Here is a 57671-nt window from a genome sequence, read left to right on the forward strand (position 1 = left end):
CTCGCGGCGCAGAACGGCTTGACGATTGAATCGGTCAGCGACGTGGTTCACGTGAAGGCGGCGAAGGAAATCATCCTGAACGTGAGCGGCACCTACGTGAAGCTCAGCGGGGAAGGCGTCGAGATCGGCTCGCGTGGCGGTGTGCTGTACCGGACGGCCAGCGTGAAGGGCACCGGTCCCGCGCAGATGGACCTGGGCGGCACAGCGTTCGCGCCGAAGTTCGTGCCGTACACGACCGACTGCGAGGTATGGCGGACCAATCCGAAGTTTGTTGTGCCACCGCCCGCATCTGCGCCACTCCCGGCGCAGTGGGAGGGACTGGTGAATACGGGAGCGGTGGCGCCTGCGCCGTCGCAGGATGCGGGGTCTATGGCGTCTGCGGGTGGCGGAGGGCAGGGCGCGCAACCGTTGCCACAGAGGCAGCAGCTTCCCGGTTCGACGGGTTCCGCAGGTGGTCCGGCAGGTAACGGCGGATTGATTATCAACGACCCTGAAAACGCCAACCCGTATTGTGTCGCTCCCGATCCGATCCAGTTACAGAGTCCAGCGCCATGTGACTGGAGGCTGCCGGATTTCGCGGAGTTCGCCCGCATGGAACGGGAGACACCGGCCTACCAGAAATACGGTTGGACCAGAACCGAGCGTATTAAGGATGGCGATGATCCAGTAATGTGCTCTGGGACGGATACCACGACGTGCCAGTTCAGTTATGACTCCGGCAGTAAGACGTTGACCGCAAAAGTCGTTACCGTATTGGTGCCAAAACTGCTGGTCAGAATGAATCCATCAACCGGTGAGCCGCTGCGCGATGAGAAGAACAACTACGCGGTCGTGCAGTATGAGACTTTTAAAAACGGAGCGAACTCTCGCAAGACTTTAGCTGCGCAGGGACTAATGCTGGTGGAGCGTGATCCGGCAGAAGTTGATGCTTCGACGTACAAAAACATGATCGAGAAAACGCTGAATCAGGGGAACTACAAGCTGATTCTCGATGGATGCCAGAAGGGTGGCGCGTGTGGTTGCCGGATTGCGGTGAAATTCTGTGCAGATATCCATGTGGTTAGAGAGGCTGACGCACCGGCTCTTAATCCGAATATCGTTATTAATCTCTTTCCTACGACCGCACGAGCGGACGCAAGAAATTGGCCGGAAACGGAATACGAGAAAGACGCAAGAACGGGGCGATATGCCGAAAAAATTACACAAACGAAAGCGCATGAAACTGGGCATCTGTTCAATTTCCCTGACGAGTATTGGATTCAAGGTGGATTCGTACATTCCATGTATATCAAGGATGGAATGGATATAGACTTTGCCCTGGTAGACGCCAACAAGACGGCGAACAACGTTTGGGTGATTGAAACTGAAAATAATCTTATGGGGAACGGCTGCAGTAAGCCTATCGCTACTACTTCACCTTATTACCTTGAATATATACGCCGATGGTTCTCGGCGCACACCAACAAACTGTGGCGGGTGGGCTACAACGCTCCCGCTGCAGCAGGCAAGAAAACTGAAATCGGCACTGGAAAGTCTGCGGCAAAGACGGGGGCGGTCGATGCCAAAAAATAACGGTGATCCGAAATTACAAAAAATATGGTGGATGGCTTTTTTGTCTCTGATAGTGCTATGGATAGGAGGCAGGTGCGCGATGGCGAGTGATTCGAATAATGGTGTACTACGACCGGGCGCGTTTTCTCTTTCGTGGTCGGGTGGTCTGGAGTATGGGTCAAGGCAGATGACTTTTGACGGCGAAAGTAAGTTTTATTTTGCAAAGGGAGACACGATTAACGAGGATTCCCAGACGGGTATCGGAGTGTTTGTTCTCACCGTTCAAAACGCGGATTTGCAGGAGTTGACAACTGTTGCCAAGACCCTGTGTGAAACGGATATTCAGAGGGGTGGCCCTGAAACTTACGACCCACCAGCTACGTTCCGGGTTGCCTGTCTCGAAGATGGGAGGGTTGTGAACCGGCGTGGATCGATACGAAAGATTCCTGAGAAATTCAACAGGGAAATTTTCGATGGGCCGTTCAGGCTGTCAGAGGAAGCGTGGAAGCATGGCGCGAAGCTTATCAAGTTAGACTTCACAACGGAGAGCATCGAGTATAAAAACGGGAGCTATATTGTTTCTGTCCGGTTCATTAATTCTGGAAATCGCTGGATAAGGTTCAAGACACCGGATCATTGGCCCGGCGACAGTCGGAATGGCGGACTTGCTGTTGCTCCGTTTAGCGAGCTTGGGAAAATGCAACCTCGCGATGATTGGGGATTTAATCTGGCGAGTAAAAAAATACTCAACAAAAATGAATTTCCAGATGGAGAGATATTGCTTAATCCAGGCGACAGTAGAACTTTAAAAATTGAGTCTATTCCGGACAATAAAATCCAGAAAGGTGGGTACGATCTTTCGGGTGTGGCTTATTTGAATATTCAATATGAGGGCTATGGTTGGGGGCTGTCAACACACGTCGATTTCTGTCCCATCAAAACCCGTATTAGCTTCGACCGCGACTACCCCTCCACCCACCAGGAGCGCGAACAGTGGGAAGCCAAGCACCGCAAGGATCTGTCCTGGCGACCGGTCAAGCCAGGGCAGACCTTCTCCGAAGACGGCCTGTACCGCGCCGTGCGTACTGACAACGGCCATCGCGGTCTGTTGCTCAAGCCGTTCAAGGCCGGGGAGGTGGCGACCACCGGGCGCGTGACGATGCCGATGCAGGAACTGCCCGATGTCAACATCGACGGGCCGGTGCAGTGGGTGTGGGAGGCGACCGCGCCGACACCCGTCAAGCCATGGTCGCCCGACCTCGTCGAAGGCACCGAGCACACGTGTGACCCCGGCGCTGCCTGCCCACGCAGCGGCCGATGGCTTGCGCGTACGGCGACGCGGGACTGGCAGTACAGCTATGACCTCGCGCGCATTGTGACCCGCAGCCGGGGAGAGCGCATGCCGGGTGATGAGGGGACAACATGGGAATGGCTGGGGGTCTGACAGTCACGGGCGCTTGCGCGACCTCCAGAAGCGGTTTGTGAGGAACGCATTTCGCGCGTCCCGCGTGACGTGCGCCGGCGCATCGCCAGCGTAGCTGTTTGCGAGTTGGCGCGACAAGTGACCTGAAGAGTCAGCTTGCACCGTGCCGCTTGCTCGCATCTCTTGCTCGATACATGCCTGATATGCAGGACAGTCTCCCTCTGGGGTGGCAATGATTCCCCGGCAGCGCAACGCATGGGCAAACGTGGGGGAACGATGTTTGCAGGCACGTGGGGAAAGACGCCATTCCCCGACGCGTCGTCAGAAAACCCTTGTGCGACAGGGAGTTGGTGCGGTTGGGCGGGAGTTGTCCCCAGCCTTGCCAACAAAATCTGTGGGTAACTCTCGCGCCGACTTTTCCACAGTTTTTGTTGAAGCCCCTGTTCATAACCCTGGGATATCGAAGCTAACTGGCTGACGCCAAAGGCTTTGTTCACAGGCAAGCGGTATGAGGCATCGCGCCTCAAAACACATCGTCGGAACGCAGTCCGAAGGTTTGGCTGTGCGAACCGCGCGAATACGTGACGCCTGAATAGGCAGGAATACGAATGGCTCGACGGTAGTGAAGCGCGGAGAACAGGACTACGCAGTGTCCCGGTTCTGCGGCGCGCAGAGCGCCGCTTCGATGGCGTCTTCCAGCCGGTCGTTGCCCCAGAACATTTCCGCGCCGACGAAAAACGTCGGTGCGCCGAAGATACCGAGATCGCGAGCCGCCTGGGTCCGCTCGCGCAGGCGCAGCCGGTTCGCCTCGCTGCCGGCTTCCTCGATGAGCCGCTGCGCCGGCAAGCCCAGCGCGGCGAGCATGTGGGTGACTGCTTCGGGCGAATCGACTTCACGGTCGTCGCCATAGTTGCGCGTCATGACGGCGCGGCACCAGTCGGGCAGCCACGGATCGTCGGCGGCGAGCACGGCGATGCGCGTCGCGAGCACGGTGCGGCGCGGAAACTCGGTGGGCTGTTGCCACGGCAGCGCGTATTTGCGGCACTGCCGCCGCATGTCCTGCCACACATAGGCGCCTTTTTCCTTCTGCACGACGAAGGGCGGACCTTCCCAGCCGAGTGCGTCGAGAATGGGGCCGAGAAGGAAGGGCCGCCAGTGAACCTCCACGCCATCTCGCGCCGCGAGCGCGGCGATGCGCATCACGCTTAGATAGCTGTAGTTGCTGGCGAGGTCGAACCAGAAGTCGAGCGATGGGCGGGGCATGGTGTCGTCTCCGTGAAGCGGTTGCGCCGGCGTGAGCGGCGCTTGCGATCATGGTACGCCGAGGCGCCCGGAAAACCGCGTGTGTTACTTGCCTTGCGCGGCGGCTCCAGCGTCCGATGCGGGCGCGGCGGCGGCAGCGGCCGTGTCCGCCCCGCGCCCGCTGCCGAGCGTCGCCGGATTGACCGGCGGATTGCCCATCGCCTGGAAGAGCGCGGCCGTATCGGAAAGCCGCGTGCCGCGATAGCGGATTTCATCGAGCCGCGCGTTGCGCCATTGCTGCTCGCTTTGGCGCACCGCGTACCACGGCACCGCGCCGAGCTTGTAGCGCGCGTTGGTGTCCTCGTAGACGCCCTGGGCAGTGCGCGCCGAGGTACTGGCCGCGTCGAGAGCCTGGGCGTCGTGATCGAGCGCGGCGAGACGGTCGGCGACATCCTGGAACGCCGTGAGCACCGTTTGCTTATAGGTGTCGTTGGCCGCCTCGTAGGACTGCAACGCCGCGCGCCGCTGCGCGACGAGTGCGCCGCCGTGGAAGATCGGCTGCGAAAGCGAAGCGCCGATCGCCCACAGCGCGCCCGCGCCGGAAGTCACGACCGGCCAGCTGAAGCCGCCCTGACCGAGCGCCGCCGAAAGCGTGATGCTCGGGTACATCTGCGCGGTCGCGGCACCGACGCCGGCTGCGGCCGCCTTGAGCGTGGCTTCGGCGGCTTCGATGTCGGGACGGGTTCTCAGGAGTTCTGAGGGGATGACCACGGGCACCTGCGCCGGCAACGTCACGCTGGCGAGATCGAGGTCGGGCGGCGCCTGGTCGGGTGTGCGGCCGATCAGCACGGCGAGCGCATGGCGCTGCGCGACCCATTCCTGGCGTAGCCCCGGCAGACTCGCCGCGAGCGACGCCGCGCTCTGCTGCGCACTGAGCAGATCGGTGCGCGAGGCCGAGCCGAGCGCGTAGCGCTTTTGCACGTCGTCGGCCTGCGCATTGGCGAGTGCGATCAACTGCCCGGTCGTGTCGATCTGCGCATGCAGCGTCGCCGCGCCGAGCGCGCTCGCCACGATGTTCGCCGCGAGCGCGCGCTGTGCGGCCTCGAACTGGAACGCCTGCACGTTCACGCGCGAGGCGAGCGCCGCGTTGTTCAGGCGGGTTGCGCCGAACACGTCGAAGGTGTAGCGAACGTCGATCAAGCCCGCAAAAATCCCGTATTGCAGCTGGTCGATGCCGAACTGCGGGATCGCGGGTTGCTGCTGGCGTTGCGCGATGCCGATGGCGTCGACGGTCGGCAGCAGCGAGCTGCCGATCTGGCCGCGCAACTGCTCGCGCGCGGCTTGCAGGTTGTGGTCGGCGGCGGCGAGGTTCGGGCTGTTGGCGAGGCCCTCGCTTACGAGCGCATCGAGCGCGTCGGAGCCGTAGAGCGTCCACCATTGCGGCACCGGTTCCGCGCCCGTCACGAACTGCTGCGCGACGCCCTGGGCGGCGACCGTCTGTGCCGGTTGCGCCTGCGCACCGTAGTGCTCGGGCTGCGGCATGGCGGGCGGCTCACCGGTCGGGCCCAGCGCGCAGCCGGCCAGCGCAAGCGCGACGCATGCGGCGAGCAAGCCCGGCGCGAACGCAAAACGGGTTGCGTGCAAGCGCGTCGTTTCGCGCGCGCCCGACGCCAATGTCGAAGAATCCATCGTCATGATGCCTGTTCCGGCGTCTTGCCGGTCTCGTCAGTCTCGCTGCTGCGCACGCGGAACGCGGCCGCGTAAGCCGCGGGCAGGAAGAACAGCGTGAGCACGGTCGCAATCGTGATGCCGCCCATCAGCGCCGTAGCCATCGGTCCGAAGAAGTTCGAGCGCAAGAGCGGAATAAGCGCGAGCACGGCGGCCGCGGCCGTCAGCATGATCGGCCGGAAGCGACGTACCGTTGCGCCCACTACGGCGTCGAAGCGCTTGTGGCCGGCGCGGATGTCCGTTTCGATCTGGTCCACGAGAATCACAGAGTTGCGCATGATGATCCCGAACATGGCGATCACGCCGAGCATGGCCACGAAGCCGAACGGCTGCCGGAACACGAGCAGGGCGATCACCACGCCGATCAGACCGAGGGGCGCGGTCAACACGACCATCAGCACGCGCGTGAGGCTTTGCAGCTGGATCATGAGCAGCGTGAGCACGGCAATGGCGAGCACCGGCAACTGCGCGAAGATCGACGCCTGGCCCTTCGCGCTTTCCTCCACGGAGCCGCCCACCTCGATGTGGTAGCCGGGCGGCAGCGCGCGCTTGATCGAGTCCAGTTTGCCGTCGAGCGCATGCGTGACGTCGATGCCTTGTGCGCCCGCTCGCACGTCGGACTGCACGGTGATCGTGGGCTGCCGGTCGCGCGACCAGATCACGCCGTACTCCAGATCGTTGGCGAGATGCCCGAGCGCACCGAGCGGCACCGGTCCGTTGGGCGTAGGCATGGCGAGCGTGAGCAGACGCGCGGGATCGACGCGCTCGGCCGCGGGCGAGCGCAGATCGACGCGCTCGGCCGCGGGCGAGCGCAGATCGACGCTGATGAGCTTGTCGCGCTCGCGAAACTGCGTGACGGTATAGCCCGAGTACGTCATCTGCAGGAAGTTGGCGATGTCCTGCGACGAGACATTGAGCGCGCGCGCCTTTTGCTGGTCGATCTGGAAGTGCAGCGAGCGTCCCGCCGGTTCGTCCCAGTCGAAACTGACGTTGTCGGTGCGCGGATCGGCACGCATCGTCGCCGCCACCTTGTTCGCGATGTCGCGCACGGTCGGGACGTCGTCGCCGCTCACGCGGAACTGCACGGGGTAGCCGACCGGCGGCCCGTTCTCGAGCCGCGAGAGGCGCGTGCGGATGGCCGGGAACTTGTCGCGCAGCATCGGTTCGAGCCAGCTTGCGAGCTTCTCGCGGTCTTCGACCGACTTCGTCGTGATCACGAACTGCGCAAAATTGGGCTGCTGCAACTGCTGATCGAGCGGCAGATAGAAACGCGGCGCGCCGGTGCCGACGAAATCGATGAAATGGTCGATCTCGGGGCGGCCCTTGAGCGCCGCTTCGAGTCGCTTCGTCTGGCGCAGCGTCGCCTCGATCGAGGCGCTTTCGGGCAGGCGCACGTCCACGAGCAGTTCGGGCCGATCGGAACTCGGGAAGAACTGCTGCGGCACGAGCTTGAAGCACGCGAGCGCGGCCACGAAAAGCGCGATGGTCAGCACGAGCACGATGGCATGGCGCTCGATGCACCAGCCGATCCAGCCGCGCAGGCGCCGGTAGAACCGCGTGTCGTAGATCTCGTGCTCCTGATCCTCGCCGTGCGCGGCGTGCGCCGCATCCGGATCGGGCTTGCGCTCCGGCAACAGCCGGTAGCCCAGCAGCGGGATCAGCACCACAGCCGCGAACCACGAGGCGATCAGCGCGATGGCGGACACCTGGAAGATCGAGCGCGTGTACTCGCCGGTGCTCGACCTCGCGAGCACGATGGGCAAGAAGCCCGCAACGGTGACGAGCGTGCCGGTGAGCATCGGGAACGCGGTGCTGGTGTAGGCGAATGCGGCGGCGCGCGTGCGGTTCCAGCCCTGCGCGAGCTTCACCGCCATCATCTCGACGGAAATGATGGCGTCGTCCACGAGCAGGCCGAGCGCGAGCACGAGGGTGCCGAGCGAAACCTTGTGCAGACCGATGCCGAAGAGGTACATCGCGAGCGAAGTGACGGCGAGCACGATCGGAATGGTGATGACGACCACCATGCCCGTGCGCACGCCCAGCGAAACGAGGCTCACGAGCAGCACGATGCCCACGGCCTCGGCCACGGCTTCGACGAAGTCGTCCACCGAGCGCGAGACCGCATCGGGCATGCTCGACACCTCCACGAGCTTCAGGCCCGCGGGAAGTTGCGCGCGCAACTGCTCGACACGAGCATCGAGCGCCTTGCCGAGGCGGATCACGTCGCCGCCCGGCTGCATCGTGAGGCCGATGCCGAGCACGGCCTGGTTCTGGAAGCGCATTTGCGTGGCGAGCGGCTCGTCGTAGCCGCGCCGGATCGTGGCGATGTCGCCCAGACGAAACGTGCGGTCGTTCACGCGGATCAGCGTATCGGCGATCGCCTTGAGGTCCTCGTACTGACCGCTCGGGCGCACGAACACGCGGTCGTCGGCGGTCGTGAGCGTACCCGCGGCGGAGACGCTGTTCTGCGCGCCGATCACCTGGCCGAGCTGCGTGGGCGAGATGCCGAGGCGTGTGAGCTGCGTGTTCGGAATCTCGATGTAGATGCGCTGCTGCGGATCGCCGAAATAATCGACCTTGCCGACGTCGGGCACGCGCAGCAGCTGCTCGCGCAGCTTGTCCGCGTAGTCGTGCAGTTGCGCGGGCGAAAAGCCGTCGCCCTCCAGCGCGTAGATGTTGGTGTAGACGTCGCCGAATTCGTCGTTGAAGAACGGCCCTTGCACGCCCTGGGGCAGCGTGTACGCAATGTCGCCGACCTTCTTGCGCACCTGGTACCAGGTCTCGCGCACTTCGCTCACGGGCGCGGAGTCCTTCATCGTGAAGAACACGAGCGATTCGCCGGGCCGCGAATAGCTGCGCAGAAAGTCGATATAAGGCGTTTCCTGAAGCTTGCGGCCGATGCGGGTCGTCACCTGGTCCTCGACCTGGCGCGCGCTCGCGCCGGGCCAGAAGGTCTGGATGACCATCACGCGGAACGTGAAGGGCGGGTCTTCCGATTGCGCAAGACGCGTATAGGCGAGCGCGCCGAATATCGTTGCCAGCGCAACGAGAAAGGTGACGAGCGCCCGATGCCGAAGCGCCCATGCCGACAGGTTGAAGCGGCCCTCTTCGTGATCGGAGCCGGGACCCGAGCCCGTCATCTGGCTCATGACGCAAAGTCCTCGGGATGCAGCGGCGCCACCGGACGCACCTGCTCGCCCGCGTGGACCGTGTGGACGCCTTGCAGCACGATGCGTTCGCCGTCCTGCAAGCCGCTCGCCACGGTGATCGTGCGCGCGTCGTAGCGCGCAATGCTTATGCGCCGCAGCTGCAGCACGTTGTCGGGCGCGTGTATGACCCAGATGGCGGCCGCTTCACCGTCGTGGAAGAGCGCGGTAGCGGGCACGGTAAACGCGGCCGGCGCATTGGCCTCGCCAGGGGCCGCGAACGCCACGTTGGCAGTCATGCCGAGACGCAGGTCGGCATCGGGATGTTCGAGCGTGAGCCTCGCGCGCCACGTGCGGCTTTGCGGGTCCGCCGCGGCGGCGAGTTCGCGCAGGCGCGCCGTGTAGTGTCGGCCGGGCAGGGCGCCGAGCGTGACCTGCGCGGTGTCGCCGGTGTGCAGCGCGGCCACGGCGCGCTCGGGCAGGTCGCATACGACGTCGACGTCGCCGCTCCACGCGAGCTGGTAGACAGCCTGGCCGGCCTGCACGTTCTGGCCGGTATCGGCGTTTTCGGCGGTGATGACGCCCGCGTGGTCGGCGACGATCTGCGTGTAGCGCAACTGGTTCTTTGCCAGTGCGAGCTGCTGCTGGGCCTGATCGCGCTGGGCCGCGGCCGAGGCGTACGCATCCTGCGTCTGTTCGAGTTGCGCGCGGGCGATGAGATTGGCCGCCGACTGGGCCGTGTCGCGATCGAGCTGCTGCTTCGCGAAGACGAGGCGATGCTGCGCGGCGTCGAATTGGGCCTGCGCGCTGGCTGCGTTCTTTTCGAAGTCCGCCGGATCGAGCCGGGCGAGCGTCTGGCCGGGCTTGACGCTGTCGCCGAGGCGCACGCTGCGCTCGATGATCTTGCCGTTCACGCGAAACGAAAGCGGCGTGGCGTTGCGCGCCTCGATATCGCCGGGATAGACGGGGCTCACGCCGCCGCCGTCCGGGTGCACGGTCATCGAGACGACCGGGCGCGGCTGCGGCGGCGCTTCCTTTTGCTTGCCGCAGGCAGCCAGCGCGGCAACGCCGAGCACGAGAAGCACCTTCGCGGCATGCCGCCACGGCGCACTGAACTTACCGGTACCACTGCGCATCCTGCTCGATGCGCCACGACCGCAACGATTCACCTGGACCTCGATAGGCTGGGTGCGCACGCAGACCGCAATACCGCCGCGCCGGTTGCGCCACCGTTGAGTCGCGGGCGCGGCGCGGCTCGCGCACCGACCCGGACTTGGGATGATGAACCGGATTCTAATACAACCTTGTATCTGAGTGCGAAACTGAATCCGAGGAATGTTTCAGTGCTAGACTCGCGTCAATCCGTGACACATAACGACGCCCCACGCCATGAAGCGCATTCGACTCACCCGCGAACAAAGCCGCGACCAGACGCGCGAGCGTCTGCTCGACGCTGCGCAGGCCATGTTCATGAAAAAAGGGTTCGTGGGCGCGAGCGTCGAGGACATCGCGCATGCGGCGGGGTACACGCGCGGCGCGTTCTACTCGAACTTTTCGGGCAAGTCGGACCTGCTCGTGGAATTGCTGCGGCGCGATCACGAAGCCATGCAGACCGACCTGCGCGCGATCTTCGAAACCGAGGTCTCGCGCGAGCAGATGGAGGCGCGCGTGCTCGCCTATTACAGCCGCATGCCGCAGGACAACAAGGTTTTCCTGCTGTGGGTGGAAGCCAGACTGCTGGCTGCGCGCGACGCGCGCTTTCGCACGCGCTACAACGCATTCATGAAGGAAAAGCGCGAGAGTCTCGCCGTGTACATCGAGGAATTTGCGGCGCGCGTGGGCATGCCGGTGCCGCTCGATCCCGAATTGCTCGCGCTCGGGCTGATGGGGCTGTGCGACGGGGTGCAGTTTCTCGCCACGGCCGATCCGCAGCATGTCACGCCGCCGGTCGTTGAAACCGTGCTGGGGACGTTCTTCGCGCGAGTCGTGTTCGGCCGCGACGCGTGAGCCCAGGAAGCACGCCGCCGGCGACGCGCGCGCTTCAGGCGCCGAGGCCAGGGCCGTAGTTGCTGCCGATCAGCCGCGTAACGGACGCGACGTCGTGATAATCCTGCTCGGGCATGCCGTCGAGGATCGCCAGCACCTCGTTGCTGGCGCCGGCCTCGCGCGCGGCGTCCACCAGTTCGTCCTTGTTGGCGGGCCAGCGCACTTCGCGCAGCACGTCGGCGAATTGCAGGTCGATGGGTTCGTCGGGAATGCGAGAGGCTGACATGCGTGGCGTCCTTTGCGCGGGCGGCCGGCGTTGGCGGTCCGCGTCGTCGTCTCGTTTGTTGTGCGGTTTTTGTTCAGATTGTGTTCGCGCCTGGCTTGCATTGTGGCGCGCAGCGCTAGCGCCGCGCCTCAAGCATACACAATCCGCCTCGCACGCCCTCGCGGCGTGCGCACGCGCTGCTCATTTGCCGCCCATGCGCCACTTTTCTTTGCCGCTTGTTCGCAAACGGGAGTACCGGTCAGGCTCAGGTCTGCTCGTGCAGGTCCGGGCTTAGCGTCTTGTCCAGCCGATGCGACCTGGGCAGCGTAAGGTACTCCCAGTGTTGCGGACCGTTCGCGGTCACGGGCACGTTGGGGGCGGGGGGCGCCACGGGGGCGTCGTAGGCGTGGGACTGTCCACTTGCGAGCGGGATGTGCGCGCTGGCCTGGACGACCGGTGAGTCCTGCGCGGTGCGTACCGGAGCGGCGAAGCAAGACGCCGACAACAGCACGGTGGTCATCAGTGTCGAGGTTTTCATCGCTCGACCTCCTTTCTCATGCGGCCCACAGGCCGCAGCAAGCGCCGTACCGCGTCCGCCAACCTGGGTGGCGGCGCAGGCAGCCGCGCCAGCCGGGGCGGCCCGGCGCGCCGCTACGCGACGGCGCCACGAGCCGTCTGGACGGCTCATGTGCGCGAGGCGCATACGGAAATACCATAATGGCAGGAAATGCGCCGACGCGTCTCGAACGCGCGTGCTTTTTTCCGGCGCCGCCGTTACGCGGGATTAAGGCGAGGGCCTGCGCAGCGCCTCGAAACGCGTCCAGGGCCACGACGGGCGGTCGCGCATATAGCCGTTGAGCCAGTTCCATTGCGGGTGGCGCTGCATGAACGCCTGGGCGTCGAACGGGCGGCCGCAAGGATGGCCCCAGCGCGCCCAGAACGACAGATCGCGCGCCATTTCGCTGTCGACCACCTTGCCGTCGTTCGCGCCCCATGGGTTGAACGGCCCGTGGTCCGCGCCGCCGAAGCGCGCGTCGTCGAGTTCGAGATGGCCGCAGATCGTGCGCGAGCACGGGTTGTCGCTGCGTTCGAGATAGACGTCGTGATGGTCCGCGATCATCGCCTTGGCGAGTTCGGCGTCGATCGCGCCGCGGTGCTCCTGCGCGAGCTGCATGAAGCGCAGGCGGCGCGCGCCGTTGCGGCGCACGTCGGTGTAGTCGTCGGCTTCGCCGGTGCATTCCTGGTTGCGGATCTTGAGGTCCGTGGCCGTGTTGAAACCGCTGTAGAAGCCGTCTTTCGTGCTCTCGAAGCCCGCGTGCTGCAGGCCCAGTTCATAGCGCGCGATCTCGCCCGTTTTGGTGTCGCCGAGAAGCCAGCTGTTCACATAGCCTGCGTTGTTCGCCTGCGCGAACATCTCGCACCATTGCGCAATGCTCGACGCATACTGCGTCGCCCGGCGCGAGCGATAGAACTCGGGGGCGCCGTTCGCGCGGTAGCCGATGAAGTTCGAGATGGTCGTCTCCGTCACCATCAGGCCCGCGCCGTTGATCCAGAAGTCGGTGAGGCTCGAAATGCAGCCGGGCAGGCCCTGCATGAGGATGCGGTGCCCCGAGTCGGGCACGATATCGAACACGACGTTGAAGGCGTCGCCGGCCGCGTAGCGGTCCCACGAGTTGTGCGCCATGACGATGCGGCCGTCGCGCGTCGCGCTGCCCGTGGCGATGAAGGCGCTGCAGTGGTGGCCGCGCCGCCCGCGCCATGGGCGCACCGCGCCTTGCCCCTGGGACGCCTGCTGCGCTGCGACATGAACCGGCCACCAGCTTTGCAGCAGGTCCATGTAGCCGTTCCAGGCGAGGACTTCGGCGAACTTGAGGCCGGCGCCGTCGGCGATGCCCTGGATCTCGTCGGCGAATTCGGTGTCGAGGCGCGGCGCGAACTGCACGATCGCCGCGTTGATGAAGGTGTCGAAGTCTTCGCCCGTGTCCCATTTCGCGAGGTAGCGCGCGGTGCGAATCGCGTTGCGTATTTCGGTGGCGAGCAACTTGCCGTGCTGCTCGCCCCGGTCGTAGGGTTCGCCCTGCAGGTGCACGAATATCCAGCCCGCGTGGTCGCGGCGTACGGCTTCGAGTGAGGGTTCGCTCATCTTCGCTCCGGTCATCCCCGCGTCGATTCTCGCTGCCTCCTGCGCGCGCGTCCGTACGCAGGCGCACCGCGCGGGCCGCGTAGCGCGTTTCACTCTAGATTCTAGAAAATCCGCTGCGCTTTGCCACGCGCCACGCGCGCCGGCCGGGCCCTACCGCTCCGCGTTCATGCGCTGATAGGCGTCGAGGAGCGAAGTCTTGTACACCACGCCCGCGAGCGTCGGCTCGCGCGTGCTTTCGACCACCGGCAGGCGCTCGCCCTGGAACGACATGAAGTGCTGCAGGCCGACGGCGAGCGGCATGTCGGGCGTAAGCACGTCGAAGGTCGGCTTCAGGTAGTCGCGGGCGTGCCTGTTCGAGGTATCGCGTTTTTGCAGCAGGTCCGAGGTGATGTCGGCCAGCGCGACCGCGCCGAGAAAGCGCCCCGTCTCGTCGGTCACGTAGAGATACTTGACCGGATATTCGAGGAACACGCGCGTCATCTCCTGCACCGTGGCGCTCTCCAGTACGACAGTCTGCGCGGGGCGCACCAGCTCGCGCATCTGCGTCATGCGCAGGCGCATGCGCTCGGCCTCCTCGCGGTTGCGATGCAGTGTGATTTCGTACATCGACGCCTTGCCAATCGCACGCGCGACGAAATACGCAACCACGCACGAGAGCATGAGCGGCAGCACCACCTGGTAGCTCAGCGTCATCTCGAAGATCATCAGGATCGCCATCAGCGGGGCCTGGGTCGCGCCCGCGAGAAACGCGCCCATGCCCACGATCGCGTAGGCGTACGAAGCGGAGGTGCCGTCGGGCCAGAGCGCGTGCATGCCCTGGCCGAACAGGCAGCCGAGCACGGCGCCCATGAAGAGCGTCGGCGTGAACACGCCGCCCACGGCGCCCGAGCCGACCGTCGCGGCCGTCGCGATGAGCTTGAAGACGAGCACCGTGGCAAGCGCGGTCCAGGTCCACGGCGAATGGAGGATGGAGTTCACGACGCTATAGCCGTTGCCCCACACCTCGGGCGTCCACACGGAAAGGATGCCGACCACGAGGCCGCCGAGCGCGAGCCGCACGGGCAGCGGCGCATTGATGCGGCCAAAGCCCTTTTTCGCGGTGGCCATCATCATGAGGAACTGCGGCGCGAGCACACCGCACAGGAGGCCGAGCGCCACAAAGAGCAGCACCTCGACACCCGTCACGGGCGGGAACACAGGCATCTCATACGGCGGCTTGTAGCCCGCGAACTCGCGCATGGTGATATTGGCGACCACCGAGGAAACAACGATCGGCCCGAAGCTTTCCATCACGATGGAGCCGAGCACGATTTCGGTCACGAAGAAGGCGCCGGCGATGGGCGCGTTGTACGCCGAGGTGATACCGGCCGCCGCGCCGCACGCGACGAGCAGGCGCAGCCGCGGCGGATCGAAGTGGACCCAGCGGCCGATCAGCGAGGCGGCGAGGGCGGCGAGCTGCACCATCGGGCCTTCGCGGCCGATCGAGCCGCCGCTCGCGATCGTGAAGAGCGACGAGAGGCTGCGCCAGATGCTCGTGCCCACCGGCATGACGCCGTCGCCGATCGCCACCGCCTCGATGTAGTCGGCATGCATCGCCTTGCCGCTATTACTGGGCGCCTTGCGCCGCGCGAGCAGCAGCAGGCATCCCGCGATGAAGCCGCCCGCGGCCGGCATCCAGATGCGCCGGTGCCACGGCAGATGGCGCGCCATCTCGACGAGGCTGCCTTCGCTGCCTGTGAAGAGCATTTGCACATGGGCGATGCCCTCGCGAAAGAGCACGGTCGCAAACGCGCCCGCCACGCCGACGATGACCGACCAGATCAGCATCGTGTGGGCGTCGGACAGGCGAAAGAGCTCGCGGGCGCGGGTGCGCAGTTTCAGCAGGAATGACAGCACGGCGGGCGGGTCAGGTTACGGGTGAAAGAAAGCCGCGCGTGCGCGGAGCGCGACGTGCGGCGGCAAGCATAACGGGTGCAGTGCGGCAACTGCGCGGCAACTGCGCGCCGCGTGCGTGAAACCGGGCGGCGGCGGACGCCTTCCACGGCCCGCGCGCATTCAGCGCACGGCCCGGTCGAGTTCGGGGTAGTGCCGGAAGATGCCCGTTTCGTTGAACGGCAGCCGCCGCTCCGAGTCGAGGTAGGCGGCGATATTCGGGCGTTTCGCCACGGCGTCGCGCAGCGCGACGACATGCGGATAGTGATCCGCAAAATGCTTCGTCGCCTTTGGAAACGCATAGTGCAGGCCCTCGACGATCTGAAACATCGACAGATCGACATAGCTGAGCGCGTTGCCCACCATGTGGCGCGGTCCGTCCGGATTCTGCGCGAGCACGCGCTCGAAATAACTCATGAATTTCGGAATGCGATGCGCGATGAAATCCGCCGAGCGCGCCTTGGCTGCGTCTTTCTGGTCCTCGTAATAGAGGCCGCTTGCGATCGGATGATGCGTGTCGTGCGCCTCGGTCACGAGGTCCGCGATCGTCAGCTGCAGGCCGTTCGCGACGATGCGCAAGCCCTCGTCGCGCGGCGCGAGCCTGAGCTTCGGGCCGAGATAGAAAAGGATATTGGCGGTTTGCGGCACGATCAGGTCGCCGTCCTTGAGAAAGGGCGGGGCGTAGGGCGGATACGGCTCGTCGCTCTCCAGTTCGCCCATCATCGCGCCGATGCCGAAGCCGTCCTTCTTCTCGCCGCGCGCCACGTCCACGTAGGGCGCCTGCGCCTCCTCCAGCGCGAGCCGCACGAATTCGCCCCGGCCCTGCAGACCGTCCCAGTAATAGAGCTCGTATGCCATCGGTCGTCCCCTTGCGTTCATGGCCGTGCTCGCCACGGCCTGTGCGGCCGCTGCCCACGCAACGGGCAGCAACGCACAGTATCGCTCGCAACGGTCGCGCCTGGTACGCGCGTGGCGTGTGTGCGCGAGATGGCGCAAGGGCGCCGCGCGCAGAAACGCAAAAAGCCCCGCCGCAGGCGGGGCCGGTGGCCGGGAGCGCCGGCGCACAGGGGATCGGGTCGGGGCGTGCGGCCCTCGGGCGCCGGGTCATCCGAACAGGCGCTGCACGCCCCAGGTGATCGCGAGACCGCCGCCGACCAGCCAGAGGTAGATGATGAAACCGGCGGTCAGCGCGCGCGGACCGGCCTGGCGGATTTGCGAGACGCGCGTCTCGATGCCGAGCGCCGTCATCGCCATGGTGAGCGCGAAGGTGTCGAGCGTGTTGACCGCGTGGGTGGCTGTTTCGGGCAGCACGTGGAGCGAATTCACGATCACGAGCGCGAGGAAGCCGAGCGCGAACCAGGGCACCGCGAGCTTGCGCGCGCCGCCGTGGCTGGCGTGGCCGTCGGCCGTTGCCTTGCTGCGCGCCGCGCCGTTGAGCCACACGCCGAGCACGAGCAGCACCGGCACGAGCAGCATGACGCGCGTCATCTTGACGATGGTGGCGATGTGCGTGGCCTCGGGGCTCACATTGCTCGCCGCGCCCACCACCTGCGCGACCTCGTGAATCGTGCCGCCGAAGAAGAGCCCGGCGCCCAGCGTATCGAGGTGCAGCCAGCCTGCGCGGAACAGCACCGGGTAGAGGAACATCGAAAGCGTGCCGAACAGCACCACGCTGCCGACGGCCATGGCGCTCTTGTGCGGCTTCGATTGCAGCGTGGATTCGAAGGCGAGCACGGCCGCTGCGCCGCAGATCGCGCTGCCGGCCGCCGTGAGAATGGCGGTGTCGCGGTCGAGCTTGAGGAGCTTCATGCCGACCCAGGTGCCGATCACGAGCGTGCTCACGACGATCACGACCGATTCGACGAGCCCCGGCACGCCGACCTGGGCGATTTCCTGGAGGCTCACGCGCAACCCGAAGAACGCCACGGCGATGCGCAGCAGCTTGCGCGCGGAGAAGTTCACGCCGGCGGCCCAGCTTTCGGGCATGCCGTCGCGCAGCGCATTGCCATAGATCGCGCCCGCGACGATGCCGACGATCAGCGGGCTCATGCCGAGCCCGGCGATGGCGGGCAGCGAAGCGACGCTGGTGACGGCGGCCGCAAAGAGCGCGACGAACAGTACGCCGTTGAGCTGCCCGCGGGTGGACGGCAACGAGCGGGCAAGACTGGGTGTAGACATGACGGCCTCTCTACCGGGCGAGCCGGTCGAAAAATGGGGTAGCGAACAGGTCGCTATCGAATGGCCTAATCCTAATTTAGATATATCGATATGAAAAATCGTGATTTGTGAAGTAATATATAGGACAACACGATGGTTTTCCACGATGACCCCGGAACAACTGATAACTTTCGCTGCAGTCGCCGAGCATCTCAATATCAGTCGAGCTGCACTGGCATTGCATTTGTCGCAACCGGCCGTCTCGGGCCAGTTGCGGCTGCTGCAGGAGGAGATCGGCGAGCCGCTGTATCAGCGCGACGGCCGGGGGGTGCGCCTCACGCCCACGGGCGAGCAGCTCGCGGGCTACGCGGCGCGCCTGCGCGACACCTGGCGCGACGCGCTCGCCTACCGCGACGCCTTGCGCGGCCTCGAGCGCGGCACGCTGCGCATCGGCGCGACCACCACGCCCGCGAGCTACCGGCTGCCGTATCTGGTGGCGCAATTCCACGGCTGCTATCCGCAGGTCAAGCTCGAAACGTCGAGCGGAAATACGACGGACGTCGCGGGCATGCTCGGCGCGGTCGATATCGCGCTGATCGAGGGGCCGGTGGGCGAGCAGTTGCCGCCGGATACCGCCGTGCATCCCTGGCACGAGGACGAAATCGTCGCGATCGTGCCGCGCTCTCACGCACTGGCGTCGCAGCTCGACGCGCAAGGGGAGGCGGCCGCAGCGATGCCGGCCATTACGGTGGAAGCGCTCGCGCAGTGGCCGCTGGTCCTGCGCGAGGATGGCTCGGGCGTGCGCCAGGTGGTTGAGCGCGCGTTTGCGCGCGCGGGCGTGCCCATGCGCGTGGCGCTGGAGATCGCAGGCGTGGAGGGCGTGAAGGAGGCGGTGCGGGCGGGCATGGGCATCGGTTTCGTTTCGGCCATGTCGATGCGTCACGAGAACGGCGCCTTGCGGCAGATCCGCCTTGGCCCGGAACCGCTCGCGCGTCGTTTCTCGATCCTGGTGCCGCACGCGGGCGCGGCTTCGCGCGTCGCGCAGCGCTTCCTGGAACTGTGTCTCGCCGATGTTCCGGGCGCCTGATCCACCAGACCCAGGGCAATCCACAATGGCGGCCCGAGCGGCTAGCGCGCACTATCCGCCCTAATCAACCGGCGCGCAGGCGCTTTTTTTCGGGCTGGATTTGGAACCGGTTCCAAGAAGAGCAAAGTGCGCGGCGGCAGGCAACAGGAAGACGGCAATGGCGGAAGTAGCAATCGTGGCAAGCGCGTTCGGCGCGCAGGCAATCAGGCGTGACGGTCACGCGGCATGGAGCCGGCCGGCACGGCGCGCGGGCGCGCAGGCGTTCGAGGTGCGGCGCGAGCTGATGCACGACGCCGACGCGCAGCCCGAAGCGCTGCGCGCGCTCGGAACGGTGCTTGCGGACGAGGGTTTGTGGCGCGTCTGGTCCACCCCGGACGCCCTGTATGGCGAGGATGGCGCGCTCGACGAGGCGGCACTTGGCGCCGCGGTCGCCGCGGGACGGGCACTCGGTGCGCGTTTCGTGAAGCTGCAACTGGGCGGTTTCGCAGGCGACGCCAGCGCGGCGCGGCTCGCGAGCCTGCTCGAAGCACTGGGTGCGCGCACGGGCGACGCCGTTGCAGCGGGCAACGGTCCGCGCGTCGTCGTCGAGAACGGCCAGCTCGAGCAGGGCGGCAAGCTCGACCAGTTCATCGGCCTCTTCAACGCGCTGCGCGATGGCGGTGCGCCGGGCGTGATCGGCATGACATTCGACATCGGCAACTGGCAATGGCCGGGCGAGCCGCCGCTGCTCGCCGCCGCCGCGCTCGCGCCGTACGTCGAATACATCCATTGCAAGGCCGTGGTGGGCGAGGGCGCGCGCCGTTTCGCCGCCGCGCCGGGCGACGACGACACGCTGTGCCGCGCCGCACTCGCGCTGCTGCCGACACACGTGCCGCGCGGCATCGAGTTTCCGTTCGATCCGGCGCGCGTGGACGACGACGCCGCACATTACGTCGAGTGGCTCGCCGCCGCTTGAGCTTCGCGTGAAGCCTCGAAGCCGAGCCCCAGACTACCCATCCGATTCATCAGGAACGCATCTCATGACCGAAGCACTCGATGTCATCACCTACGGCGAAGCAATGGCGATGTTCGTCGCCACGGAGCCGGGGTCGCTTGCCCAGGTCGCGCATTTCACGAAACGCGCGGCGGGTGCGGAGCTCAATGTCGCGACCGGCCTCGCGCGCCTCGATTTCAAGGTGGGCTGGATGAGCCGCGTGGGTGCCGATTCGTTCGGCCAGTTCGTGCGCGACGTGCTCGCGCACGAAGGCATCGACGCGCGCTGCGTGAGCACCGACACGCGCTTTCCGACCGGCTTCCAGCTCAAGTCGAAGAACGACGACGGCAGCGATCCCGCTGTCGAATATTTCCGCCGCGGCTCGGCGGCGAGCAAGCTCTCGGCTTGCGACTATCAGGCCGACTATGTGCTCGGGGCGCGCCATCTGCACCTGAGCGGCGTGGCGCCCGCGATCTCTTCCTCTTCGCGCGAACTGGCGTTCAAGCTTGCGCACGAGATGCGCGCGGCGGGCCGCACGATCTCGTTCGACCCGAATCTGCGCCCGACGCTCTGGGGCTCGCAAGCCGAAATGATCGGCACGCTCAACGAACTCGCGAGCTTCGCCGACTGGGTGCTGCCCGGCGTCGGCGAAGGCCGCGTGCTGACGGGCTCGGACGACCCGCAAGCCATCGCGCAGTTCTATCTTGCGCGCGGCGCGCGCGGCGTGATCGTGAAGCTCGGCGCGGAGGGCGCGTACTACGCCACGGCCGAAGGCGAGCAGGGCCGCGTCGCAGCGCAGCGCGTGGAGCGCGTGGTCGATACCGTGGGCGCCGGCGATGGCTTCGCCGTGGGCGTGGTGAGCGCGCTGCTCGAAGGACGCCCGCTTGCTGCGGCCGTCGCTCGCGGCAACCGCATCGGCGCGCTGGCCGTCCAGGTGATCGGCGACTCGGAAGGTTTGCCGACGCGCGCGCAGCTCGATGCGCTCGAAGGCGCGCAAACGCAGGCCGCCGCGACAGCCGCATAACGGAACAAGGGGCGCCACGCCAAGGGCGGCGCGCCAAGTGACATGAGACCAGAGGGCGGCACTGTCAGGTACCGAGCCCCATTCAACTGGAGACACCGATGACCTCAACCTCGCTCGCACCGCGCCGCTGGTGGGCAATCATGCCGATCGTGTTCATCACGTACAGCCTCGCCTATCTCGACCGCGCCAACTACGGCTTCGCCTCGGCGGCCGGCATCAACCGCGATCTCGGTATCAGCCCGGGGCTCTCGTCGCTGATCGGCGCGCTGTTCTTCCTCGGCTACTTCTTCTTCCAGCTGCCGGGCGCCATGTATGCGGAGCGCCGCAGTGTGCGCACGCTCGTGTTCGCGAGCCTTGTGCTGTGGGGTGGCTGCGCAGCGCTCACGGGCGTCGTCACGAACATCCCGTCGCTCATGGCGATCCGGTTCGTGCTCGGCGTGGTCGAGGCGGCCGTGATGCCCGCCATGCTCATCTTCATCAGCACCTGGTTCACGAAGAAGGAGCGCTCGCGCGCCAACACGTTCCTGATTCTCGGCAATCCGGTCACGGTGCTGTGGATGTCGGTCGTCTCGGGCTATCTCGTGCATGCCTTCGGCTGGCGCCACATGTTCATCGCCGAAGGCGTGCCGGCTGTCGTGTGGGCCGTGTGCTGGTGGTTCCTCGTGCGCGACAAGCCCTCACAGGTCACCTGGCTCTCCGACGATGAAAAACGCGCGCTCGACGCCGCGATGCGCGCCGAGCAGGCTGCCATCAAGCCGGTGCGCAACTACGCCGAGGCGTTCCGCACGCCTGCCGTGATGCTGCTCTCGGCGCAGTACTTCTGCTGGAGCATCGGCGTGTACGGCTTCGTGCTGTGGCTGCCCTCGATCGTGAAGAATGGCTCGGCGCTCGGCATGGTCGAAACGGGCTGGCTCTCCGCCGTGCCGTATCTCGCGGCGACCATCGCGATGCTCGCCGCCTCGTGGGCCTCGGACAAGCTCGACAATCGCCGCGCCTTCGTGTGGCCGTTCCTGCTGGTCGGCGCGCTGGCCTTCGCGGGCTCCTACGCGCTCGGCTCGACGCACTTCTGGATCTCCTACGCGCTGCTCGTGGTGGCGGGCGCGGCGATGTACGCGCCGTATGGCCCGTTCTTCGCGATCGTGCCGGAACTGCTGCCGAAGAACGTGGCCGGCGGTGCGATGGCGCTGATCAACAGCATGGGCGCGCTCGGCTCGTTCGTCGGTTCCTATGTGGTCGGGTATCTGAATGGCGCGACGGGCTCGCCTGCGGCATCCTATGCGTTCATGAGCGTGGCGCTGCTCGTTGCGGTGGGCCTCACGCTCGCCGTCAAGCCGCAGCGCGACGCCGCCCGTGGTTATGCATCGCCGGCTCACGGAAAATAACCTCTCTTTTCTAGCGCACTTATGAAGCCGAAAATCGTTGTCTACAAAGCCTTGCCCGCCGATGTCGCCGACTATCTGCGCGAGCATGCCGAACTGATCGACGTCGATGCCGACCAGCCCGGCGCACTCGCCGCCGCGCTAAAAGACGCCGACGGCGCGATCGGCGCGAGCGTGAAGATCACACCGGCGATGCTGGACGGTTCGCGCGTGAAGGCGTTCTCCACGATCTCCGTGGGCTACGACCAGTTCGACGTCCACGATCTCACGAAGCGCGGCATCGTGCTCGCCCACACGCCCGACGTGCTGACCGAATCGACGGCCGACACCGTCTTCTCGCTCATCCTCGCGAGCGCGCGCCGCGTGGTCGAACTGGCCGACTGGGTCAAGGCGGGCCAATGGAAGGGCAGCATCGGCCCGGCGCAATTCGGCGTGGACGTGCAGGGCAAAACGCTCGGCATCGTGGGGCTCGGGCGCATCGGCGGCGCCGTGGCGCGCCGCGCGGCGCTCGGCTTCAACATGAAGGTGCTCTACACGAACCGCAGTCCGAACGAAGTGGCCGAACGCAACTACGGCGCGCGCCGTGTCGAACTCGACGAACTGCTCGCAAGCGCGGACTTCGTGTGTCTCCAGGTGCCGCTCACCGACGCCACGCGCCATCTGATCGGAGCAGAGCAGCTGAAAAAGATGAAGAAGAGCGCGATTCTCATCAACGCCTCGCGCGGCGCGACCGTCGACGAAAAGGCGCTGATCGCGGCGCTCGAAGCGGGCACGATCCACGGCGCGGGCCTCGACGTGTTCGAGCGCGAGCCGATCGATCCCGCGTCGCCGCTGCTGCGCATGCCGAACGTGGTGGCGCTGCCGCACATCGGCTCGGCCACGCATGAGACGCGTCATGCGATGGCGCGCTGCGCGGCGGAGAACCTCGTCGCGGCGCTCGCTGGCACGCTCGACGTGAACGTCGTCAACCGCGACGTGCTCGCGCGATGAGCATGGCTGCGGGCGGCGCGGATCGCGACGATCACGCGGAAACGGGCGCAACGGCCACGGCGCCGCGCCGCGCGACCATTAGCGACGTGGCGCGTGAAGCCGGCACCGGCAAGACCAGTATCTCGCGCTATCTGAACGGCGAGCTGGGCGTGCTTTCGCCCGACCTGCGCGCACGTATCGAGGCGGCGATCGAGCGGCTCGACTATCGCCCCAACCAGATGGCGCGCGGGCTCAAGCGCGGCCGCAACCGTCTGCTCGGCCTGCTGATCGCCGATCTCGCCAATCCCTATTCGGTGGAGATTCTGCAGGGCGTGGAGGAGGCGTGTCACGCGCTCGGCTACATGCCGCTCATCTGCCACGCGGCGAACGAAATCGATATGGAGCGGCGTTATCTCCAACTGCTCACCACGTATCGCGTGGAAGGCGTGATCGTCAACGCACTCGGCGTGCGTGAATCGATGTTGAAACCCGTGGGCAGCGGCGGCATTCCGGCCGTGCTGATCGACCGTACCGTCGACGGCCTGGATGCGGACATGGTCGGTCTCGACAACGCGGCGGCCGTGCGCCTCGGCGCGGAGCATCTGCTGGGGCGCGGCTACGACGACATCGTGTTCGTCGTGCAGCCGTTCGAGCAGGTGAGTTCGCGGCGCGAACGCGAAACGGCGTTTCGCGAGTCGATGCAGGCGACCAAGGGCGCGGCGCGCGGCCTCACGCATGTGCTCGATCTCCACGACGAAGCCGCCGTGCAAGCCGCGCTCGCGACGCTCGACACTCATGTTGCCCAAGCGCTCGCGCGCGGTGCGCGGTGCGCGTTGTTCGCGGCCAACGCGCCGGTGGCGCTGCGTCTCGCCTTGCATCTGAAGGCGGCGCTCGGCGCGCAGTGGCAGCAGCGCGTGGCGCTCCTTGCCATCGACGATCCGGAGTGGGCCGAGCTTGCCGGCATTACGACGATCCGCCAGCCGACGCGCGAGATCGGCTATCGCGCGGTGGAGTTTCTGCACGAGCGCATCGAGGGCGCGGCGCCCAGGGCACGCGCGGCGGCGTTCGAGGGCGAACTGGTGGTGAGGGCGTCGACGCTGGGGTGACGACAGCGCAATTGCGGGTCTCTCGCGCAGCCAGGGCTGCGCGCAGGCGCCGATATCTGCGATCATTCGGGCTGCGGCGCGCGTGCGTGCGTGCCGAACGTCATAAGGAAGCCCATGTCCGTAGCCCCGATCACGCTCGTCTGCCTCTCGCTCGCGACGCTGTTCGTCGCCGCCTTGCCCGTATCGCTCTATCGCCGTCTGCGCGTGCCGTTCGCGCTCGACTGGCGCGATACGATCACGGGCGTCGCCATCTTCGCGTTGTTCGCGACTGTGATCGAGCGCGCCATCAACGACTACATGCTGCACGGCAACGCCGCCGTCGCGCAGGTGCTTTCGAATCCCGTTTTCTTCGTGCTGTACGGCGCGCTCGCCGCGGGCGTGTGCGAGGAGGCCGGGCGCTATATCGCCATGCGGCTCATCGCGCGCCGCGGCGCACGCAAGCCGAGCGCCCCCACCGACGGCGCGGCGTTCGGCTACGGCATCGGCCATGCGGGTGCGGAGGCGTGGTTCGTCGGCGTGCTCGTGCAACTGCAGTGGATCGTGTTCGCGGTGCTCGCGAATCGCGGCGATCTCGACGAGCATCTGTCCAATCTCACGATGGACTCGGTTTTGCGCGTGCATCTGATTCTCGCAAGCCTTTCGCCGCTTTTCGCGGGCGTGTTCGCGCTCGAGCGCACGGCCGCGTTCGTGTTCCAGATTGCCTTGTCGGTGCTGATGTGGCGCGGCGTGCGCGCGGGATGGAAGGGCATTTTGCCGCTCGCGATCCTCGTGCACGCGCTCATCGACGTGCCTGCCGCGATGTACCAGGCGCAACTCGTGCCGCTCGTGGCCGTGGATGGTTTGTACGTGGTGGCGGCTGTGGTGGTCGCCGTCGTGCTTTTCAGGACGTGCCGCCAGCAGCGGCGCGTCGCACGCGCGGCGTGAGTGCGCGCGTCTCACTCTTTTTTGTGGCGTCAATGGAAGCCTATCTGTTTGAATGCGCGAGCCCCGATTTCGACGAGCTCGCCCGCGTGATCGCCGACATCTTTCCCGAGCAGACGCGCTTTGCCGAAGAGCCGAACGAGAACGGCGTGCCGCAGCTGGTCGTGCACTGGGTGGCGATGCGCTTCGGCTCGAAGGCGCGCCGCATGGCGCTCACGGTCGCCATCGCGCCCGCCGCGCTCGCACGCTATCGCGCATTGCCGCCGCGGCTGCGCGGTCGCAGCTTCGCGGTGTTGCGCGCCTACGCGGAGGCGACGATCGAATCGCTCGAGGAACAGCACGCGAAGGGCGAAGACGTGCCGCGCGAGGTGACGATCGCGCTGGACGAAGAATTTGCGTAAAGCGTGTGCTTGAAGCGCGTGTGCTTGAAGCGATGGGCGCAGCGCGCCCGGTCAGCGTTGCGCTGGGACTTAGTCGGCGAGCTTGTAGACCTTGGCGAAGCGTGCGGCCTGCACGACGCCATAGTCGCCGGGCGCGTACTGCATGACCCAGTCGCCGGCCACGCCGCTGAGCCGGTCGCCGCCGGCCGAACGCACGAGCGTGAACGGCTCGTCCATGCGCCTTGCGAGCACCACGACCTGGCGGTTGCGATACGCGCCTGAGTGGCCGTGGGCGAGGGTGTCGCTCGCCGGCAGGTACTTCGCATCGAATCGATCGCGCGAGACGACCCAGCGATCGCCGGTCGAACCGGTGATGATCGCGTCGCCCAGCGCATAGCGGTTCGGGCCTTCGAGGCTCATCAGCTCGCCGGCAAGGGCTGCGAACTCGACGCTCACGGTTTCGTCCTTGACGACGCGCTGTGCGGCGGGGTCGACACGCAGGTCGAGTTGGGTCAGTTCAATCATGGCGGCAGCAGCGGACCTGCTTCACAAAAAGCGGCTTTCAAAGTAGCGACGGCCGGGCGAAACTGCCCGGCCGTCGCGCGGTCCGCAAGGGTACCCTGGATCGGGCCGTCGCGCACGCATGGGCGCGCGGCCCGACTGGCGGGTGACTCCGTCTTACTGCGCGGCCGGCGTGCTGGCCGCTTCGGTGTCGCTGGCTGCGGCGCCTGCGGACGGCTTCGCACGGCCTTTGTGCTCCGGATGGCCCGGCTTGCCCGACGGGCCGTGCTCATTGCCGTGGCGGAAGGACTGATCGGCGAGCTTCTTCTGTTCCGGCGAGAGGCTGGTATAGAGCGGCTCGAACGCCGAGACGAGCTTCTGCATGTCGTCCGCGTGCGCCTGGGCGATCTGCGCGTACTGCTTCATGTCGTCGAGCGCGTTGCGCGAGCTTTCGCTCTCCGCACGCTGCTTGAAGAGATTCGCCATAGTCTCGCCGTTGCTGCGCATGACGTCGGCGAAGGTCTTCCATTGCGGCTCTTGCTCGGGCGTGATCTTGAGCTGCGTATGCAGCCACGTGATGCGCTCCTCGACACGCTGCTGATGCTGCGCGGCGCGCACGTCGGCGCTCGACGCGGCCGCGGCGGTTGCCGAAGCGGCCGGCGCAGCGCTTTGCGCGAACGCGCCGCTCATCGAGAGCGAGGCGGCAAGGATGACGAAAGCTTTCTTCATTGTGACTCCTTGAATCATTTCGTAGCGGGTAGCATGGCCAGAATGGCTGCAGCCGTTATTAGTACCACGTTCTCGCTTCGCCACGCCCCGGCTGCGACACTTGCTTACAAACGAAACGCGTGGAAATACCCGTCGCGCATGGCTTGCGCGCCGCGACCGCCGCCCGCCGCGCTCACCCGCGCGCGATAATGACGCCGTTCAGACTTCCCATCCAGACCGCCGCCCGATGAGACCTCCGCGCCTCGATCAACTCGACGACCTCGACCGCAGCCTCGTCGCGCTGCTGCAGGAAAACGCGCGCGAAAGCGTCGCGAATCTCGCACGGCGCCTGGGCGTCGCGCGCACCACGGTGCTTGCGCGCATCGAGCGTCTCGAACGCACACAGGTGATCGCCGGCTACGGCGTGCGCCTGGGCCAGGACGTGCTCGACGCGAGCCTGCAGGCGTGGGTCGGGCTCATCATCGCGCCGCGCCATGGGCCCGATGTGCAAAAGCGTCTCGGCAAGATGCCCGAAGTGCAGTTGCTGTGCGCGGTGAGCGGCGAGTACGACTACGTGGCGTGGCTGCGCGCCGATTCGCCCGACCGCCTCAACGATCTGCTTGACCAGATTGGCGGCATGCCCGGCGTGGAGCGCACGACCACGTCGATCGTGCTCGCGCGCAAGGTCGACCGCGGCTCGGTGACAGGCTGAATCGAGGACTGAACCGCGGGCCGAAATACGGGCCGAGCGACGAGGCACTCGCCATCGAAATGGAATGGTTTCGTCATTTCGACGAAACCGATCGTCATAATGACGAAAATCGCGGTCGAAACGCATCGTTTTGCGTCTATGAACCGTATTTGTCTCTCCCTAGACTGTGTTTGAGCGGGCGCTGCCCATCCCCAAGCATAGAAAACCAAAGGAGATGACACATGAAAGTTGCGATTGCAGGCGCCGGCCTGATCGGCCACACCATTGCCCACATGCTGCGCGAGAGCGGCGACTACGAAGTCGCGGCGTTCGACCGCGACGCGAAGGCGCTCGAGCCGCTCGCGGCGCAGGGCATCCCCACCGCACGTGTCGATTCCGGCGACGCCGCCGCGCTGCGCGGCGCGCTGGAAGGCTACGACGTGCTGATCAACGCGCTGCCGTATTACCTGGCGGTGAACGTCGCCTCGGCGGCGAAGGGCGCGGGCGTCCATTACTTCGACCTGACCGAGGACGTGCGCGCGACCCACGCGATCCGCGCGCTGGCCGAGGGCGCCGAGCATGTCTTCATGCCGCAGTGTGGTCTCGCGCCCGGCTTCATCGGCATTGCGGCGCATGCGCTCGCGAGCCGCTTCACCGAGATCCGCGACGTCAAGATGCGCGTAGGCGCGCTGCCGCAGTTCCCCACCAACGCGCTCAAGTACAACCTCACGTGGAGCGTGGACGGTCTCATCAACGAGTACTGCCAGCCGTGCGAAGCGATCCGTGAAGGCCGCACGCAGTGGGTGCAGCCGCTCGAAGGCCTCGAGCATTTCTCGCTCGACGGTGTGGAGTACGAGGCCTTCAATACCTCGGGCGGTCTGGGCACGCTCTGCGAGACGCTTTCGGGCAAGGTCGAATCGCTCGACTACAAGTCCGTGCGCTATCCGGGTCATCGCGCGCTCATGCAGTTCCTGCTCGAAGATCTGCGCCTGTCCAGCGACCGCGACACGCTCAAGTCCATCATGCGCCGCTCGGTGCCCGCTACGGAGCAGGACGTCGTGCTCATCTTCATGACCGTGACCGGCATGCGCGACGGCAAGCTCGTGCAGGAAGTGTTCACGCGCAAGATCTTCGCGAAGACGGTGTGCGGCGTGCCCATGAGCGCGATCCAGATCACCACCGCCGGCGCCATGTGCGCGGTGCTCGATCTGTTCCGCGAAAAGCGTCTGCCGCAAGCCGGGTTCGTGCGTCAGGAGCAGGTGTCGCTCCAGCAGTTCCTCGCGAACCGCTTTGGTCAGGTGTACGAAGGCGCGACGCTCGACAGCCGCGCGAAGGTGGCGGCCTGAAATCTCAGGTCGATGCCGTTGCCGACACGATGCGCTGTAGCAAGGCGTCGTAGTCGGCCGCGGCGGGCGCGCTGTTGTCGAAGAGCAGAAGGCCGTCGAGTTGCGCGCCCGACGGCATGAAGCGCCGCTGCCGGTATTCGTCCCAGTGAGCGAGCTTGTAGGCATCGATCGGATGGGCGCGCGCGACGATGCGCGCGTGCGCCGTTTCCTCGCTCGTATGCACCCACACCACGGTGAGCCCCACCTCCTGACCGACGCCGAGCCACGCGCGGTCGAACAGCTTGCGCTCGCGCACTTCGCGCGATAGCGGGCCGACCACGAGCGCGCTCACGCCAAGCTCCAGGTTTTCGCGCGCGGTGTCGATGAGCCCCCGGTACTCGGGTTCGCGAAAATGCTGCAGGAAGAGCGGGCTGTCGCGATCGTTCGGATCGTGCGTGAGCGCGCCCATCGCGGCGGCGCTATAGGTGCCGTAGAGCGTGTCCTTGTCCAGCAGGCAGAACGGCTCGCCGGTCTCGCGGGCGAGCGGGGCGAACAGGCGTTTGGCGAGCGACGTTTTGCCGGCGCCGGCGTGGCCGCAGAAGAACACCAGTTTCGTCACGGGCGGCGTGCCTCGCCGTGTTGTGTGCCGGCGTCTGCCGACGGGGCGTTTTTCGCGCCGGTTTGCCCGGGCTCGTGTCCGTTCAGGAATTTGCCGTTGGCGTCGAGCCACATCACGTTGATGATGCCAAAGCCGGGCGCAACGCCGATGCCGAGGATCCACGAGAAGTACCACATGGCCGTCGCCTCCTCTTTATGCCGGTTGCGAGCGCTGCCGCGCATTCTCCAAAGAATATAACAACGATGATCGATCCGGCGTCCGTACGGATATGATGGGCGCGAACCAGCAGCCAGAGGTCAGAAAAGGGGAAAGCGCCCATGCCGCCTTTGCCGTCGCGCAGGTCGATTGCGAGCCTCGCCGCCGCCTTCACGGTGGTTGCCGCGTTCGCACTCGGCGGCTGCGCCGAGGAGCAGCCGCAGCCCATGCCGTTCAAGCCCGTACCGGCCGAACGCATCCTGAAGCCGGGCTACACCGAGGCGGGCGAGGGCCTCGTGGCCGTGGACGTGCGCCGCGAGCGCACCCGCAACGTCATCGTCAAATTTCGCGACGCGCCCGTCTACCTCGACGGCGAGCGCGTGACCGACCTCATGGACGGCGAGCACGTCACGTTCTACCTCAAGCCGGGCGTGCACCGCATCGGCGTGACGACGCAGTTCGATCCCGTGATCGAGCTGCGCTTTCTCGTGGATCCGCGCTACACCAACCGCGCCAGCGTCACATTCGACAAGGATGACCGCATCGGCATCCGCCGCGTCGCGCAGTAGGTCCGCAGCAGGCCGGAAGACGGCCGCCGGCAGGCCGCCAGTTCGCCGCCGCCGTTACACGGCGGGCACGGGCAGTGCTCTCGAACGCCAGTCAGGCCCCGTCAGGCGGGCGCACGCACGCCGCGCGGGCACCCCGTCCAGACGCCGCCGGTCGACGGAACCCCTTAAACTTGGCAACCGGTGCAACTCGAAGCGGCGCGGGCGCGACCCGCCGCGCGGAAGAAAAGGAACATGCTAATCAACTGCGTCGCGTATCAAGGCGGCAAGAAACTGGCCGACGTCACCGTCGAAGCCATCAGCGACTATCTGGCGAAGCCCGAGTGTTTCGTCTGGGTCGCGCTCAAGGATCCCGACGCCGGCGAAATGGCGGCGATGAAGGAGGAGTTCGGGCTGCATGCGCTCGCGATCGAAGACGTGATGAACGGCAACCAGCGTCCGAAGATCGAGGAATACGGCGACACGCTCTTTTGCGTGCTCCACACGCTCGAACTCGACGACGACGGCGAAGTCGTCATAGGCCAGGTGAACGTATTCGCCGGCCCCAATTTCGTGCTCTCGGTGCGCCACCGCGCGCAGCAGGGTTTCACCGACGTTCGCGCGCGCTGCGAGCGCGAGCCCGAATTGCTGCGCGAAGGCTCCGGGTTCGTGCTCTACGCGCTCATGGACAGCGTGGTCGACCGCTACGCGCCGGTGCTCGAAACGCTCTCCGCCGAAATCGAGGAACTGGAGGACCGCATCTTCGACAAGCACGACCTCGCGGGCTCGCGGGCGATCATCGAGGATCTCTATTCGCTCAAGCGCCGTCTCGTGATCCTCGCGCATCACGTCACGCCGCTCGTCGATGCCGTCGGCAAGCTCGTGGGCGGCCGCATTCCGCAGATCTGCGTGGGCATGCAGGCGTACTACCGCGACGTGTCCGACCATCTCGTGCGCGTGTCCAACATGATCGACGCTCGCCGCGAAATGATCGTCACGGCCATCCAGGTGAACCTCGGCATGATCTCGCTCGCGGAGAACGAGGTGACCAAGCGGCTCGGTTCGTTCGCCGCGCTATTCGCCGTGCCGACGATGATCGCGGGTATCTACGGCATGAACTTCGAGCACATTCCCGAGCTACATTTCAGGTTTGGCTACCAGATCTGCCTCGCGGCCATGCTTGTGCTCGATATCTTCCTGTTTTTCCTGTTTCGTCGTATCAACTGGCTCTGAGGCGGGCTCTGACTCGGCTCTGACGCGGCTCTGAGGCGAGGCGGGCGTTGCTGCGCCGCCGCATTGCCGGCAGCGACGCCAATGACAGAGCGAAGTTGACATCGTTCAGCGCCTGCGCCGAGAATGGGCCGGCAGAAAACGTTTGCGCATAACCAGAAAGCAGGGCCCAGCCGGGCCCGACAAACCGGAGACTTCCAAAATGAACTCCCGCATTCGCCGCCGCATCCTCCTCGCCGCCAGCGCGCTCGCCACGACCGCCGTGACCGGCGCGTTGCCGCTCGCGGCCCGCGCACAGACGCCTCACAAGCCGAAGGTCGCGCTCGTCATGAAGTCGCTCGCCAACGAGTTCTTCCTCACCATGGAGACCGGCGCGAAGGACTATCAGAAGCACAACGCTGACCAGTTCGATCTCATCACCAACGGCATCAAGAACGAGACCGATACCGCCGCGCAAATCCAGATCGTCGAGCAAATGATCGTCTCGAAGGTCGACGCCATCGTGCTCGCGCCCGCCGACTCCAAGGCGCTCGTACCCGTCGTGAAGAAGGCGGTGGACGCGGGCATCATCGTCGTGAACATCGACAACAAGCTCGACGCCGACGTGCTCAAGTCCAAGGATCTGAACGTGCCGTTCGTCGGTCCGGATAACCGCAAAGGTGCCCGCCTCGTGGGCGACTATCTCGCCAAGCGCCTGAAGTCGGGCGACCAGGTGGGCATCGTCGAGGGCGTTTCCACGACGACCAACGCGCAGCAGCGCACCGCCGGCTTCAAGGACGCAATGGACGCCGTGGGCGCGAAGATCGTCTCGACGCAATCGGGCGAATGGGAGATCGACAAGGGCAACGCGGTCGCCTCCGCCATGCTCAATGAATACCCGGACATCAAGGCGCTCCTGTGCGGCAACGACAACATGGCGATCGGCGCCGTGTCGGCCGTGCGCGCGGCGGGCAAGCAGGGCAAGGTGTACGTGGTCGGCTACGACAACATCGGCGCCATCAAGCCCATGCTCAAGGACGGCCGCGTGCTCGCCACCGCCGACCAGTACGCGGCGAAACAGGCCGTGTTCGGCATCGACACGGCCCTGAAGGCGCTCAAGGAGCACAAGAAGCAGTCGGAGCTGTCGGGCATCGTCGAAACGCCCGTGGTGCTCGTCACGAAGTAAAGCGCTGCCGGCAGGCGCCACGGCGTGCTACGGCGGTATTTGCGTGCGCAACTCAATAAACGCTCAAGAATCTCGCCGCGCAGCCGTTATTTGTACCGGGATGACCGCATGGGCGGCCGTCTTCCGCTGTGTGGCGATTCGCTGCCCAGCGCGCCGTTCGCTGCACGCTCTACCGGAGCGTGCAGCGGCGGTGCGGACCCGCAGTATCCGGGCGGCGCGACTCACCGGTTGAACCCGGCGGCGCGGCTCGCGACTACAGGATCGTGATGGATGCAAATGTCCCCGACGTAGCGTCACCTGCGCCCGCCGTGCTTACGGTTACGGGCGTCGGGAAGACCTACGAGCAGCCGGTGCTCGCCGACGTCAGCCTCGCGCTGCACGCCGGCGAAGTGCTTGCGCTCACGGGGGAAAACGGCGCGGGCAAGAGCACGCTCTCGAAGATCGTGAGCGGCCTCACGGCGCCGAGTGCGGGCAGCATGACGCTGATGGGCCAGCCCTACGCCCCGGCGAGCCGCCGCGAAGCCGAAGCGCTCGGCGTGCGCATGGTCATGCAGGAGCTGAACCTGCTGCCCACGCTCACTGTTGCGGAGAACCTGTTTCTGGACCGCCTGCCGCAGTCGGGGCCGCTGCGCTTCGGCTGGATCGATCGCAAGCGGCTGCGTGACGACGCGCGGGCCGCGATGGCGCAGGTCGGGCTCGAGGCGATCGACCCCGACACGCCGGTCGGGGAGCTGGGTATCGGGCATCAGCAGCTCGTGGAGATCGCGCGCAACCTGATCGGCAGCGCCGCTAGTGCCGATGGTGCCGATGGCGGCGACATGCGCGTGCTGATCCTCGACGAGCCGACGGCCATGCTCACGGCCCGCGAGGTCGAGCTGCTGTTCGAGCAGATCGCGCGGCTCAAGGCGCGCGGCGTGGCGATCGTCTACATCTCGCACCGGCTCGAAGAACTCGAGCGCATCGCGCAGCGCGTCGCGGTACTGCGCGACGGCAAGCTCGTGCGCGTGGACGCCATGGCCAACCTCACGCCCGAGCGCATCGTCGCGCTGATGGTGGGGCGCGAGCTTGGCGAGCGCATCGATCTCGGGCAGCGGCGCATCGGCGCGCCGCTCCTGAAGGTGGACGGGCTCACGCGCGCGAAGGCCGTGCGCGACGTGTCGTTCGAAGTGCGCGCCGGCGAGATTTTCGGCGTTTCGGGGCTGATCGGCGCGGGCAGGACGGAGCTGATGCGGCTCATCTACGGCGCCGACCGCATGGAGCGCGGCACGGTGGCGCTGGCGCCCACGCCGGGCGCGGCGCCGCAGCCGGTGCAAATCGCCTCGCCCGCCGACGCGGTACGGCTCGGCATCGCGCTCATCACCGAGGACCGCAAGGGCGAAGGGCTGCTGCTGCCGCAGCCGCTCGCCGCGAACGTGACGCTCGGCAACGTGGGCGCGGTATCGCGCTATGGCGTGGTGGACGCGGCGCGCGAGAACACGCTGGCGCGCACGCAGATCGACGCACTGCGAATCCGCACGTCCGGACCCGCGCAGCCGGTGGGCGAACTGTCGGGCGGCAACCAGCAGAAGGTGGTGATCGGCCGCTGGCTCGCGCGCGACATCACGCAGTCGATGCGCGTCGTGCTGTTCGACGAGCCCACGCGCGGCATCGACGTCGGCGCGAAGTTCGACATCTACGCGCTGATGGGCGCGCTCGCTCGCGAAGGCCGGGCGCTCGTGGTGGTGTCGAGCGACCTGCGCGAGCTGATGCTGATCTGCGACCGCATCGGCGTGATGTCGGCGGGGAAGATGACGGCCATCTACGGTCGCGACGAGTGGAGTCAGGACAAGCTGCTGGCCGCCGCGTTCGCGGGGCTGCGCGCCGAGGATGCGCTGGTCGCGAACGCGTGCGATCTGCCGGAGATGGGCGATGTGCCGCCACACGTGGACACGCGAAAGCCGCAGGAACGAAACGACGACCCACGAGGGAGCGCTTCATGACGAACGATCCGTTGCGCGGGCAACCGTCACCGCAGGGTGACGATAGCGGTGGGCGAACCAGTTCGACCAAAATCGTGCCGGCCGCGGCGCCCGAGCCTGCGCCGCATGCGGTGCAGGCGAGCGGCAAGCCCGTGGGGACGCGCTTCGGCTTGTCGAACTACCTGGGCCTCGCGCTCGCGCTGATCGCGATGATCGTGTTGTTCTCGCTGCTGAGTTCACACTTCCTCACGTACGATACGTTCAGCACGATCGCTAACCAGATTCCCGATCTCGTGGTGATGGCCGTGGGCATGACCTTCGTGCTGATCATCGCGGGCATCGATCTTTCGGTGGGCTCGGTGCTCGCGCTCGGCGCTTCGGTGGTGAGCGTGGCGTCGCTCAAGTGGGGCTGGGGCGCGCTGCCGGCGGCGCTGCTCGGCCTCGTCGCCGCGGCGGCCACGGGCACGCTCACGGGCGCGGTGACGGTGGGCTGGCGCATCCCGTCGTTCATCGTCTCGCTCGGCGTGCTCGAAGCGGCGCGCGGGCTCGCGTACCAGATGACGAATTCGCGCACGGCGTATATCGGCGACGCGTTCGACTTTCTCTCGAATCCGATCGCATTCGGCATTTCGCCGGCGTTCCTGATCGCGGTGGCGGTGATGGTGATCGCGCAGCTCACGCTGACGCGCACGGTATTCGGACGATATCTGATTGGTATCGGCACCAACGAGGAAGCGGTGCGCCTGGCGGGCGTCGATCCGCGGCCGTACAAGGTGATCGTGTTTGCGCTGATGGGCGCGCTCTCGGGGCTCGCGGCGCTGTTTCAGATTTCGCGCCTCGAAGCCGCCGATCCGAACGCGGGCGTGGGGCTGGAGCTGCAGGTGATCGCGGCCGTGGTGATCGGCGGCACGAGCCTGATGGGCGGGCGCGGCTCGGTCATCAGCACGTTCTTCGGCGTGCTGATCATCTCGGTGCTGGCCGCGGGGCTCGCGCAGATCGGCGCGAACGAGCCCACCAAACGCATCATCACCGGCGCGGTGATCGTCGTGGCGGTCGTGCTCGACACGTACCGCAGCAGGCGAAGTCGTAGAGGCAGCAGGGCATAACAATTTTTCGAGGGCGCGGTCCGCAACGCAGCGCGGGCCGGCGGAAATGACCGGGAAAGCGACGCCAGACCAAACCAACAACGGGCGCGCAGAGAGCCGGCAGCAACAGGGCAGCAAAAAAGCAGGAGCAACATAAATATGGCGACGATCAAGGATGTGGCCGCCGTGGCGGGGGTATCTTTCACGACGGTGTCGCATGTGGTGAACAATTCGCGTCCGGTGTCGGCGGACGTGCGGGCCAAGGTCGAACGTGCGATCCGCGACCTGAACTACGTGCCGTCGGCGGTGGCGCGCTCGCTCAAGGCGCGTGCGACGGCGACCGTGGGTCTGCTCGTGCCGAACGGCACCAACCCGTATTTCGCGGAGCTTGCGCGCGGCGTCGAGGACGCCTGCGCGCGCAAGGGCTACTGCGTGTTCTTCTGCAACTCCGACGACGACCCGGCCAAGCAGCGCAGCTACCTGCGCGTGCTGCAGGAAAAACGCATCGACGGCCTCATCGTCGCCTCGGCCGGTGACGACGCCGTGCTGGCCTCGACGCTTGCCGATGCCCGCGAGCCGATCGTCGTCATCGACCGCAACATCGAGGGGCTCGACGCCGATCTCGTGCAGATCGACCACGAGCGCGGCGCCTGGCTCGCCACGCGGCATCTGCTCGAACTCGGGCACTCGCGCATTGGCTGCATCACCGGGCCGGTGACGACCGCGGTGAGCGCGATGCGCATGCACGGCTTCCTGCGCGCCATGTCCGAGCGGGGCGTCGAGATCGCGCCGGGAGCGATCGTCGAAAGCGACTTTTCCGGAGCGGGCGGATACCGCGCGGCGGCGCAACTGTTCGACAGCGTGCGGCCGACCGCGATCTTCGCCGGCAACGACATGATGGGCATCGGCGCCTTGCGCGCGGCCGCCGAGCGCGGCTTGCGCGTGCCGGGCGACTGCTCGATCATCGGCTTCGACGATATCGAACTCGGCAACTTCACCTGGCCCGCGCTCTCGACGGTCGGCCAGCCGGCGCGCGCGCTCGGCGACATGGCGGCGCTCACGCTGATCGAGCGCATCGCGAACGCGCGCGAGGAAGGCGCGAACGTGCGCGAAGAAGGTGCGAGGGTGCGGCGCCGCGTTATGCCGCCTACGCTCTTTCCTCGTGAATCGACGGGGCCCTGGGTCGGCGCGGAGGAATACGCGCCGCTTGCGGCCTGAGGCAGGGTGGCCGTACCGAAGGCGCAAGCCATCGAGGAGGCATCGTGACGACTGACGTAGCCAAGCCGATCGGCGCTCGCGTGGCCGTGGTCGGCAGTCTGAATATGGATCTCGTCGCGCGTGCGCCGCGCTTGCCGGCTCCGGGCGAGACGCTCGCCGGCAATGCGTTTGCGCAGGTGCCCGGCGGCAAGGGCGGCAACCAGGCGGTGGCCGCGGCGCGCCTGGGCGCCCGGGTGGCGATGGTCGGCCGGGTCGGCGCCGACAGCAACGGCGAGGTGTTGCGCGCGGGGCTGGTCGCAGAAGGTATCGACTGCGGCGCGCTCGAAACGTCGCCGGGCGCGCCGACCGGCGTGGCGCTGATCATCGTGGACGACGCGAGCCAGAACGCCATCGTCATCGTGGCGGGTAGCAACGGCGAGGTCACGCCCGAAACGATCGCGCGCCATGAGGCCGTGCTCGCGCAGGCCGACGTCGTGGTCTGCCAGCTCGAAACGCCCACCGACGCCGTGGCGGCCGCGCTGGCCGCCGCACGGCGCCTCGGCAAGATCACCATCCTCAATCCAGCGCCCGCTACGGGGCCGCTGCCCGCGCAGTGGCTCCCGCTCATCGACTATCTCGTGCCGAACGAACTGGAGGCCGCCGCGCTCACCGGCTTGCCCGCGAGCACGCCCGAAGAGGCGGCGCGCGCGGCATTGGCGCTGCGCGAGGCGGGCGCCTGCAACGTGCTCGTGACACTCGGTGCGCAGGGCGTATGCGTGCTGCTGGATGGCGCCGCGCCCGCCCATCTGCCCGCGCCACGCGTCAGTGCGGTGGACACGACGGCGGCCGGCGACACCTTCATCGGCGGCCTGGCCGCGCGTCTCGCCGCCGGTGCGCCTGCGCTCGAAGCGATCGCTTTCGCATTGCGTGCGGCGTCCGTTTCCGTCATGCGCGCGGGCGCTCAACCTTCCATTCCCACGCTCGCCGAACTCGCGGGCTGAGCGTATCCGCGCATCTTGCTGCCGTAAGCCATTGCTGGCCCGGCGCGGCTTATTCGCGCCGCGCATGAATGGATTCCGCTAATACTTCATACCATATACACATTTCAAGCCCGTGAAACCCTGTGCCGTAAACGTCTCTTAGAGGGACAACTCGATGTCGGGCGCCGGCCCGACCACACCACAAGCGTTGGGGGAGTCATGGGCAAGGGCATCAGTATCAAGGCGCGCATCGGCATCACAATGGGCTTTCTGGCGACGTTGATCGTCGCGATCAGTGCGGTCGGGTTGCTGGGTCTCACGCGTTCGAACGACGCGTATCGCGAGACCTTCACTGACCAGATGCCGAGTTCGCATGCGGTCAACCTCGCGGAGATCTACGCGGCGCGCGAGCGTCTCGCACTCGACCGGGCCGCCTTCGAACTGGGTACGTCCGACGCCGCCGCGACGATCGACCGCGCGCGTATGCTGCGCGGCGTGTCGGACGACTTCTGGAAGAAGTACATGGCCTTGCCGCACGACGGCGAGGAAGCGCGCCTCGCCCAGGAAGTCGCGGCCCGGCGCGATACCCTGCACCAGATCGCGGACCAGTTCATGACAACCGTCCAGTCGGGTGACCAGGCGAAGGTCGTGGCGGGCGCCAAGGCGCTCAAGGAAGCCTACGACGGGCTCTCGAAGGCCGACGCCGTGCTCGACAAGTTCCAGATGACGCAAGCGCAGCAGGGCTTCGACGACGCCCAGGCCGCGTTCTCGCAACTGCGCATCGCGTGCATCGCGGCGCTGCTCGTGGGCATCGGCGCGGCCGCCTATTCGTTCTTCTCGCTGCGCCGCGCCATCGCGGAGCCGCTCGGCGAAGCGCTCGGCGCTTTCCATGCGATCGCCGCCGGCGATCTGCGCCGGCCCGTGGTCGTGCGCCGCAACGACGAGATGGGCGAACTGCTGGGCGGTGTCGCGCAGATGCAGCGCAGCCTCACCGAAACGGTGCGCTCGGTGCGCTCGGGCACCGAATCGATTGCCACGGCCACGCGCGAGATCGCCGCGGGCAACCTCGACCTCTCGTCGCGTACCGAAGAGCAGGCTTCTGCACTTCAGGAAACCGCTTCGAGCATGGAGCAGCTCACGGGCACCGTGAAGCAGAACGCCGACAACGCCCGCCAGGCCAGCGCGCTCGCCGCCAACGCCTCGGAAATCGCCAACAAGGGCAGCTCGGTCGTCAATCAGGTGGTCGGCACGATGGGCGACATCAACGACAGCTCCGCGAAGATCGCCGACATCATCACGATCATCGAGGGCATCGCGTTCCAGACCAACATCCTCGCGCTCAATGCGGCCGTCGAAGCGGCACGCGCGGGCGAGGAAGGGCGCGGCTTCGCCGTGGTGGCGGGCGAGGTGCGCAGCCTCGCGCAACGTTCGTCGGCGGCAGCCAAGGAGATCAAGGGGCTCATCGACACCTCGGTCGAGCGCGTGCAGGCGGGTTCGGCGCTGGTCGACGAGGCGGGCCGCACCATGACCGAGATCATCGCCGCGGTGCAGCGCGTGACCGACATCATGGGCGAGATCGCGGCGGCTTCGCAGGAGCAGTCGGGCGGCATCGACCAGGTCGCGCGCGCGGTCACGCAGATGGACGAGGTGACCCAGCAGAACGCGGCGCTCGTCGAGGAGGCCGCCGCCGCGGCGCAGTCGCTCGAGGACCAGGCCGGACGCCTGCGCGAGGCCGTCGCGGTGTTCAATCTGGAAGACGCAGCGGGAGGGGCGGCGCAGGTGAAGCCCGCGCCGGCAGCCAGGGCGGCTTCCGTCTCCCGTGCTGTCACGCGCCCGGCATCGGCCGGCGGGGCTGCTGCGCCTGCTGCAAAGCGCGCACCGCGCCGCGCTCCGGCTCCCGCTCCCGCCGCCCAGCCGGCCGCACGGCCCACCGCAACCCCGAGCGTGCCCGTGAGCGCTGTGGCGTCGGGCGCGGGTTCGAACGGCGACTGGGAAACCTTCTGAAGTTCCTCTGATCAGCCGCGCGGGCCGTCCGCGCACGCGAGCCAGCCGCTGCGCCCCAGCGGCTTTTTTTTGCGCCTTTGACCCCGTTGTGCGGCCCCGCCGTGCGCCACACGAGCGCCGTTACGGTACATTGTCAGCCGTGTCATCTGCGCGGCCCGGTCGGCGCGCTACACTGCGGCGCCCAGCGGTGCCCGCGAGCGGCAAGGCGTCGTGCTGGACGGTTCAGCCCGCGCCGATGCCCGAGCGCGGTCCGTACGGGGTGGCGCCGCAAGGGGAAGGACCCGCGCCGCAGGGCAAGGGAGGGCGCACCGCGCCAGGCAGGACGGATTGCGCCGGCATCGAGCGCCGGCGCCGCATGACAGCACAAACAAGGAACCCGACATGACGCATGACGACCTCGTGCAACGCCTCGTGAATGCGCGCCGGCATCATCATCTGATCGAAGCGCTGGAACCCGAGCGCGTGCCGCCGGACGCGGCCACGGCCTATGCGATCCAGCAGGCGGTGCTCGCCGGGCTCGAGACGACCACGGGCGGCTGGAAGGTCGGCGCGCGCGCGCCGGGCGGCCCCGCCTCCGGCGCGCCGATCCCGGCGCCGCTCGTGCACGCCTCGCCGGCGCGCTTCGAGCGCCGCCACTTCTTCCGCGTGCTCGTGGAGCTGGAGATCGCCTTTCGTTTTTCGGAACCGATCGTCCCGCGTGCCGAAGCCTATGCGCGCGACGAGGTGCTCGCGCGCGTCGGCCAGATCCTGCCGGCCATCGAGATCGTCGATAGCCGTTTCGCGCAGTGGCCTAATGTCGCGCCGCTCGCCCAGCTCGCCGATGCGCAGAACAATGGCGCACTCGTGACCGGCCACGCGCTGCCCTACCCAGCGCTTGCCCGCGTGCTCGATTTCGTCGCACCGGAGCTCGAACTGACGTTCGACGGCGCCTCGCTCGTGCCGGAAGCGCCGGGCAACCCCGCTGGCGATCCGCGCGAACTGCTGGTCTGGTTCGTCAATCATTGCGCCGCAATGGGCATCACGATCGAGCCCGAATGGACCATTACGACCGGCACCTATGTCGGTGCGCACCGCATCGATACACCGGGTCTCCTGCACGGCCACATCGACGGGTTGGGGGAAGTCGAAGTCGAGTTCGTCTAGGTAGACCAGGGGCGCATCATGTAACTGTCGCCCCTGTCATATTTGCTCTCACGAACGGCCGCCGCGCGCATTGCGCGGCGGCTTTATTTTTTTGTGCGCGCTGTGTGGCTCATGGGTGTAAACCTGGCAACCTGTCACGCGCGTCATCTTCATCGCGCGCGTGCGTCGTTCGTGCGTTGTCCGCTCATTGTCCGATTGGAGCGGGAAAACCACTACCGCCGACAGGGCCGGCCAGCGTCGATTGGCATCCGCGCAAGAATGCGCGGCAGGTCACCGACGACGGCGAAATCGACGCGTAAAACGGGAAAAAAATCGCATTGACGCGTGCTCACAACATTTGCGTGGCAGTGCGCAACGAGAGCGCGCTTTGCGGGCTCGCGAACAAATCGTAACGAATGGGTGTGCACCGGCGCTGCACTGGTGCGTTTGATGAAGAGGCGCTGCGTATGCCGTAGCACCGGACAGGCCGGACGACGAGGCGAAAAGCCGGTCGAACACCAGGTAAAAAGCGGGTTGCTGCGAATGCCCGGCCAGACGGAATTGGCCAATACGCAGGCACAGCATTTGGGAAGGAGCGTGACCCCGGTCTGAAATTTGCACCAGTGCGGAAGATCATTGTAAGTCGTTGTCTGGCGCCCTCCAAGCGCTCAATAATGCTTAGCTTTCGAGGGCACATCCGGCGCGATTTAACGGTGCGAAAAATTTCAAAAGGGTTTAGGATGAATTTGAGCGATGTCGTTTCCGAATAGCGCGCCGCGCACGACATCGGTCGCAGATCTCGGCGAGGAGGTAGCATGGATATCTACAGCAGCTTCGCGACCCGCTTCGAAAAAACGCGAGAAGAAGAGTTCTCGCTCGAGGAGTATCTCGCGCTCTGCAAGGAAGATCCCAATGCGTACGCCACGGCTGGCGAACGTATGCTGACGGCAATCGGCGAACCCGAACAGATCGACACCCGCAACGATCCGCGTCTGTCGCGCATCTTTGCGAACAAGGTCATCAAGGTGTACCCCGCATTCCGCGAGTTCTATGGCATGGAAGACGTGATCGAGCAGGTCGTCGCGTACTTCCGCCATGCGGCGCAAGGACTCGAAGAGAAGAAGCAGATTCTCTATCTGCTCGGTCCGGTGGGCGGCGGCAAGTCCTCCATTGCCGAGCGTCTGAAGCAGCTCATGGAGCGCGTGCCGTTCTACTCGATCAAGGGCTCGCCCGTGAACGAATCTCCGCTCGGGCTGTTCGACTACGACGAAGACGGTCCGATACTCGAAGAGCAATACGGCATACCACGCCGTTACCTGCGGAGCATCTTGAGCCCGTGGGCCGTGAAGCGCCTGCACGAATACAACGGCGACATCCGCAAGTTCCGCGTGGTGCGCCGCTTCCCATCCATCCTGCGCCAGATCGGCATCGCGAAGACCGAACCTGGCGACGAAAACAATCAGGACATCTCGTCGCTCGTCGGCAAGGTGGACATCCGCAAGCTCGAGCAATACGCCCAGGACGACGCCGATGCATACAGCTACTCGGGCGGCCTGTGTCTCGCGAATCAGGGCCTGCTCGAATTCGTCGAAATGTTCAAGGCGCCGATCAAGGTGCTGCACCCGCTGCTCACGGCCACCCAGGAAGGTAACTTCAAGGGCACCGAAGGATTCGGGGCGATTCCGTTCAACGGCATCATCCTCGCGCACTCGAACGAGTCGGAGTGGAAGGCGTTCCGCAACAACCGCAACAACGAGGCACTGCTCGATCGTATCTTCGTGGTAAAGGTGCCGTACTGCCTGCGCTACTCGGAAGAGATGAAGATCTACGAGAAGCTGTTGCGCAATTCGTCGCTGGCCGAGGCCGTGTGCGCACCGGGCACGCTGAAGATGATGGCGCAGATGTCGGTGCTCACGCGCTTGCAGGAGCCGGAAAACTCGAGCCTCTTCTCGAAGATGCAGGTGTACGACGGCGAAAACCTCAAGGACACCGATCCAAAAGCGAAGTCGTACCAGGAGTATCGCGACTTCGCGGGCGTCGACGAAGGGATGAACGGGGTCTCCACGCGCTTCTCGTTCAAGATTCTCTCGCGCGTGTTCAACTTCGACTCGACCGAAGTGGCCGCGAATCCGGTGCACCTCATGTATGTGCTCGAACAGCAGATCGAGCGCGAGCAGTTCCCACCGGAAACCGAGCAGAAATATCTGTCGTTCGTGAAGGACGTGCTGGCCTCGCGTTACGCGGAGTTCATCGGCAAGGAGATCCAGACCGCTTACCTCGAGTCGTATTCCGAATACGGGCAGAACATCTTCGACCGCTATGTCACGTACGCCGACTTCTGGATTCAGGACCAGGAGTTCCGCGATCACGATACGGGCGAAAGCTTCGACCGCGCGGCGTTGAATGCCGAGCTCGAGAAGATCGAGAAGCCCGCGGGCATCAGCAACCCGAAGGACTTCCGCAACGAGATCGTGAACTTCGTGCTGCGCGCGCGTGCGGCCAATGCCGGCAAGAACCCGGCCTGGATCAGCTACGAGAAGCTGCGCGTGGTGATCGAAAAGAAAATGTTTTCGAACACGGAAGAACTTTTGCCGGTCATCTCGTTCAATGCGAAAGGATCGGCGGAAGAGCAGCGCAAGCACGAAGACTTCGTCAACCGCATGGTGGCGAAGGGCTATACGCCGAAGCAGGTCCGGTTGCTCTGCGACTGGTATCTGCGGGTGCGCAAGTCGTCGTGAACGAAGAGGCTTTACTGTCCGAGCGCGCTGCCGCAGGTTTGCGGCGGCGCAAAAGGACCCCCGGCGGGGCGCAGGCGGCGTGGCCATGAGCGGGTGAACGCGGCACGCACGATGGCAGACGCGGCAATGAACACTGCGCACCTCGCCCATTCGCAACTGGAGCGGGAGACTGAATGTGCTTCATCAAATCATCGACCGCAGGCTAGCCGGAAAGAACAAGAGTATTGCTAATCGCGAGCGTTTTTTGCGCCGCGTGAAGAACTATATTCGTCACGCCGTTTCGGAAGCGGTGCGTGACCGCAGCATCAAGGACATACAGAGCAACCAGAGCATCACCATTCCGCGCAAGGACATCGCGGAGCCGTCGTTCCGGCACGGCCCTGGCGGCAAGCGCGAAATGGTTCACCCAGGCAACGAGGACTACATTCGCGGCGACCGCATTCCGCGGCCACAGGGCGGTGGAGGCGGTGGCGGCAGCCAGGCGAGCAACGAGGGCGAAGGTCAGGATGACTTCGTGTTCGAACTCTCCCGCGAAGAATTCATGCAGTACTTCTTCGACGACCTCGAACTGCCGCGCCTCGTCAAAACCCATCTCATGGCCGTGCCTACGTGGAAGAGCATCCGCGCGGGCTGGGCTGCCGAAGGCACGCCGAACAACATCGACGTCGTGAGATCGCTGCGCAGTGCGCTCGGCCGGCGCATCGCGCTCGGTGCGCCGCTCGTCAACGAACTGCACGAGCTCGAGGAGCAGCTCGAAGCGCTCAAGGCCGACCCGGCCGACCGGCGTCAAGAGATCGCGTTGCTCGAAGAGCAGATTCATCACCTGCGCGGGCGCATCTGGCGCATTCCATTCATCGACCCGTTCGATCTGCGTTACGTGAATCGCGTGAAGCAGCCGCAACCGTCGAGCCAGGCCGTGATGTTCTGCCTCATGGACGTATCCGGCTCGATGGACGAGCAGCGCAAGGACTTGTCCAAGCGCTTCTTCATCCTCCTGTACCTGTTCCTCAAGCGCAATTACGAAAAGATCGAGGTGGTCTTCATTCGCCACCACACGCGCGCCGAGGAAGTGGACGAGGACACCTTCTTTCATTCCACCGAAAGCGGCGGCACGGTCGTGTCGAGTGCGCTGGAGCTGATGAAAAAAGTGATCGAGGACCGTTATTCGCCAAGCGACTGGAACATCTACGGCGCACAGGCTTCGGACGGCGACAATTGGACTGACGATTCACCCAAATGCCGCAAGATCCTCGCGGATGACATACTGACTCAGGTGCGCTATTTTGCGTATATTCAGGTGACGCCGGAGGAGCAGAACCTCTGGCTCGAATACGCGCAGCTCGCACTCACCGAACCGCATCTGGCGATGAAAAAAGTCGACACCGCGGCGGACATCTACCCGGTGTTCCGGGAGCTTTTCGAAAAGCAGGTGGAGCACTCATGACGACACGCCACCTGCACAATGAGGCGCGCGGCTACCAGCCGGAGCGCCGGAAGACGAGCGGCCACGAAAAAGGGCATCATGGCGAACACGGTGACGAGCGCAAGCGCGGCCACCACGAAGACGCCGAAGCGCCCGGACATGCCGCCGGGGCTGCTCGCCACAAGGAGCATGGGCTCGCCCAGCAAAGGGAAGTGCAAATGAACGTAGCCGACAAACGGCCGTTGCCGTGCCCCTCCGACTGGACCTTCGAACTCATCGAGGAGTACGACACACATATCTCGCATGTTGCAGAGCAATACGAACTGGACGTTTATCCGATCCAGCTCGAATTGATCAGCGCCGAGCAGATGATGGACGCCTATGCGTCCGTTGGCATGCCGGTGAACTATCGCCACTGGTCGTTCGGCAAGCACTTTCTCTCCACGGAAAAGAGCTATCGCCGCGGCCAGATGGGTCTCGCCTACGAGATCGTCATCAACTCCAACCCCTGCATCGCGTATCTCATGGAAGAGAACACCATGACGATGCAGGCGCTCGTGATCGCGCACGCCGCGTACGGGCACAACTCGTTCTTCAAGGGCAACTATCTGTTCCGTCTCTGGACGGACGCGCACGCCATCATCGACTACCTTGTCTACGCGAAGAATTACATCGCCGAATGCGAGGAGCGTTATGGTCTCGACCGCGTGGAAGAGCTGCTCGACTCGTGCCACGCGCTCATGAATTACGGCGTGGACCGCTACAAACGACCGCAAAAGCTGTCGCTCGAACGCGAGGCCGCATTGCGCCGGGAACGCGAGGCTTATCTGCAGTCCCAGGTCAATGAGCTGTGGCGCACGCTGCCCAAGCAGCAAATGCCCATTGCCGAGGAGATCGACGAGCGCTTTCCGCCGGAGCCGCAGGAAAACCTGCTGTATTTCGCCGAAAAGAACTCACCGCTGCTCGAACCGTGGGAGCGCGAAGTCATACGCATCGTGCGCAAGATCGGGCAGTACTTCTATCCGCAGCGGCAAACCCAGGTCATGAACGAAGGCTGGGCCACGTTCTGGCATTACACACTGCTCAACACGCTCTATACGCAGGGCAAGCTCGAAGACGGCTTCATGATGGAGTTCCTGCATTCGCACAGCAACGTGATCTATCAGCCGCCGGTGACGAAGCCGTATTACAGCGGCATCAATCCGTATGCGCTCGGCTTTTCGATGATGAGCGACATTCGCCGCATCTGCGAGAACCCTACGGAGGAGGACCGCAAGTGGTTCCCCGAGCTGGCCGGCAGTCCGTGGCTCAAGGCGCTGCACTACGCCATGCGCAACTTCAAGGATGAGAGCTTCGTGGCGCAATACCTCTCGCCGCATCTGATCCGCGAAATGCGGCTCTTCTCGGTGCTCGACGACGATATGCGCGACGCGCTCGAAGTCTCGGCCATCCACGACGAAAGCGGCTACCAGTACGTGCGCCAGGCGCTCTCGCGGCAGTACGACATGCATCACCGCGAGCCGAATATCCAGGTGTGGTCGGTCAACACGCGCGGCGATCGCAGCCTCACGCTGCGTCACTTCATGAGCGACAACCGTCACCTTACGGGCGACACCGACGAAGTGCTGCGCCACATGGCGCGCCTCTGGCAGTTCGACGTGTTCCTCGAAAGCGTGGACGAAAACGGCACGGTCCGAAAACGCTACGAATGCCGTTATATGCCGCCGCCGATTCGGGTATAGCCAACTCGCTGCGTGACGCGATTGAGCGCATAAGTCATGAGGCCAGCCTGCGGGCTGGCCTCTTTCATTGATGCGCGTGCAACGACATTGCAATCGGGCACGTACCGGAACGCCCACGCGCGCTAACATACTGCGCCAGTGAACCCGCAGCTAAAAAACACCGCACCGAGAGGCGGATTTCGAAAGGATGGCGTAATGGCGTTTGAACTGTTTCGCGGCGTGCGGCCGCTGTCTCGCACGTCTGCATTGCGCGATGCGCTCGCCGGCGTGCAGCTTGCCTCGATGAACGTGCCGCAACTGCTTGGCTACGCGCGCATCGCGGGCATGCCTGCCGTAACCGGTCTGTACACGGGCTTTCTGCCGCTCGTTGCGTTCGCGCTCTTCGGCGCGTCGCGTCATCTCGTGGTCGCCGCCGATTCCGCCACGGCCACCATTTTCGCGAGCCGTCTCACGACCATGGCGGCGCCTTCGAGCGCCGAGTATGTCGCGCTCGCGGGCATGACCGCCTTGCTCACGGCCGTGATGTTGTTGATCGCACGCCTGTTTCGTCTCGGCTTTCTCGCGGACTTTCTCTCGCGCACCGTCCTCGCAGGTTTTCTCACGGGTGTGGGCGTGCAGGTGGGCGTGGCGATGCTCGGCGACATGCTTGGCATTACTGTGAACTCACGCCGCACGGTCCTGCAGATGAAGCAGATCGTCACGCAACTGGGCATGATTCACTGGCCGACGCTTGCCATCGCCGTGGTCGTCGTAGCGGCGATCCTGGTCTTCAAGACGTTCCGGCCGCGCTGGCCGGTGCCGCTCGTCGCCGTGGCGGGGAGCATCGCCGCGAGCGCCATGCTGAACTTCGCGGGCCATGGCATTTCGGTGATCGGGCCGGTGCAGGGCGGCTTGCCGCGCCTGAGCTTTCCCGCGGTGGGCTGGTTCCAGATGATCGATCTGCTGCAGGTGGCGGCGTCGTGCTTCGTCATCATCGTCGCGCAGAGCGCCGCCACGAGCCGCGCGTTTGCCGAGCGCTATGGCGAGCGCACCGACGAGGACACTAATCTCCTCGGCCTCGCGGCGGCCAATGCGGCGGCTTCGATGAGCGGCGCTTTCGTCGTGAACGGCAGCCTCACGCAGACCGCCATGGCCGACCAGGCCGGCGCGCGCAGCCAGTTCGCGCAGCTCGTGTTTGCAGGCGTCGTACTCGTGGTGCTGTTGTTCTTCAGCCGCTTGCTGCAATACCTGCCGCATTGCGTGCTGGCCGCGATCGTCTTCACGATTGCCGTGGGTCTCGTCAACATTCGCCAGCTGATCGATATTCGCCGCGAAAGTCCCGGCGAATTCAGGCTTGCGGTGACGACGGCGCTCGCCGTCGTCGTGATCGGCGTGGAGAACGGCATCCTCATCGCAATTGGCCTGTCGTTGCTGCGCCACGTGCGCCATAGCTACCGGCCGCACACCATGGTGCTCGTACCGAACGAGGAGGGGCACTGGCTGCCCGAACCCGCGCAAGCGGGCCAGCTCACGGCGCCGGGGCTGATCGTCTATCGGTTCGGTGCCGACCTGTTCTATGCGAACGACCACTTGTTCGTCGACGAACTGCGCGCGCTGATCGATGGGGCGCCGTCGCCCGTGCATTGCGTGGTCGTCGATGCGGGGGCGATTACCGATCTCGACTATTCCGCGGGGCGCGCCGTGATCGACCTTTGCTCGGAACTCGCGGAGCGCGGCGTAAAGGTGATTTTCGGGCGTGTTAACCGCTATCTGCTTTCAGACATGGATCGGCATGGCATCACGGACGTGGTGGGCCGTGCGAACCTCTTCCCGACCCTGCACGAAGCGCTCGCGGCGGTGCGTCCCGAGCTGGAGTCGCGCTCGGATGCGTGACGCTCGTGTAGCCATGCTACAAGCCAGAAAGCCATGTAGTGCGAAAAACATGTGAAGCAGCTACATAAAAACGTCCAGAGAAACCCCGATTGCCCGCTGGAATTCGCCGCTGCTATTGTGCGCCTCAAGCGCTGTGGAAGCGCTTCCACTCCAACCCGATCCGGCTGCCCAGAACACATGTGCCGGTGATTCCCGCGCAGGAGGCTTCGTGACTCAGGACACCGCATTGCCGCATTCCGCCGCCGCAGTTGCCGACGATCCGTTCACTCCGCCTGCCAGCTCCGCACTGTGGCGCAGCGACTTCCTCCTCGGCGCGGCCACGGCTTCGTATCAGATCGAAGGCGCGATCCACGAGGACGGCCGCCTGCCGTCGATCTGGGACACCTTCAGCGCCACGCCGGGCAAGGTACTCGCGGGCGACACGGGCGCCGTGGCCTGCGACCACTATCACCGCTGGGAGGCCGATCTCGACCTGCTCGAAAGCCTGAACTTCGAGGCCTATCGCTTTTCGATCGCGTGGCCGCGTGTGATGGACGAGGCGGGGCGGCCCAATGCCAAAGGCATCGCCTTCTACAAGCGTTTGCTGGAGCGCCTGCGGGAGAAGGGCGTGCGCACCTTCGCCACGCTCTACCACTGGGACCTGCCGCAGCACCTGGAAGATCGCGGCGGCTGGCTCAATCGCGACACCGCATACCGCTTCGCCGACTACGCGGACCTCATGAGCCGCGAACTGTCCGGCCTCGTCGACGCATGGATGACGCTCAACGAGCCGTGGTGCTCGGCGTACCTCGGCTACGGCAACGGCCATCATGCGCCGGGCCTCGCGAACGGCCGCTACGCCACCCAGGCCATGCATCATCTGCTGCTCGGCCACGGCCTCGCCACCGGCGTGTTGCGCGCGAACGATCCGGGCTCGACCAAGGGCATCGTGGCCAACGTGGGGCGCGGCACGCCCGACTCCTCGTCGCCGGAAGATGTGCGCGCCGCGCGCCGCTTCGAGGTGCAGCACAACGCGTGGATTCTCGACCCGCTGCTCAAGGGCGCGTATCCCGACGAACTCTTCGAGCTGTGGCCGGGCACCGAGCCGCTCGTGCTCGAAGGCGACATGAAGACGATCTCGGCGCCGCTCGATTTTCTCGGCATCAACTACTATTTCCGCACCAACGTGAAGAGCGACGGTGCGCACGGCTTCGTCGACGTGCCGCTGAAGGACGTCGAGCGCACGCAGATGGGTTGGGAGGTTCACCCCGACGGTCTGCGCGACCTGCTGATCGGTTTCGGCCGCACCTACGAGAACCTGCCGCCGATCTATATCACCGAGAACGGCATGGCTTCGGACGACCGCGTGAGCGACGGCGAGGTGAACGACACGCAGCGCATCTCGTTCCTCAAACGGCATCTCGCCGCTGTGGACGCCGCGATCAAGGCCGGAGTGGACGTGCGCGGCTATTTCGTCTGGTCGCTGCTCGACAACTTCGAATGGGCGTTCGGCTATGAGCGGCGCTTTGGCGTCGTGCATGTCGATTACGACACGCAGGTTCGCACGCCGAAGCGCAGTGCGGAACTCATCGCGCATTTCATCGCGCAGCGGCGCGCGCTCGACGGCGCTTGACGGCACTTCGGGGGCGCTTGACAGGGTTACCGAGCAAGGGCAACAACTAGCGTGACAACCACGGCAGGGCATGCGACGCTCGGGCATGCCGTACGATGCGCCGTGGTCGCAAAACTTCCAACCCAAAAGCTTTTGCAGACCAACCCGGAGCAACCGGAGCCCTGCATGGGCCCGACGCCGGTGCCGAAGGCACTGACGCCAGGCGACAGCTGAAGCGCCAGCTCCGGATCGACAGGAGACGCAATGAAGCACAACGTACCCGTTCTGCGCGGCATCGTCGCCGCTCTCGCGCTGGCCGGCGCGCTCGCGGCCCACGCCGCGGAGCCGCTCAAGGCCAACGTGATTCACTGGTGGACGTCGGGCGGCGAGTCGGCCGCGATCAAGCAGTTTGCGCTTGCCTACGATCAGGCGGGTGGGAAGTGGGTCGACAACGCGATCGCCGGCGGCGATCAGGCGCGTGCAACGGCAATCAACCGCATCGTGGGCGGGGATCCGCCCACCGCAGCGCAGTTCAATACGTCCAAGCAGTTTCACGATCTCATCGACCAGGGACTCCTGAACAATGTCGATGCGGTCGCAACGAAGGAGAACTGGAGCGGCATCTTCCCTGAGTCGATTCTCACGGCGATCAAGGTCAAAGGGCACTACTATGCCGCGCCCGTGAACATCCACATGCAGGACTGGTTCTTCTATTCGAAGCCTGCGTTCGCCAAGGCCGGGATCAAGAGCGAACCGCAGAATTTCGACGAACTCTTCGCCGATCTCGACAAGCTCAAGGCGGCCGGCGTGATTCCGCTCGCGCTGGGCGGCCAGGCATGGCAGGAGAAGATCACCTTCGACGCCATCTTCGCCGACATGGACCGCGATCTCTACATGAAGGTCTACCGCGACCGCGATGCGAACGCCGTGAATTCGCCTGCGTTCCGCAACGTGCTCACGACCTTCAAGCGGTTGCATAATTACGTGGATCCGGGCTCGCCGGGCCGCAACTGGAACGACGCCACGGCGCTCGTGATTTCCGGCAAGGCGGGCATGCAGATCATGGGCGACTGGGCCAAGGGCGAGTTCTCGGCCGCGAACCAGGTGGCGGGCAAGGATTTCGGATGCTTCCCCGGTTTCCCGAAGTCGCCGTACATGATCGCAGGCGACGTGTTCGTGTTCCCGAAGACCGACAATCCCGAGCAGGTCAAGGCGCAGCAACTGCTCGCCACGGTGATGACGTCGCCTGCCGCGCAGGTCGCGTTCAACCAGAAGAAGGGCTCGATTCCGATTCGCCCGGACGTGGACACCTCGGGCTTCGATATCTGCGCGAAGGAGGGCATGGCGATCATGAAGGACAAGTCGCGGCAACTGCCGAATCCGGAAATGCTGATTCCGCCTGATGTCCAGGGCGCGCTCCAGGACGTCATCACGAACTTCTGGAACAAGAACCAGTCGGCCGAAGACGCGCAGAAGGCCTTCGCCACGGCAATCCAGAGCTGAGCGCAGCCATGTACGCCGCCAAGCTGCACCCGGCCAAACGCCAGGCGGGGCAAGCGCGCAGCGCGCGCCCCGCGCGGCGGCGGCTCTCGCTCGCCGCCTGGATCGCGCTCGCGCCGATGGCGGCGACGGTCCTGTTCGCGTATCTCGGCACCATGCTGTGGACGGCGCGCGTCTCGCTCAGCTTCTCGCGCTCGCTGCCCACCAACACCTTCGCGGGCGTGACGCAGTACGTGCGGCTCTTCCAGAACGACCGCTGGATCCTGTCGCTGCAGAATCTCGTGATCTACGGCGCGTGCTTCATCGCGGCGTGCCTCGTGATCGGGCTGCTGCTCGCAATCTTCATCGATCAGCGCGTCGTGGCGGAAGGCGCGCTGCGCACGGTGTTTCTCTATCCCTATGCGATGTCGTTCGTCGCAACGGGCCTCGTCTGGCAGTGGATCCTCAACCCCGAACTCGGCGTGCAGGCCGTGCTGCGGCACATGGGATTCGAGCACGCGCGCTTTGACTGGATCGTCACGCAGCGCTTTGCGATCTACACGCTCGTGATCGCCACCGTGTGGCAGGCCTCGGGCCTCGTGATGGCGCTCATGCTCGCGGGCCTGCGCGGCATCGACGACGAAATATGGAAGGCCACGCGCCTCGACGGCATTCCGCGCTGGCGCGTGTACGCGAGCATCGTCGTACCGATGCTCAAGACCTCGCTTTCCACGGCATTCGTGCTGCTCTTCGTGATGGTCGTGAAGCTCTACGACGCCGTGGTTGCGATGACCCAGGGCGGCCCCGGCACGGCGAGCGAGGTGCCCGCGAAATTCATCATGGATTACCTGTTCAATCGCGCGAACATCGGGCTCGCTTCGGCAGCGTCGATCGTGCTGCTCGCCACCGTGCTCGCGATTCTTGCGCCATTCTTCTACGCGCGCAGCCGCGCGGCGCTCAAGGGAGACCGGGCATGAGCACGCCTTTGGCCGATTCGCTGCGCCCTGCGCCCGCTCGGGCGCGTGCGGCACAAAAGCGGCGCAAGCCGCGCAGCCGCTTCACGCCCGCGCGGCTCGGCGTGTATGCGTTTCTGTTCACGGCGGCGCTGTTCTTCCTGCTGCCGCTCTATGTGATGCTGGTGACTTCGGTCAAGCCGATGACCGAGATCCGCCTCGGCCATCTGCTCGCGCTGCCGGTGCATCTCACGCTCGCGCCGTGGCGCGACGCGTGGGCCTCCGCGTGCACGGGCCTCGACTGCGGCGGCATTCGCGTGGGCTTCTGGAACTCGGTGCGCATCGTCGTGCCGAGCACGGTCATCTCCATTGCCGTGGGCGCCGTGAATGGCTACGCGCTGTCGTTCTGGCGGCCGCGCGGGGCGGGCGTGCTGTTCGGCATTCTGCTCGCGGGCGCCTTCATTCCCGTGCAGGTGATGGTGTACCCGCTCGTGCGCGTGCTGGCCTTTGTGCATCTGTTCAGCTCGCTGCCTGGCATCGTCGTGATACACACGATCTTCGGCATGCCGGTCATGACGCTCCTGTTCCGCAACTACTATGCGTCGTTGCCGGAGGAGCTGTTCAAGGCCGCGCGCATCGACGGCGGCGGGTTCTGGCGCATCTTCGTGCAGCTCATGCTGCCGATGTCGGTGCCGATCATTGTCGTGGCGATCATCATGCAGGTCACCGGCATCTGGAACGACTACATTCTCGGCCTCGTGTTCGCGGGCACGAAAAACCTGCCGATGACGGTGCAGCTGAACAACATCATCAACACGACGACCGGCGAGCGTGTCTATAACGTCAACATGGCCGCGACGATCCTCACGTCGGCCGTGCCGCTCGCGATCTACTTCATTTCGGGGCGCTGGTTCGTGCGCGGCATCGCCTCGGGCGCGGTGAAAGGCTAGGAGCAGGGCATGGGCAATCTCACGAACGTTTCCGTACGCAATCTGCGCATCGACCTCGGCGCGAACACGGTGATCGACGAACTCGATCTCGATGTGCGCGCAGGCGAGTTCGTCGTACTGCTCGGCCCTTCGGGCTGCGGCAAATCCACCTTGCTGCACAGCATCGCGGGCCTCGTCGACGTGACCGACGGCAGCATCGAAATCGGCGGCGAGGACATGACATGGGCCGACCCGAAGGATCGGGGCGTGGCGCTCGTGTTCCAGTCGTACGCGCTCTATCCGACCATGAACGTGGAGCGCAATCTCTCGTTCGCACTGCGTATCAATGGCACGCCGAAGGCGGAGATCGACCGCCGCGTGAAGCGCGCCGCCGACATGCTGCAGCTCGGGCCGCTGCTATCGCGCAAACCCGCGCAGCTCTCGGGCGGCCAGCGCCAGCGCGTGGCGATCGGGCGCGCACTCGTGCGCGAGGCGGACGTGTTCCTGTTCGACGAGCCGCTCTCGAATCTCGACGCCAAGCTGCGCACCGAATTGCGCCGTGAGCTCAAGCAGCTGCACCAGCAACTGGGCGCGACGATGATCTACGTGACGCACGACCAGGTCGAGGCGATGACGCTCGCCACGCGCATGGCGGTGATGAAGGGCGGGGCGATCCAGCAGTTCGGCACGCCGGCCGAAGTCTACGCGCGCCCCGAGAACCTGTTCGTCGCGACCTTCCTCGGCGCGCCGCCGATGAACCTGCTGCGCGGCAGGCTCGAAGCCGACGAAGGCCGGCTGCGCTTTCGCGGGCCCGGCCTCGACGTGGATGTTTCGGCATACGCGTTCAAGGGCACGCCGGATCCGACGCGCCCCTGCGTGCTCGGCGTGCGCCCGGAAGACGTGCGCGCAGGCGGTGCAGTGCGCCCGCGCGAGGCGGCGTGGGAAGGGCGCTTGACGCTCGTGGAGCCCATGGGCAATCATCGTGTCCTGTGGATCGAGCATGAGGGCGGGCAGATCGCGTCGATCGATCAGGACAAGACGCCGCTGGCGAGTGGTGCGGCGATGCCGTTCTCCATCGACAGTGCGCATGTTTCGCTGTTCGACGAAGAAACCGGCGCACGAATTTGATGCACACAACCGACAAAGACAGAGAGACCAGGAACGTGGCGACCCTGAAAGACGTGGCGGCGCTGGCCGGCGTGGGCCTTTCGACGGCTTCGCGGGCGATATCGGGCAACGGTCCGGTGTCGGCGGAGGCGGCCGCGCGCGTGCAGGCTGCGATCGAGCAGCTCAATTTCCGGCCTTCATCCATCGGCCGGGCGATGGCCACGAAGTCGCTCGGCATCATCGGTATCTTCGTGCCGACGTTTTTCGGCTCGTACTACGGCACTATCCTGAAGGAGACGGACACGCAGCTGCGCGCCGTGCGGCGCCACGTGGTGGTGGCCACCGGTTGCGGCGAAGCCTCGCCGCGCGAGCAGGCCATCGAAGCCGTGCGCTTCCTGATTGGCCGCGATTGCGACGGCGTGGTCGTCATCAGCCACGATCTGTACGACGACGACCTGCAGATGCTGCACGCCATGCACCCGCGTATGGCCTTCCTGAACCGCTCATTCGATCAGTTACCCGAAGCATCGTTTTGCGCCGATCACTTTCACGGCGGCGAGATGGCTGCCCGCACACTCATCGAGCACGGCCATCGCGAGCTTGCGGTGATCGGCGGGCCGTCCACGTCATCGGACAATGCGGCGCGTCTGCATGGATTTTTCGCCGAGCTGGCGCGTCACGGCATCGAACGCCGGACCGTGCCGCATATCGTCTCGGACTTCTCGCCCGAAGGCGGCTATGTGGCGGCCGGGGCGCTTCTCGAACGCAAACATCGCTTCACCGGGCTGTTCTGCGCGAACGACACGATGGCCATGAGTGCGCTCGCGCGCCTGCAGCAGGCAGGATTGCGCGTGCCCCACGACGTTTCGGTCATCGGCTACGACGACGATTATTCGGCGGCCTACATGGCGCCGGCGCTGACCTCGGTACACATTCCCACCGCGGAGCTCACGCGCAATGCAGTGCGCTGGCTCATCAACCAGTGCTACGGCACGCAGTGGCCGATCGAGCGCACGTTCCCTGTGAGCGTGACGATGCGCGATTCGGTGGTGCGGGCGAAGTAACGCGCGCGTGGCGTGCATCGAGCAACCGTGGTGGAGGCGATGGTGAGGGTGGGGAGCGGCCCCCGCGAGGCGGCAAGTCGCGTAAAATCGAACGCATCCCAATGCCCACGTTTTCCATTCATGCCCGCGCAAGACCCGGCTGGTACGGTCAAGAAAGAAGAAGGCGTCGCTGTCATCGACCGCGCGTGTGCCATCCTGTTCGCGTTTCGACCCGGAGACAGCGCGCTCACGCTCGCCGAACTCGCGGCGCGCACTGGCCTCTATAAAAGCACGTTGCTGCGGCTGGCCGGCGCGCTGATTCAGCATCGCCTGCTGCTGCGCCTCGACGACGGCCGCTACCAGCTCGGCCCCGCCACGTTCGCGCTGGGCGCGCTCTATCAGCGCAGCCTCAACATAGGCGACATTCTGCTGCCGCTGATGCGTGATCTGGCCGCCGCGAGCGGGGAGAGCGTTTCGTTCTACGTGCGGGACAACGCGGTGCGCGTGTGCCTGCATCGCGTCGATTCCCATCACGTGGTGCGCCACCATGTGCGCGAGGGCGACGTGCTGCCGCTCGAAAGCGGATCAGGCGGGCGCGCGCTGCTGGCATTCGGCGGCGAGCCGGGCAAGCTGTTCGAGAACATTCGCCGCGACTTCTATTGCATCTCGATCGGTGAGCGAGACCGCGAGACCGCGGGCGTTTCCATGCCCGTGTTCGGCGTTCACGATACCTTGCGCGGCGTGCTCACGCTCGCGGGGCCGAGTTCGCGCATCGACGGGGCGTTCGTCGAGCGCCATCTCGACGCGCTGTTCGATTGCGCGATACGTGCTACCGACGCGCTCGGCGGCGACTCGCGCGCGCTGCGCGCCGCCCAACGTGCGCACGCTGAGCGCGCACGCCAGGACGCCTGAAGCCACGTGCGGCTAGCGAGAACCCTGCAGGCGCAAGGCGCCGTTTGTACGCGTTCGCTTTCACGTCGCGTTGGTCAGGACTGCTCCAGATGTCGCTCCGGTGCGCCCGTATACGCATACGGAATCTGGCGCGGCATGGGCCCCTTGTTCCGCTCGCCGCGCCCGCGCTGCTCCCACGCATGCGCGAGGATGCCCACCGCGCGCGAGAGGCAGAACACGCCGCGCGCCAGTTCGGGCGCAAAGCCCAGTTCGGCGTAGATAACGGCTGTTACGCCGTCGATGTTCATCGGCACGGGCCGATCCTTGCGCTTTTTCAGCAAGGCTTCGATGCCGCGCGCAATCGCGGCATAGCGGCCCTTGATCGTGCCGGACGCCACACGTGCATCGACGAGCGCGAGCAGCCGTCCGGCGCGCGGATCGACCGGATGAAAGCGATGGCCGAAGCCCGGTAGATACTTGCCGTGTACGGCGATGAATTCGTCCACGCCGGCTTCGACCGCGGCTTCGAATGAGGCGCCCGCCACGACGCGCGCGGCGATGTCGGCATAGAGTTCGACCGCCTGCTGGCCGGCGCCGCCGTGCACGTCGTCGAGTGCGTTGAGCGCCGAGGCCATTGCGCCGTTGATCGGCAAGCCGCAGCTCGTGGCCATGCGCGAGATCGCGATCGAAGGCGCGTGTGGCCCGTGATCGACCGAGGCCACGAGCGCCGCTTCGAGCAGCGTGGCCTCTTCGTCGCCGGGCAGCTCGCCGCGCAGCATCAGCCAGATCATCTGCGGGAAACTCACGTTGCCGATCAGCTCCTGGATCGGATAGCCCCGCACCTTGATGGAGCCTGGATGGATGTCGATGATCGAGGTGCTCCAGTAGTCGGCGCAAAGGGCGGCGAGATCGGGCGTGGTTGTGTTCGTCGTCGGCATGGTCAGATCACTCCGTCATGGTGGAGGGCGTCGATTTGGGCGGCTTCGTAGCCGAGTTGTGCGAGCGTTTCGCGCGTGTGGGCGCCGAGCGTCGGGGCAGGAGTTGAGGGCGCGGCGTCGGCATCGGCGAGCCGCAGGCCCGCGCGCGTCACGCGTTGCGCGGCTTCGCCCTGTGCCGGTTCGAACTCGCGGATGAAGCGCCGTTCGGCGAGATGCGGATGCGCGAGG

The 57671-nt window shown here is 65.7% G+C and carries 49 protein-coding genes (1 of these 49 running past the window's edge); 33 read left to right on the plus strand and 16 right to left on the minus strand.

The genetic code is table 11. The features are described from left to right. Both A3CW_RS48685 and A3CW_RS48690 read left to right on the plus strand, forming a co-directional pair. Positions 1-1572, plus strand: a 1572-nt coding sequence (locus tag A3CW_RS48685) for a DUF2345 domain-containing protein (RefSeq protein ID WP_154678136.1), incomplete at its 5' end; no start/stop codon positions are given. Between the two features lie 79 nt (positions 1573-1651). Beyond that, the gene (locus A3CW_RS48690; protein ID WP_154678137.1) at positions 1652-2995 is read left to right on the plus strand and encodes a hypothetical protein; all 1344 of its coding nucleotides are present in this window, start codon (positions 1652-1654) and stop codon (positions 2993-2995) included. Between the two features lie 621 nt (positions 2996-3616). Here the strand turns inward: A3CW_RS48690 and A3CW_RS0135870 are convergent. From A3CW_RS0135870 to A3CW_RS0135885, 4 genes are all read right to left on the minus strand, one after another. Further along, entirely contained in the window at positions 3617-4237 is a 621-nt protein-coding gene (locus A3CW_RS0135870; RefSeq protein WP_028207842.1) for a 2-hydroxychromene-2-carboxylate isomerase, read from the minus strand. A gap of 84 nt (positions 4238-4321) precedes the next feature. Next, a complete protein-coding gene (locus A3CW_RS48695) occupies positions 4322-5911 on the minus strand; it encodes an efflux transporter outer membrane subunit (RefSeq protein ID WP_407669800.1) in 1590 nt (529 codons plus the stop codon). Further along, a complete protein-coding gene (locus A3CW_RS0135880; RefSeq protein WP_281175163.1) occupies positions 5908-9093 on the minus strand; it encodes an efflux RND transporter permease subunit in 3186 nt (1061 codons plus the stop codon). The genes A3CW_RS48695 and A3CW_RS0135880 overlap by 4 nt, the downstream gene beginning before the upstream one ends. After that, on the minus strand, positions 9090-10226 hold the full coding sequence (locus A3CW_RS0135885) for an efflux RND transporter periplasmic adaptor subunit (RefSeq protein WP_028207844.1): 1137 nt from the start codon (positions 10224-10226) through the stop codon (positions 9090-9092). Before A3CW_RS0135885 ends, A3CW_RS0135880 begins: the two co-directional genes overlap by 4 nt. 253 nt (positions 10227-10479) lie before the next feature. Here A3CW_RS0135885 and A3CW_RS0135890 point away from each other — a divergent pair, with 253 nt between their 5' ends. Continuing rightward, complete coding sequence (locus A3CW_RS0135890) at positions 10480-11097, plus strand: TetR/AcrR family transcriptional regulator (RefSeq protein ID WP_028207845.1); 618 nt, start codon at positions 10480-10482, stop codon at positions 11095-11097. A gap of 34 nt (positions 11098-11131) precedes the next feature. Here A3CW_RS0135890 and A3CW_RS0135895 read toward each other — a convergent pair whose 3' ends face one another. From A3CW_RS0135895 to A3CW_RS0135920, 6 genes are all read right to left on the minus strand, one after another. Next, positions 11132-11362 carry a DUF2795 domain-containing protein gene (locus A3CW_RS0135895; protein WP_028207846.1) on the minus strand — a complete coding sequence of 77 codons (231 nt, stop codon included), beginning with the start codon at positions 11360-11362 and terminating at the stop codon, positions 11132-11134. 244 nt (positions 11363-11606) lie between these two features. After that, positions 11607-12029, minus strand: a complete 423-nt coding sequence (locus A3CW_RS54475; RefSeq protein ID WP_322787978.1) for a hypothetical protein — start codon at positions 12027-12029, stop codon at positions 11607-11609. A gap of 96 nt (positions 12030-12125) precedes the next feature. Further along, positions 12126-13484, minus strand: a complete 1359-nt coding sequence (locus tag A3CW_RS0135905) for a C45 family autoproteolytic acyltransferase/hydolase (RefSeq protein WP_028207848.1) — start codon at positions 13482-13484, stop codon at positions 12126-12128. A 150-nt stretch (positions 13485-13634) separates the two neighbouring features. Continuing rightward, positions 13635-15380 carry a ClcB-like voltage-gated chloride channel protein gene (locus tag A3CW_RS0135910; protein ID WP_028207849.1) on the minus strand — a complete coding sequence of 582 codons (1746 nt, stop codon included), beginning with the start codon at positions 15378-15380 and terminating at the stop codon, positions 13635-13637. A gap of 159 nt (positions 15381-15539) precedes the next feature. Next, entirely contained in the window at positions 15540-16274 is a 735-nt protein-coding gene (locus tag A3CW_RS0135915) for a glutathione S-transferase (RefSeq protein ID WP_028207850.1), read from the minus strand. 246 nt (positions 16275-16520) lie between these two features. After that, positions 16521-17594 (minus strand): YeiH family protein, encoded by a 1074-nt coding sequence (locus A3CW_RS0135920; protein ID WP_028207851.1) that lies wholly within the window; start codon positions 17592-17594, stop codon positions 16521-16523. 145 nt (positions 17595-17739) lie between these two features. On the opposite strand from A3CW_RS0135920, the gene A3CW_RS0135925 reads away from it, so the two are divergent. The 8 genes from A3CW_RS0135925 to A3CW_RS0135960 all read left to right on the plus strand — a co-directional run bounded on the left by A3CW_RS0135925 (position 17740) and on the right by A3CW_RS0135960 (position 25433). After that, entirely contained in the window at positions 17740-18660 is a 921-nt protein-coding gene (locus tag A3CW_RS0135925; protein ID WP_028207852.1) for a LysR family transcriptional regulator, read from the plus strand. A 157-nt stretch (positions 18661-18817) separates the two neighbouring features. Continuing rightward, entirely contained in the window at positions 18818-19615 is a 798-nt protein-coding gene (locus A3CW_RS0135930) for a TIM barrel protein (protein WP_028207853.1), read from the plus strand. Positions 19616-19679: 64 nt separating this feature from the next. Beyond that, entirely contained in the window at positions 19680-20657 is a 978-nt protein-coding gene (locus tag A3CW_RS0135935) for a sugar kinase (RefSeq protein WP_028207854.1), read from the plus strand. 98 nt (positions 20658-20755) lie between these two features. Further along, positions 20756-22039 carry an MFS transporter gene (locus A3CW_RS0135940; protein WP_028207855.1) on the plus strand — a complete coding sequence of 428 codons (1284 nt, stop codon included), beginning with the start codon at positions 20756-20758 and terminating at the stop codon, positions 22037-22039. Positions 22040-22060: 21 nt separating this feature from the next. Further along, a complete protein-coding gene (locus tag A3CW_RS0135945) occupies positions 22061-23026 on the plus strand; it encodes a 2-hydroxyacid dehydrogenase (protein WP_028207856.1) in 966 nt (321 codons plus the stop codon). 2 nt (positions 23027-23028) lie between these two features. Beyond that, positions 23029-24111 carry a LacI family DNA-binding transcriptional regulator gene (locus A3CW_RS0135950; protein ID WP_028207857.1) on the plus strand — a complete coding sequence of 361 codons (1083 nt, stop codon included), beginning with the start codon at positions 23029-23031 and terminating at the stop codon, positions 24109-24111. A gap of 114 nt (positions 24112-24225) precedes the next feature. After that, the gene (locus tag A3CW_RS0135955) at positions 24226-25035 is read left to right on the plus strand and encodes a YhfC family intramembrane metalloprotease (RefSeq protein ID WP_028207858.1); all 810 of its coding nucleotides are present in this window, start codon (positions 24226-24228) and stop codon (positions 25033-25035) included. Positions 25036-25067: 32 nt separating this feature from the next. Continuing rightward, a complete protein-coding gene (locus A3CW_RS0135960; RefSeq protein ID WP_035514973.1) occupies positions 25068-25433 on the plus strand; it encodes a DUF3022 domain-containing protein in 366 nt (121 codons plus the stop codon). Positions 25434-25502: 69 nt separating this feature from the next. On the opposite strand, the gene A3CW_RS0135965 is transcribed toward A3CW_RS0135960, so the two are convergent. Both A3CW_RS0135965 and A3CW_RS0135970 read right to left on the minus strand, forming a co-directional pair. Next, positions 25503-25937 (minus strand): PGDYG domain-containing protein, encoded by a 435-nt coding sequence (locus A3CW_RS0135965; RefSeq protein WP_028207860.1) that lies wholly within the window; start codon positions 25935-25937, stop codon positions 25503-25505. A 153-nt stretch (positions 25938-26090) separates the two neighbouring features. Next, positions 26091-26642: a Spy/CpxP family protein refolding chaperone gene (locus A3CW_RS0135970; protein ID WP_028207861.1), complete on the minus strand. Its 552-nt coding sequence runs from the start codon at positions 26640-26642 to the stop codon at positions 26091-26093. 226 nt (positions 26643-26868) lie between these two features. Between A3CW_RS0135970 and A3CW_RS0135975 the strand changes: the two genes are divergently transcribed. Then, positions 26869-27333, plus strand: coding sequence for an Lrp/AsnC family transcriptional regulator (locus A3CW_RS0135975; protein ID WP_028207862.1), 465 nt, complete (start codon positions 26869-26871; stop codon positions 27331-27333). Between the two features lie 221 nt (positions 27334-27554). Then, positions 27555-28658, plus strand: a complete 1104-nt coding sequence (locus tag A3CW_RS0135980) for a saccharopine dehydrogenase family protein (protein ID WP_028207863.1) — start codon at positions 27555-27557, stop codon at positions 28656-28658. Between the two features lie 4 nt (positions 28659-28662). Here the strand turns inward: A3CW_RS0135980 and A3CW_RS0135985 are convergent, their stop codons facing one another. After that, positions 28663-29256, minus strand: coding sequence for an AAA family ATPase (locus A3CW_RS0135985; protein WP_028207864.1), 594 nt, complete (start codon positions 29254-29256; stop codon positions 28663-28665). Then, positions 29253-29432 carry a cytochrome bd-I oxidase subunit CydX gene (gene cydX, locus A3CW_RS51530; protein WP_035514953.1) on the minus strand — a complete coding sequence of 60 codons (180 nt, stop codon included), beginning with the start codon at positions 29430-29432 and terminating at the stop codon, positions 29253-29255. The genes A3CW_RS0135985 and cydX overlap by 4 nt, the downstream gene beginning before the upstream one ends. 141 nt (positions 29433-29573) lie before the next feature. Between cydX and A3CW_RS0135995 the strand changes: the two genes are divergently transcribed. The 20 genes from A3CW_RS0135995 to A3CW_RS48710 all read left to right on the plus strand — a co-directional run bounded on the left by A3CW_RS0135995 (position 29574) and on the right by A3CW_RS48710 (position 56526). Continuing rightward, on the plus strand, positions 29574-30020 hold the full coding sequence (locus A3CW_RS0135995; RefSeq protein WP_028207865.1) for a hypothetical protein: 447 nt from the start codon (positions 29574-29576) through the stop codon (positions 30018-30020). Positions 30021-30251: 231 nt separating this feature from the next. Continuing rightward, positions 30252-31229 (plus strand): magnesium/cobalt transporter CorA, encoded by a 978-nt coding sequence (gene corA, locus A3CW_RS0136000; protein WP_028207866.1) that lies wholly within the window; start codon positions 30252-30254, stop codon positions 31227-31229. Between the two features lie 199 nt (positions 31230-31428). Continuing rightward, positions 31429-32391 carry a sugar ABC transporter substrate-binding protein gene (locus A3CW_RS0136005; RefSeq protein WP_028207867.1) on the plus strand — a complete coding sequence of 321 codons (963 nt, stop codon included), beginning with the start codon at positions 31429-31431 and terminating at the stop codon, positions 32389-32391. Between the two features lie 266 nt (positions 32392-32657). After that, a complete protein-coding gene (locus A3CW_RS48705) occupies positions 32658-34370 on the plus strand; it encodes a sugar ABC transporter ATP-binding protein (protein ID WP_081771968.1) in 1713 nt (570 codons plus the stop codon). Next, positions 34367-35455, plus strand: coding sequence for an ABC transporter permease (locus A3CW_RS0136015; protein WP_028207868.1), 1089 nt, complete (start codon positions 34367-34369; stop codon positions 35453-35455). Before A3CW_RS48705 ends, A3CW_RS0136015 begins: the two co-directional genes overlap by 4 nt. Positions 35456-35593: 138 nt before the next feature. Continuing rightward, entirely contained in the window at positions 35594-36652 is a 1059-nt protein-coding gene (locus tag A3CW_RS0136020) for a LacI family DNA-binding transcriptional regulator (RefSeq protein WP_028207869.1), read from the plus strand. 44 nt (positions 36653-36696) lie between these two features. Next, complete coding sequence (rbsK, locus tag A3CW_RS0136025; RefSeq protein ID WP_028207870.1) at positions 36697-37632, plus strand: ribokinase; 936 nt, start codon at positions 36697-36699, stop codon at positions 37630-37632. 198 nt (positions 37633-37830) lie between these two features. Continuing rightward, positions 37831-39615, plus strand: coding sequence for a methyl-accepting chemotaxis protein (locus A3CW_RS0136030; protein WP_028207871.1), 1785 nt, complete (start codon positions 37831-37833; stop codon positions 39613-39615). A 381-nt stretch (positions 39616-39996) separates the two neighbouring features. Further along, positions 39997-40758, plus strand: a complete 762-nt coding sequence (locus A3CW_RS0136035) for a 2-keto-4-pentenoate hydratase (RefSeq protein WP_028207872.1) — start codon at positions 39997-39999, stop codon at positions 40756-40758. A gap of 794 nt (positions 40759-41552) precedes the next feature. Then, positions 41553-43475, plus strand: coding sequence for a PrkA family serine protein kinase (locus A3CW_RS0136040; protein WP_028207873.1), 1923 nt, complete (start codon positions 41553-41555; stop codon positions 43473-43475). A 175-nt stretch (positions 43476-43650) separates the two neighbouring features. Next, positions 43651-44919 (plus strand): YeaH/YhbH family protein, encoded by a 1269-nt coding sequence (locus A3CW_RS0136045; RefSeq protein WP_028207874.1) that lies wholly within the window; start codon positions 43651-43653, stop codon positions 44917-44919. After that, positions 44916-46640, plus strand: a complete 1725-nt coding sequence (locus A3CW_RS0136050) for a SpoVR family protein (RefSeq protein ID WP_028207875.1) — start codon at positions 44916-44918, stop codon at positions 46638-46640. The genes A3CW_RS0136045 and A3CW_RS0136050 overlap by 4 nt, the downstream gene beginning before the upstream one ends. Before the next feature lie 195 nt (positions 46641-46835). Then, positions 46836-48512 (plus strand): SulP family inorganic anion transporter, encoded by a 1677-nt coding sequence (locus A3CW_RS0136055; RefSeq protein WP_028207876.1) that lies wholly within the window; start codon positions 46836-46838, stop codon positions 48510-48512. 208 nt (positions 48513-48720) lie between these two features. After that, positions 48721-50124, plus strand: coding sequence for a GH1 family beta-glucosidase (locus A3CW_RS0136060; protein WP_028207877.1), 1404 nt, complete (start codon positions 48721-48723; stop codon positions 50122-50124). A gap of 243 nt (positions 50125-50367) precedes the next feature. Next, positions 50368-51606: an ABC transporter substrate-binding protein gene (locus A3CW_RS0136065; RefSeq protein ID WP_028207878.1), complete on the plus strand. Its 1239-nt coding sequence runs from the start codon at positions 50368-50370 to the stop codon at positions 51604-51606. Between the two features lie 8 nt (positions 51607-51614). Then, positions 51615-52559, plus strand: a complete 945-nt coding sequence (locus A3CW_RS0136070; protein ID WP_028207879.1) for a carbohydrate ABC transporter permease — start codon at positions 51615-51617, stop codon at positions 52557-52559. Next, complete coding sequence (locus A3CW_RS0136075; RefSeq protein WP_028207880.1) at positions 52556-53485, plus strand: carbohydrate ABC transporter permease; 930 nt, start codon at positions 52556-52558, stop codon at positions 53483-53485. The genes A3CW_RS0136070 and A3CW_RS0136075 overlap by 4 nt, the downstream gene beginning before the upstream one ends. 9 nt (positions 53486-53494) lie before the next feature. Next, on the plus strand, positions 53495-54592 hold the full coding sequence (locus tag A3CW_RS0136080; RefSeq protein ID WP_028207881.1) for an ABC transporter ATP-binding protein: 1098 nt from the start codon (positions 53495-53497) through the stop codon (positions 54590-54592). A 35-nt stretch (positions 54593-54627) separates the two neighbouring features. Further along, positions 54628-55635 (plus strand): LacI family DNA-binding transcriptional regulator, encoded by a 1008-nt coding sequence (locus A3CW_RS0136085; RefSeq protein WP_028207882.1) that lies wholly within the window; start codon positions 54628-54630, stop codon positions 55633-55635. Positions 55636-55755: 120 nt separating this feature from the next. Further along, entirely contained in the window at positions 55756-56526 is a 771-nt protein-coding gene (locus tag A3CW_RS48710) for an IclR family transcriptional regulator (RefSeq protein WP_035514955.1), read from the plus strand. Between the two features lie 74 nt (positions 56527-56600). Here the strand turns inward: A3CW_RS48710 and A3CW_RS0136095 are convergent, their stop codons facing one another. Both A3CW_RS0136095 and A3CW_RS0136100 read right to left on the minus strand, forming a co-directional pair. After that, the gene (locus A3CW_RS0136095) at positions 56601-57443 is read right to left on the minus strand and encodes a citryl-CoA lyase (protein WP_035514957.1); all 843 of its coding nucleotides are present in this window, start codon (positions 57441-57443) and stop codon (positions 56601-56603) included. A 2-nt stretch (positions 57444-57445) separates the two neighbouring features. Further along, positions 57446-57671: the end of a CaiB/BaiF CoA transferase family protein gene (locus A3CW_RS0136100; protein ID WP_028207884.1), read on the minus strand. It continues 971 nt past the right edge of the window; 226 of the gene's 1197 nt are visible here — the last part of the coding sequence; its start codon lies off the right edge, out of view — the gene reads right to left on this strand; it ends in the stop codon at positions 57446-57448.

This window comes from Paraburkholderia nodosa DSM 21604 (genome assembly GCF_000519185.1).
Lineage (GTDB): Bacteria > Pseudomonadota > Gammaproteobacteria > Burkholderiales > Burkholderiaceae > Paraburkholderia > Paraburkholderia nodosa.

Coding starts and splice junctions, on each gene's coding strand:
- A3CW_RS0135920 (WP_028207851.1), bottom strand. CDS start 17,594: ATGTCTACACCCAGTCTTGCCCGCTCGTTGCCGTCCACCCGCGGGCAG.
- A3CW_RS0135940 (WP_028207855.1), top strand. CDS start 20,756: ATGACCTCAACCTCGCTCGCACCGCGCCGCTGGTGGGCAATCATGCCG.
- A3CW_RS48710 (WP_035514955.1), top strand. CDS start 55,756: ATGCCCGCGCAAGACCCGGCTGGTACGGTCAAGAAAGAAGAAGGCGTC.
- A3CW_RS0135890 (WP_028207845.1), top strand. CDS start 10,480: ATGAAGCGCATTCGACTCACCCGCGAACAAAGCCGCGACCAGACGCGC.
- A3CW_RS0135915 (WP_028207850.1), bottom strand. CDS start 16,274: ATGGCATACGAGCTCTATTACTGGGACGGTCTGCAGGGCCGGGGCGAA.
- A3CW_RS0135945 (WP_028207856.1), top strand. CDS start 22,061: ATGAAGCCGAAAATCGTTGTCTACAAAGCCTTGCCCGCCGATGTCGCC.
- A3CW_RS48695 (WP_407669800.1), bottom strand. CDS start 5,911: ATGACGATGGATTCTTCGACATTGGCGTCGGGCGCGCGCGAAACGACG.
- A3CW_RS0135975 (WP_028207862.1), top strand. CDS start 26,869: ATGAGACCTCCGCGCCTCGATCAACTCGACGACCTCGACCGCAGCCTC.
- A3CW_RS0136095 (WP_035514957.1), bottom strand. CDS start 57,443: ATGCCGACGACGAACACAACCACGCCCGATCTCGCCGCCCTTTGCGCC.
- A3CW_RS0136040 (WP_028207873.1), top strand. CDS start 41,553: ATGGATATCTACAGCAGCTTCGCGACCCGCTTCGAAAAAACGCGAGAA.
- A3CW_RS0136075 (WP_028207880.1), top strand. CDS start 52,556: ATGAGCACGCCTTTGGCCGATTCGCTGCGCCCTGCGCCCGCTCGGGCG.
- A3CW_RS0136080 (WP_028207881.1), top strand. CDS start 53,495: ATGGGCAATCTCACGAACGTTTCCGTACGCAATCTGCGCATCGACCTC.
- A3CW_RS0135980 (WP_028207863.1), top strand. CDS start 27,555: ATGAAAGTTGCGATTGCAGGCGCCGGCCTGATCGGCCACACCATTGCC.
- A3CW_RS0135905 (WP_028207848.1), bottom strand. CDS start 13,484: ATGAGCGAACCCTCACTCGAAGCCGTACGCCGCGACCACGCGGGCTGG.
- A3CW_RS0135950 (WP_028207857.1), top strand. CDS start 23,029: ATGGCTGCGGGCGGCGCGGATCGCGACGATCACGCGGAAACGGGCGCA.
- A3CW_RS0136030 (WP_028207871.1), top strand. CDS start 37,831: ATGGGCAAGGGCATCAGTATCAAGGCGCGCATCGGCATCACAATGGGC.
- A3CW_RS48705 (WP_081771968.1), top strand. CDS start 32,658: ATGGATGCAAATGTCCCCGACGTAGCGTCACCTGCGCCCGCCGTGCTT.
- A3CW_RS0136050 (WP_028207875.1), top strand. CDS start 44,916: ATGACGACACGCCACCTGCACAATGAGGCGCGCGGCTACCAGCCGGAG.
- A3CW_RS0136005 (WP_028207867.1), top strand. CDS start 31,429: ATGAACTCCCGCATTCGCCGCCGCATCCTCCTCGCCGCCAGCGCGCTC.
- A3CW_RS0135995 (WP_028207865.1), top strand. CDS start 29,574: ATGCCGCCTTTGCCGTCGCGCAGGTCGATTGCGAGCCTCGCCGCCGCC.
- A3CW_RS0136070 (WP_028207879.1), top strand. CDS start 51,615: ATGTACGCCGCCAAGCTGCACCCGGCCAAACGCCAGGCGGGGCAAGCG.
- A3CW_RS0135970 (WP_028207861.1), bottom strand. CDS start 26,642: ATGAAGAAAGCTTTCGTCATCCTTGCCGCCTCGCTCTCGATGAGCGGC.
- A3CW_RS0135925 (WP_028207852.1), top strand. CDS start 17,740: ATGACCCCGGAACAACTGATAACTTTCGCTGCAGTCGCCGAGCATCTC.
- A3CW_RS0135880 (WP_281175163.1), bottom strand. CDS start 9,093: ATGAGCCAGATGACGGGCTCGGGTCCCGGCTCCGATCACGAAGAGGGC.
- A3CW_RS0135895 (WP_028207846.1), bottom strand. CDS start 11,362: ATGTCAGCCTCTCGCATTCCCGACGAACCCATCGACCTGCAATTCGCC.
- A3CW_RS0136035 (WP_028207872.1), top strand. CDS start 39,997: ATGACGCATGACGACCTCGTGCAACGCCTCGTGAATGCGCGCCGGCAT.
- A3CW_RS0135955 (WP_028207858.1), top strand. CDS start 24,226: ATGTCCGTAGCCCCGATCACGCTCGTCTGCCTCTCGCTCGCGACGCTG.
- A3CW_RS0135885 (WP_028207844.1), bottom strand. CDS start 10,226: ATGCGCAGTGGTACCGGTAAGTTCAGTGCGCCGTGGCGGCATGCCGCG.
- A3CW_RS54475 (WP_322787978.1), bottom strand. CDS start 12,029: ATGAGCCGTCCAGACGGCTCGTGGCGCCGTCGCGTAGCGGCGCGCCGG.
- A3CW_RS0135965 (WP_028207860.1), bottom strand. CDS start 25,937: ATGATTGAACTGACCCAACTCGACCTGCGTGTCGACCCCGCCGCACAG.
- cydX (WP_035514953.1), bottom strand. CDS start 29,432: ATGTGGTACTTCTCGTGGATCCTCGGCATCGGCGTTGCGCCCGGCTTT.
- A3CW_RS0135935 (WP_028207854.1), top strand. CDS start 19,680: ATGACCGAAGCACTCGATGTCATCACCTACGGCGAAGCAATGGCGATG.
- corA (WP_028207866.1), top strand. CDS start 30,252: ATGCTAATCAACTGCGTCGCGTATCAAGGCGGCAAGAAACTGGCCGAC.
- A3CW_RS0136015 (WP_028207868.1), top strand. CDS start 34,367: ATGACGAACGATCCGTTGCGCGGGCAACCGTCACCGCAGGGTGACGAT.
- A3CW_RS0136020 (WP_028207869.1), top strand. CDS start 35,594: ATGGCGACGATCAAGGATGTGGCCGCCGTGGCGGGGGTATCTTTCACG.
- A3CW_RS0136065 (WP_028207878.1), top strand. CDS start 50,368: ATGAAGCACAACGTACCCGTTCTGCGCGGCATCGTCGCCGCTCTCGCG.
- A3CW_RS48690 (WP_154678137.1), top strand. CDS start 1,652: ATGGCGAGTGATTCGAATAATGGTGTACTACGACCGGGCGCGTTTTCT.
- A3CW_RS0135870 (WP_028207842.1), bottom strand. CDS start 4,237: ATGCCCCGCCCATCGCTCGACTTCTGGTTCGACCTCGCCAGCAACTAC.
- A3CW_RS0136055 (WP_028207876.1), top strand. CDS start 46,836: ATGGCGTTTGAACTGTTTCGCGGCGTGCGGCCGCTGTCTCGCACGTCT.
- A3CW_RS0135930 (WP_028207853.1), top strand. CDS start 18,818: ATGGCGGAAGTAGCAATCGTGGCAAGCGCGTTCGGCGCGCAGGCAATC.
- A3CW_RS0135960 (WP_035514973.1), top strand. CDS start 25,068: ATGGAAGCCTATCTGTTTGAATGCGCGAGCCCCGATTTCGACGAGCTC.